A 57,671-nucleotide genomic window follows, 5' to 3' on the forward strand; every position below is an offset into this window, starting at 1 on the left:
CGAGCCAGGCGACGAAGAACCCCACGACGTACAGCAGGCCGTCATAGCCGTAGAGCGAGATCAGCCCCGTGACGCCCAGGAAGGAGGCCGCCGACATGTAATCACCTGAAATGGCAAAACCATTCTCCATCGGCGAGAACAACCGCCCGCCGGCGTAGAACTCCTCCTCCGAACCGTGCCGGTTGCGGCTCACCCACGTCGTGATCGCCAGCGTCACCGCCACGAACGCGCTGAACAGCAGGAGCGCCAGCGTCTGATGGTTGCCTGTCACCGCTCACCGCCTCTGACGTGCCGTGTCAGCTCCTGTGTGTCCCAGCGGAGATCAAGCGCTGCCCGGTCCCGGCGCAGCCGCGCGTGGCGCGCGTACGCCCACGCGAACAGGAACGTCGTGAGGAACTGTCCGAGTCCCGCGAGCAACGCCACGTTCACCGCGCCGGCAACGGGCTGCGCCATGAGCCCCGGCGCTGTCGTCGCCGTCACCACATAGCCCACGTACCAGGCGAAGAAGACGGCGACGGCCGGGATCACGAACCTCCGGTACCGGCCGCGCACTTCCTGGAACGCCGCGCTGCGCTGCACCTCCAGATAGACGTCGGCCGCTCCGCCCGCCCGCGGTTCGTACTGCGCGCGCGCCGCCGGCACCGCGGGTGCGGGCGCTCCCGTGCCGTCCAACTCACCCCAGCCGGAGGCGAGCGCGTCGTACCAGGGGTCGTCGAACCGGACCTCTCCGGTATCGCCGCCGTCGTGCTTCTCCACCGATCTCTCCTTGTCCGCGGGCTGATGTCGCCGCGTGCTCAAGGATGGGCAGATCGGGAAGATCCCGGACTCTTCTCTCCGTGCTCTTCACCCCATCAGGTGACTCAGTCCACCGGTGGCCGGACGAGTCCCTTCCCGAAGGCGTAACGCACCGCCTGAGCACGGTCCTTCAGCCCCGTCTTCGCGAACAGGTTGTTGATGTGGGTCTTCACGGTGGCCGTGGAGACATGCAGCTTGCGGGCGATCTCCTGGTTGGTGAGCCCCTCGGCGATCAGCAGCAGCACCTCGGTCTCGCGCGCGGTCAGCCCGTCCGGCCCCTCCGCCGGCGGCAACGGCTCCGCTGCCGGCTCCGACAGCCGCTCCAGGAGCCGCCGTTGAATGCTCGGCGAGAGCCCCGCGTCCCCCGACAGCACGCTCTCCACCGCCCGTACGATCTCGTCCCCGCCCGCGTCCTTGGTGAGATAACCGCGCGCTCCCGCTCTCAACGCGGGAAACAGCGACTCGTCGTCCGCGTACGTCGTGAGGATGACCACCTGTGTGCCCGGGTGCTCGGCCCGGATGCGACGGGTGGCCTCCACACCGTCGCAGCGAGGCATGCGCAGGTCCATCAGCACGACGTCCGGGGCCAGTTCGGCGACCAGTGCCACGGCTTCGTCCCCGTCGCCCGCCGCTCCGACGACCTCGACCCCGGGCAACAGGCCCAGCAGCATCACAATGCCCTCGCGCACGACCGTCTGGTCGTCCGCCACCACGACCCGCGCCGGCTTCCTGCCCGTCTCCTCCGTCTCCGTCATACGGGCACCCTCAGCGTCACCACGAATCCCTCCTCCTCCGGCCCGGCCTCCAGCGAGCCGCCCAACAACTCGGCACGCTCCCGCATGCCCAGCAGACCGTACCCGGCTCCCGAGCCGCTGAGATCGCCCGGCGGGCCTCCCGAATCCCGTACGTCCAGCGTCACTTCGCTCTCGCCGTAGTCGAGATGCATGTGGACCTTTGCGCCCCGGGCGTGCTTACGCACGTTCGTCAGGGCCTCCTGCGCGACTCTGCGCACAGCCTGCGAGGCCTCAGCGGACAACGGATGCCGTTCGCCCGTCACGGTGACGTCCGCTCCGTCCGCCGTGGCGACGAGTTCACTCAGGAAGTCCTCCAGTGGGGACATCTCGCCTCGCAGAGCGGAGAGGGCCTGCCTGGTCTCCGCGAGCCCCTCCCGGGCCATCCCCCGCGCCGCCACGACCCGTTCGAGGATCGCATCCCGGTCGGCCCCCCGCTCGATCAGCAGACGGGCCGCCTCCAGATGCACGAGTTGCGCCGACAGACTGTGGGCCAGCACGTCGTGGATCTCCCGCGCGATCCTCGACCGCTCGGCCAGTGCCGCCGACTCCGCCTCGGCCGCACGCGCGGCGCGCTCCTGCGCCAGCAGTCGCTGTGCGCTCCCTCGTGCCTCCGCGTCCAGGCGCAGCACATACCCGGCGAGGGCGAGTCCCGCCGTGGTGGCCGCGGTGGTCAGCCACACGTCGTCGTTGGCCGCCGCGTACGCGCTCAGCGCCACGGAGGTGACGGGCAGTGCCGCCGCGAGGGGCAGCCGCTCGATGGCGCTGACGGCGCACCCGCACCACAGCACGAGGGCCGGCACTCGGAAGCCCACGCCATGCCCCACCGTCGCGATCGCCAGCAGCAGGGTCAGCAGCCCCAGGGAGGGCAACAGGCGGTGTTCGAGCGTGGTCCGCCAGAACGCCCACAGCAGGAACACGCACACCATGATCCCTGCGATGCCCGCAGCGATCTCCCACCCGCTCAGGCCCGCTTTCGTGAAGGTCGTCGCGATGAGGACACCCAGGGCGACGATCCTCGAGACCCATCCGAGCACGCGCCTCGGCCTGGACACCCCGACCCGCAGGAGCGCCTCGCGGGACGGCCACCGAGTCCAAGCGTTCTCGCTCACACGCGCTCCTTCCACGAGGCGGGCACGCCGTCACCGTACGCCGGGGTCTGCGCCCGCGTCGGGTGCGGGAGCTGGGTCCGCCAGGCCAGGAACCCGGCGCGGACCAGCAGAGTGGTGGCGAGACCCAGCAGCAGCGCCGAGGACTCCTGATGCACGCCGAACAGCACGCCTGTCCCGAAGAGGCCGGCACGCAAAGCGATGCCCCCGATCCAGACGGCCACGCTGGCCTTGGTGCTCCGGCTCCACACCGAGCCGTCCGGCTCCGTCCATATGCGCGTCGTCCACGCCCAGCCGGCACCGGTCGCCAGAGCCACCAGCAGTTCCGCGCCCAGCAGCACGATCGCCCCCGCTCGATGGTGCGGGTCGATCAGCCCGGGATCGCGCAGCGCCATGACCCCGAGGACGACGGGCACGATCCACCAGCGCTTGCCGTCGCTGATCCTGCGGGTGCGGAACTGGCGTTCGATCACCAGTGCGGCAACGGCGCAGATCAACAGAGCATCGACGAGCCCGGACATCGCGGCCTCCGTGGGCGAGGGGGAGCGACAGCGGGTGCTGTCGACGCCTTCGACGCTACGGAAATCCGCAGGTCAGCAGATCGGAGCCGGGGTGGATCCCGGGTGGATCTCCCACCACCCCCAACCTCCACCCACGGGTGGAGCCCCGGTCACGGCGCGGCCCCGCGGCAAACGCCCCTCGCCCCCTCCGCCCCTACCCGGCCCATGCCCCTGGAGGCTCCGCCCCCAGACCCGCCGTTCGGCTTGAAACGGCCCCGTCCTCAATCGCCGGACAGACTGAAGGGTGCGGGCCAGGCTGAAATCCCTGAGCCCTCGACTCTCGGCCCTGGGCTTTGGGCCTTGGGCCTTGGGCGCGCGGGGCGCGACCCTGAGCCCGCGGGCCCCAGCCCACGCACGGAAGGGGCCGTGCCGGTGAATCAAATGCCCGTTGCGGACGGCAACACGCACCCATCGAGGTCCTGCAGGCACAGGCCCGCACGACGGCTGCACGGGCGGATCACCGGCACGGCCCCGACCCACCCGCCGGACAGACGGCGAGACGGCCCGGCAGACGGCCCCGCCCCGCCCCACTACGCGTCGATCCGCGACCGGTCCAACGTCGCCGCCGAACTCGCGATGAACTCCTTGCGCGGCGCCACATCGTTCCCCATCAACAGGTCAAACACCTGCTCGGACGCTTCGAGGTCGGAGATGTTGATGCGGCGCAGGGTCCGGTGGCGCGGATCCATCGTCGTCTCGGCCAGCTGGTCGGCGTCCATCTCGCCGAGACCCTTGTAGCGCTGGATCGAGTCCTTGTACCGCACGTTCTTGCGCTGGAGCTCCAGCAGCGTCTCGCGCAGCTCCCGGTCCGAGTACGTGTACAGGTACTTGTCCTGGCCCTTCTTGGGCTGGCTGAGCTCGATCCGGTGCAACGGCGGCACCGCCGCGAAGACCCGCCCCGCCTCGACCATGGGCCTCATGTACCGCTGGAAAAGCGTCAGCAGCAGAATCCGGATGTGCGCCCCGTCGACATCGGCGTCGACGAGCAGAATGATCTTCCCGTACCGCGCCGCGTCGATGTCGAAGGTCCGGCCCGACCCCGCCCCTATGACCTGGATGATCGCGCCGCACTCGGCGTTCTTCAGCATGTCCGTCACGGACGCCTTCTGAACGTTGAGGATCTTGCCGCGAATCGGCAGCAGCGCCTGGAACTCGGAGTTCCGCGCGAGCTTGGCGGTGCCGAGCGCGGAGTCGCCCTCGACGATGAACAGCTCACTGCGGTCCACGTCGTCGCTGCGGCAGTCGGCGAGCTTGGCGGGCAGCGACGATGACTCCAGAGCCGTCTTGCGGCGCTGCGCGTCCTTGTGCTGACGGGCGGCGATCCGCGTGCGGGCGGCCGCGACGGCCTTCTCGAGGACGACCCGGGCCTGCGCGGCGGCGTCCCGCTTCGTGGAGGTCAGGAACGCCTTGAGCTCCTTGCTGACGACGTTCGTCACGATCCGGCGGGCCGCGGAGGTGCCGAGGACCTCCTTGGTCTGCCCTTCGAACTGCGGCTCGGCGAGACGCACGGTGACGACGGCGGTGAGCCCCTCCAGGGCGTCGTCCTTGACGATGTCGTCCTCGGCGACGCGCAGCAGTTTCTTGGCGCGCAGCACCTCGTTGACGGTCTTCATGACGGCCTGCTCGAAGCCGGCCACGTGCGTGCCGCCCTTGGGGGTGGCGATGATGTTCACGAACGACTTCAGAGTCGTGTCGTACCCCGTGCCCCAGCGCAGCGCGACGTCGACGCCGAGCTCGCGCGTGACCTCGGTGGGCGTCATCTGGCCGTGCTCGTCGAGGACCGGGACGGTCTCCTTGAACGTGCCCTGGCCCGAGAAGCGGAGGATGTCGCAGACCGGCTTGTCGGTGGCGAGGTACTCGCAGAATTCGCTGATGCCGCCGTCGAAGCGGAACGACTCCTCGCCCTTGCTGCCCCCCTCGCCGAGTCCGTACTCGTCACGCACGACGATGGTGAGGCCGGGGACGAGGAAGGCGGTCTGACGGGCGCGCTGGTGCAGGTTCTCGAGGGAGAGCTTGGCGTCCTTCAGGAAGATCTGCCGGTCGGCCCAGTAGCGCACGCGCGTGCCGGTGCGGGTCTTGGGGATGCGCTTGAGCTTGCGCAACCCGCCCGTCGCGTCGAAGGCGGCTTCGGGCCCGTCCGCCTTGAACGTCCCGGGGGTGCCCCGCCGGAAGCTCACCGCGTGGGTGTTGCCGCCACGGTCGACCTCCACGTCGAGGCGGGCGGAGAGCGCGTTCACCACGGAGGCGCCCACGCCATGGAGGCCGCCGGAGGCCGCGTAGGAGCCGCCGCCGAACTTGCCGCCGGCGTGCAGCTTGGTCATGACGACCTCGACACCGGAGAGGCCGGTCTTGGGCTCCACGTCGACCGGGATGCCGCGGCCGTTGTCCCGCACCTCGACGGAGCCGTCGTCGTGCAGGACGACGTCGATGTGGTCGCAGTAACCCCCGAGGGCTTCGTCGACGGAGTTGTCGATGATCTCCCAGAGGCAGTGCATCAGACCGCGGCTGTCCGTCGATCCGATGTACATGCCCGGACGCTTGCGTACCGCTTCGAGCCCCTCCAGGACGAGCAGGTGCCGCGCGGTGTAGTTGGAACCGTCCCGATCTGCTCCGGTCAGCAGGGCTGTGGACGGCACGGACGTTTCGGCGGTCACGCGGTTCGCTCCTCGCTGAATTTCAGATGGGACCCAATTGGGTGAGGCCCCGGCTTCGGTCGCCGCTCAGAGGGTACCGAGGCCTGGTAGAGCCGATGTAACGCCACCCTCGCATGAACTCAGACTAGTCCAGAGTCGCATGCGTGTTCGATCCCTCGATTGAGTGAAGTACATATCACGTTCCCTTCCAGGCATGAACCATTTAGGCTCCGGGCACGTCCTCATGAACAACCGGCAACCCAGCCGGGAGGGCAGACCACCTGACAAACAGCGCGAACCCGTACGACACGAAGACTTGCGATACGGCTCATTCGCCGCCACCCGGCAGCAGACAGCCGCCCCGGAGAGAAATTTTCGAGGAAAAGCCACGAGCGGGAACGTTTTCGGCCTGGTTGGATGTTGACCCTGGTACGACAGCTCGTCGAGCTAGAGAAGAGGCGACGTGACTACTGTTCTGACCCCCGCGAGCCCACTGACGGCCGCTGACCGCTGCGACCGTTGCGGCGCCCAGGCATATCTGCGCGTCGTCCTCCTGAGCGGCGGAGAACTGCTCTTCTGCGCCCACCACGGTCGCAAGTTCGAGCCGGAACTCAAGAAGATCGCCGCCGAGATACACGACGAGACGGAGCGGCTCACGACCGCGAGCGCCAATGAAGAAGAGCGCTGACACCTCGCGTCGACGACGAGTGAGTGCCGGCACAGGCCGGACGCCGGGCGGCCACCCCCTGGACACAGGGAGTGGCCGCCCGCACTCATAGCGCGCCGTCTGCGGCGCTCAGCGTCTCTTTGCGAGCACCCGGTCGATGTCCGCGACCCGCGTGTAGACGCCGGGGCTGCCAGGCCGCCCGCAGCCGCTCCCCCAGGACACCAGGCCGATCAGCTTCCCCTGGGCGACCAGCGGCCCTCCGCTGTCCCCCTGGCAGGCGTCGTGGCCGCCTGCGGCCTCTCCGGCGCACAGCATCGACGCCGACCGGTACGTGCCTTCCTCACCGCCGGGGTAGGCCGCCTCACAGGCGCTGTCGGGGAGCACCTGCACCCCGGCGGCCCTCAGGCTGTGCGGATAGGTCCCGAAGCCCGTCGTGTCCCCCCAGCCGTAGACCTCCGCCTCCGTACCCGGCTGGTAGGCGGGGTCCCCGGACGGAGCCATGCGGATGACCGAGTTCTCGGGAAGCGGTGACGCCAGCGTCACCACGCCGTAGTCCCCCGCATTCGTGTAGCTGTCGTAGTCGGGATTGACCCAGACGTCACGCACAGCGATCTCCTTGCCGCTGTCCGACAGCAGGTCACCGCGGCCCGCGATGACCTTCAGATCGGCCACCTGCCGCGGCGGGGTCCCCAACACGTCCGCACCCAGGCAATGCGCCGCGGTCAGGACCTTGGACGGACTGATCACCACTCCCCCGCAGAACTGCCCCGACCGCATACCCCCGAACCGGTCACGGCTGGCCAGCGCCACCGTCCACGGACTCTTCGAGATCTCGACGGGATATCCACCTATGACGACGCTGTCGGCAGCGGCCGGCACGGGGGAAGCCAGCGGTATCACGGCCGTGGCGGCCACAAGGGCCAGCGCTGAGACAAAAGGACGGCACATGCGCGCTCCTCACTCTGGGATGTTCATGGGAAACCCAGAGTGATCCAGCAGGCGGAAGCACGCATTCCGCACAGACGCCGAGGGCCCGGCTCCCCCACGGGAGCCGGGCCCTCTATATGACGTGGCGCCGAGGCCTAGTCGAGGTAGTCGCGCAGCACCTGGGAGCGCGACGGGTGACGCAGCTTCGACATCGTCTTGGACTCGATCTGGCGGATGCGCTCACGCGTGACGCCGTACACCTTGCCGATCTCGTCGAGGGTCTTCGGCTGACCGTCGGTGAGACCGAATCGCATGGAGACGACGCCGGCCTCGCGCTCGGACAGGGTGTCCAGCACGGAGTGCAGCTGCTCCTGCAGAAGCGTGAAGCTGACCGCGTCGGCCGGGACGACAGCCTCGGAGTCCTCGATGAGGTCACCGAACTCGCTGTCACCGTCCTCGCCCAGCGGGGTGTGCAGGGAGATGGGCTCGCGGCCGTACTTCTGGACCTCGATGACCTTCTCAGGGGTCATGTCGAGCTCCTTGGCCAGCTCCTCCGGGGTGGGCTCGCGGCCCAGGTCCTGGAGCATCTGGCGCTGCACGCGCGCGAGCTTGTTGATGACCTCGACCATGTGCACCGGGATACGGATGGTGCGGGCCTGGTCGGCCATGGCGCGGGTGATCGCCTGACGGATCCACCAGGTGGCGTACGTGGAGAACTTGTAGCCCTTGGTGTAGTCGAACTTCTCGACCGCGCGGATCAGACCGAGGTTGCCCTCCTGGATGAGGTCCAGGAAGAGCATGCCGCGGCCGGTGTAACGCTTGGCCAGGGAGACCACCAGACGGAGGTTGGCCTCCAGGAGGTGGTTCTTGGCGCGGCGGCCGTCCTCGGCGATGATCTCCAGCTCGCGCTTGAGCTTCGGGGCGAGCTTGTCCGCGTTGGCCAGCTTGTCCTCGGCGAACAGACCGGCCTCGATGCGCTTGGCGAGCTCGACCTCCTGCTCGGCGTTGAGCAGCGGGACCTTACCGATCTGCTTGAGGTAGTCCTTGACCGGGTCGGCGGTGGCACCGGCAGCGGCGACCTGCTGCGCGGGCGCGTCGTCCTCGTCCTCGTCGGACAGGACGAAGCCCTGGGCACCGTCCTCGGTGGGCTCCTCGGCTCCGGGCTTGCCCGGGGTCTCCTCGACCGCCTCGTCGTCGATCAGCTCGACGTCGTCCTTCTTGGCGGTGGTCTTCTTGGCCGCCGTCTTCTTGGCGACCGTCTTCTTCGCGACCGCCTTCTTGGCGGTCGTCTTCTTGGCAGCGACCTTCTTGGCGGACGCGTCCTCAGCCGGATCGTCGGCGGCAGGCACGGCCGGGGCGGCGGGGGCGGCGGCCTTCTTGGCGGTCACCGTCTTCGCGGCCACCGTCTTGGTGGCGGTGCGCTTGGCCGGACTCTTCGCTGCGACGCTCTTTCGGGTGCGCTTGGGCTCCGCGGCACTGACCATCAGCGTCACACCCTCTTCCTCGAGGATCTGGTTGAGGCTGCGCAGTACGTTCTTCCACTGAGTGGCCGGAATCTGGTCAGCTTCGAAGGCCCGACGCACGTCATCGCCGGCGATCTGCCCCTCAGCCTTTCCCCGCTCAATGAGCGCCATGACAGAGACGGACTCGGCGATCTCCGGCGGGAGCGTACGGGATGTGCTGGCCGACACGAACAACCTCTCGGAACGTTGGAAAACGGCTTCCGGCCCCGTCCACTGCGGACAGGAGCCGACGACCGCCGACTGGGGATGGGCCGACGGCGCGGGCGGAGGCCGGGAAGAGGCACAGCGCCGCAAGCGGCCTCTGTATTCCCTACTCGGCTGTCACCTCTTAGGTCATCGCGCTGTCCCGAGGAGCGTTACGCCCAATCTGCGTGGCCCGAGTCACACCCCGTAAGCGGTCAAAAGCTGCCAGATACGGTCAGACGAGGTCAGCCGATGGTCGGCGGACCACCTCGCACCGCCGGACCTCGCCGGATCGGGAGAGATCCGGCGAGGTCCCGACGGGCGAGGGGGTCCGCCGACCGGGCGATGCCGCTCGAGGGCGCACGACGCATATCGCCGGCCGCGCCGCCCCCGGTACGCGATCAGTGTTCGCGCGGCGCGGGCACCACACGCTCCACCTCGGGGTGGACGGTGAGCAGTTGGCGCATGGCCGTCTCGGCCGCCGCGCCGTCGCCCGAGGCGAGGGCGTCGGCGATGCGGGCGTGGTGCCCCAGGGTGGAGTCGTTCGGCCGGTCACAGCCGGTGACGGGTCCGCCGGAGACCTGGAGCGCGGCCGACACGATCCCGGAAAGGTGCTCCAGCATCCGGTTGCCCGCGAGCTGAATGAGCAGCGAGTGGAACTCGGCGTCGGCCCGGGAGAAGGTGAGCGAGTCACCCTGCCCCATGGCGTGACCCATGATCTCGACCATGTCGCTGAGCCGCTGCTGCACCTCCTCACGTCCGTGCCCGGCGGCGAGGCGGGCGGCGAGCGGCTCGATCGTCCAGCGCAGCTCGCTCAGCTCGCGCCGCTGGTCGTCGCGCTGCGGCCCGAAGGCGCGCCATTCGATGATGTCCGGGTCGAGGAGGTTCCAGTCGCTGACGGGGCGCACCCGCGTACCGACGTTCGGGCGGGCGCTGACCAGCCCCTTCGCCTCCAGGACGCGGAGCGACTCGCGGACGACGGTGCGGGAGACCTCGAACCGCTGGCCGATCTCCTCGGGGACGAGCGGCCGGTCCGCACCCAGGTCACCGGAGACGATCATCTGCCCCAGTTGCTGTACGAGTTGGCCGTGCAGCCCGCGTCCGCGGCTTCCGGCGGCGCGCCGGCCCACGCGGCCGAGCTCGGGCTCCGCACTCTCCCACGCGGGCACACCCACCCGGTCGACACCGGGGGTCTCGGCGTAGGGGTAGCGGTCGATTTCGCCCGGTCCGGCGAGGCCGGAGTCGGCGGAGCGGGCGGCGGTCATCATGGTCTGCGCAAGGGTACTCACGTGACCTTTGTCGGCGTCGTCGCCAACTCCCTTGAGGTCTTTGGTGAAAAGCACACGAAAGGGTGATCGCTCACCCCGTCGCAATTGACGCCTTATCGGAAAGAAATGGGCGTTCTTCGGGGAGTTGCGCACACACCGGGAACGGAAGGGTGCGGACGGTCGTCATCGGACCTTGCTTCGCAGCGTGGTGAGCAGATATGCGCAGAGCAGGGCGGTGAGCGACAACATCAGGGCACCGCCCACGGGTTGGGCGACCATCCGCACCCCGGCCGTCAGGAAACGCTCCCCCCCGAACGGCCACTGCATCATCACCAGCTCGCGCAGCCTCAAGGGGAATCCGGCGGCGGTCCGCACGGACGGCCCCTCCCAGACCTTCTGTACGAGCGGTACGACGAGGACCGGTACGGCGAGCACCGCGGCGAGCCCGGCGGTCGTGGACCGGAAGAGACCCGCGGCCAGCACCCCCGCCCAGGCGCAGCCCACCACCAGCCCGGTCCAACTCACTGTCAGGGACAGCCAGTCCGTGGGGATCGCGGTGAGCTCCCGTCCGTAGACGAGGTAGAGCATCTCGAGGTCGCACCCGACGGTGAGGAAGGCCAGGGCCAGTGCGGTGACCGAGGCGAGCAGGAGTTTGGCCGCGAGCAGCCCCAGACGGCGCGGGACGGTGCCGCGGTCCGTGGCCAGCGCGGGGTGACGGAACTCCTCGCCGAAGGCCACCGCGCCCAGCAGTCCGGCGCCGAGCGCGGCGGGCGGCAGGGGAAATTCCCGCGGCCACGCGGCCAGCAGGCGCGGCTGGGGCGTGTGGCCGATCCTGGCCAGGATGACGGACAGGAGGGCGGAGGCGACGAGAACGGCTGCCGCGGTGACATAGCCGGTGCCCACCCCCGCGGCGCGCCGCAGTTCGTAGCGCAGCGGACGCAGCGGGCTCGGGGCCTGGCGTACCGCGATGGGAGGCGGCAGGGGGGAGACGGCCTTCGAGGGCGGCGTCCCGGCCGGTCCCGACGTACCGCCGTCACCCTGGACCCCTCCCGCGTCGCCGGGGCCACCGCTGCCACCCTCCTCCGTCTGCGCGCGGGCCGGCTTCATGTCGCCGATCTCGTCGGCGAGTTGATGTACGAGGATGCCGTGCCGGAAGGCCGTCTCCCCGACCTCGGCGCATGTGCTGCCGTACACGGAGAGCCGGTTGCCGTCCTCCCGCACGACCTCCACGGAACGCTTGGCGGAGCGGGCCTCTTTGGTCAGCAGCGCGCCGAGCCGGGCGGCGTGCGGGCTGCGGACGGCGACCCTGGGGCGGAGCCGGGTGCGGGCGAAGTCGGCGGCCTCCTGGTCGGCGACGACCCGGCCCTGCTCCAGCGTGACGATCCGGTCGGCCGTGCGTGCGGCCTCCTTGGAGTCGTTCGTGGTGAACAGCACCGTGCCGCCCTGGGCGGCGTGGGCGCGCAGAATCCCGTGCAGCCAACGGGCTTCACGGGCGGAGAGTCCGTCGGAGGGTTCGTCGAGGACGAGCGTGTGCGGATCCGGCAGGAGCGCGCACGCAAGCCCGAGGCGGCGGTCCATGCCGCGCGACAGGGTGCCCAGGCGCTCGTCACGGAGGCCGGCGAGCCCGACGACTTCGAGCACTTCGTCCGCGCGGCGCACGGGCACCCCGGCAGCCGCGCACAGCATGCGAAGTTGGCCGCTCACCGTGCGCGCGGGGTGGCCGGGCACCTCCCCCATGACGACGCCGACCTCTTGTGAGGGGTGCGCGATGCGATGCAGCGGCCGACCCCTGAAGCAGGTGACGCCGCGGCCCTGTTGAAGTTCGAGCATGAGCTTCAGCACCGTCGTCTTGCCCGCACCGGGGGCCCCGAGGACCGCTGTGACACGGCCCGCGAGCGCCTCGAAGGACACGTCGTCGACGGCGGCCCGAAGCTCCTTGCGGGGGTTGCTGGTCAGTCCGATGGCCTGGATCACTCACAGCAAGATAGCGTGACAATTCGGTTTTTCCGGGCACCTCGCGGCCTGTCTCGGACAGGGCTCGACAACTCGCGTCGCCACCCCCTCGCCCTGGCGCCCCGATCTGCTTCTCCAGGCCTAGCTCAGACCTCGGGGCGCAGCATCGGCGGATTGAGCAGCGTGGCGCCGCCCGCGCGGAAGAGCTGGGCGGGGCGACCGCCCTGGCGCGTGGTCGTACCGCCCGTTGGCACCAGGAAGCCGGGCGTGCCCGTCACCTTGCGGTGGAAGTTGCGCGGGTCGAGCGCCACACCCCACACCGCCTCGTAGACCCGGCGCAGCTCGCCCACGGTGAACTCGGTCGGGCAGAACGCGGTCGCCAGCGACGAGTACTCGATCTTCGACCGGGCACGCTCGACACCGTCCGACAGGATCTGCGCATGGTCGAAGGCGAGGGGCGCCGCCTGCTCTCCGTCCCGGCCGTAGCCGCCCTGCTGCAACAGCTCCTCGACGGGTGCCCAGCGGGCGCTGTTGGCGTCACCGCCCGCCCGGGGCGCGGGCAGATCGGGGGCCAGGGCGAGATGAGCGACGCTGACCACCCGCATCCGGGGGTCGCGCTTGGGATCGCCGTAGGTGGCGAGTTGTTCCAGATGCGCGCCGTTGTCCTGCGCAGGCGCGGACGGGTCGTGGGCCCGTAGCCCGGTTTCCTCGACCAGCTCGCGCGCGGCGGCCTGCGCGAGGTCCTCGTCGGCCCGTACGAAGCCGCCGGGAAGCGCCCATCGCCCCTGGAACGGCTGCTCGCCCCGCCGTACCGCCAGCGCGCACAGGGCATGGCGGCGCACGGTCAGCACGACCAGGTCCACGGTCACGGCAAAGGGCGGAAAGGCCGACGGGTCGTAGGGCATGCCGCGATCATAGTCGTCTGCCTGACGATAAACACCTCCTTCGTCAGCCGCGTACGCCGTTGATCCACTTTCCCTCGGTACTACGTCGACCGGCCCGCGTCGGTCTCCGTCCAGGAACATGACCGCCGCTTCACACCCCCAACTGCAGTCCATCGGCCGCCTCCTCGACCATGGCGAGACCGAGCCGGCTGACGCGCACGGAGAACGGGGCGCCGGAGACCCGCAGCCCCGTCAGCACGATCTCGCCGAGCGGTGCGCACCGGATCGGTCGCAGTGTCACCGTCCCGGCCGGGGCGTCCGGACGGATCCCGGCCAGCGAGGTGAGCAGCAGCACGCCGGCGCCGGCCGCCGTGGCCGCCGGCCGGGAGGCCGCCGGATGGGGCACCGGGCTGCTGCCCTCCGTGCGCTGCTCCCCCGCGTACATCTCGGGCAGCCGGTGGCCGAACGCCTCGGCCGCCGCCAGTACGCCCCTGAGCAGGGAACTCGCCTCCTTCTCGTAACCCGAGGCGGCGAGGCCCGCGACGGCGATCGCCGAGTCCTGGACTCGCACGGCACCGGCACGGTGACCGAACGCGTTGTACCCCGGCTCCTTGGCGCCCAGGCCGCGCAGCCCCCAGCCGGAGTCCATGGCCGGGCCGCCCAGCAGCCGGGCGAGCTGCTCGGTCCGCACCTTGTCGAGGAGTGCCGGAGCCAGCTCCCCCGACCCCAGGAGGCCGGTGTCGAGGAGGTTCGCGGCAGCCGAACCCAGATACGGCACCAGGCGCCCGTCCCGAGTACGGGCCGCGGCCGGTCTGCCGCCGCCCAGGTCCTCGATCCAGAACTCGTCACCGAACGCGGTCCGCAGCTCCTGGGCCCATTGCCGCAGCTCGGGGGCGCCCGGCCGGCCGACTTCGTCGAGGAGGTCGGCGCCCAGCAGGGCCGCACGGTGTGCGTGCACCTGAGTCTCGCAGCGCAGCGCCCCGCCGGGGTGCGGGTCGGACAGATAGACGCCGTCGCCGACCATGCTCCGCAGCCACTTGAGGCACCGCTCAGCCGTGGGCAGCAGCTCCTCCACCTCTTGCTCCGGCAGTCCCCAGCGTCGTGCCTCTGCGAGGAGCACGGGGAACAACAGGGTCGCTTCTGTCGCCGTGCAGCCGGGCGGCAGGTGCGGTCCCGCGTCCCGGCGGGGCCCGGGAATCAGGCCGGACCGGCGTCCCGGACCGGTGAGTTGGGTTCGGGCCAGTGTCCGCATGGTGCCCACGGCCAGACGCGTACCGAGCGGAAGCGTCATCCGCGCCGCGACGATCGCCTCGGCCGGCGCCAGGCCGCACCGCCAGGGAGCCCCCGCCGCGAGATGCACGTCGGCCGGATACTCGGGGTCCCGCAGCAGCAACGCTCGGAGATCGTCGACGCTCGTACGCAGGAGCGCCCCGGCCCTGGGGTCGTCGCCCCCCGCATGTGGCGCGGCGAACGGCCCGGGACTCCGTCCCGCTGCCCTGATGGATCCCGCTCTGTCCGGCCGTACGCGCAGCTCCAGGCTCCGGGTCGCGCCCGGCGGCAGTTCGAGCTCCCAGCGCAGCAGTCCGGCGGCGGCCAGCGCGTCGGTGGGCGGAGGGTCGGCGGTGACGGCCGAGTGCCCGGTGGCGCAGGACCAGCGCAGCCCGGAGTCGTGGACGCTGGCGGGCAGTTCGGGACCGGACCGGCCGAGGGCGACCGAGCCGAGTTCCGCGAGATCCGTGCCGAGGGCGACCTCGACGGGCAGACGCAGCGTGCGGGCGGCAGCGCTCTGCAACGTGATCCGCTCGGTGCCGTCCGCGTACCGCGTCCGCTCGACGATCACATCCGGGTCGGGGCCGACGTCGGGGGATGCGCGCAGCGTCCCCACGAAGCGGGCCGTGTCGGCCCCGACCATCCGCGCCTGCACGACGAGCGGCTCCCGGCCCGCGATCCGTACCTGGCAACGGGAGAGCAAGCGCCGCCCCGCTCGGTAGACCCCCTCCAACCCGCGCCCCGTCAACTGCCCCTGCTCCGTGGAGATCACCAGTCCCGGCAGCGCCACACAGATCAGGGCCGTGTGAGCAGGCGGCAGATACCCGGCACCACGCGGCACGGAGTGCGCGGCCTGGAGAGCCGTGGGCCCGCACGCTCCCGGACGGGAGGACGAGGCACCGCCACTTCTGGCGAACGGGGTGGACGCGTTGTCCCCAGGACTGACGGGCCTTGCCGTCTCGCGCGTGGTCGGACGGTCTTCGCCGGAAGCCGGGGAGGGGATGGGCAAGGTCATGGACAGTTCCTCCGCGCTCGGTGCGCCTTGAGCGCGCTCGGCGCCGGGTGGTGGACTCCGTCGGGATCGGGGGCACAGGGGCGGCGGAGCCCTGCCACGGCTTCCGCCACTCAGGTGAACGGAACGCCCCCACCCCAGGTCACGCCTTCGGCCGGGGAAGCCGACCGAATGGCGGTGTGGCCCTGCGGACGGGGCCGGCCGAATGGCGGTGCACCGACGGACAGCTCGTACGGCCTGCCCGCCCCGGTCGGACCCGGGCGCGGCCCCCCGGGCGACTCACCCCGGCCCGCGCGCACGCACACGTGCCCGCACCTGCGCACGCACCCGCACCCGCACCGCTGCTCAGCGGTCGGCAAGGGCGCCCGTGTCCATTCAGTCGTCCTCGCCCGCACCACTACGACCGCCCTCGCGGTGCGCGCGTGGGCCACCAAGAGCCTCGGCCTCCGCACGCCTCGGTCCCTCCCCGCTGGGCGAGGTCCCGTCGGTGGGCCGACGTCGGCGGGCGTTCGCCGCCTGTGCGCTACGACGACCTGAAAGACGAGCCACACCGCCTGCAGCCGAGCGTGACCGGCGCCGACGTCGGGTGGTGGGAGCGAGCGCACGGGATTTCGCTTCCGGCGTCCCTGCGGCGGGCACCTCCACGTTGGATACGACCGGGGCCGCGCATCCGGCGACCTGCTCTCCCTCCCCGCCTTCGGAGGCACGTCCTTCGGAGGCACGCCCCGTACGCTCCGCGCGCAGGCACCGCCGGACGGACTCGGGGTCCAGTCCCTCGTTGCACGCCTGGTGCAGGAGACGCGCGAAGAGGTAGTCGGGGTCGGCAGCAAGAGCCATCGCCAGGGATTCGCGGGCCTCCAGTTCGTCGCCCGTGGACCAGGCGACCCAGCCCGCGAGCGTAAGGGGTGCCGCCGCGTGCTCACGGTAGGGGCCGACGCAGCGGCGGGCCAGCGCCCGCCACAGGCGCAGGGCCGGGCCGGCCTCGTCACCCTCCATCCACTGGGCGGCACGGTCGCGAGTTGTGCGGTCCTGGAGACCGAGGATCAGCGTCGCGGCCTCCTCGGGCTCCAGGAGCGAGTCGTCACGCAGGTCCGCGGGGCGTGTCCCCGACACCGGTGGGGTGTCGGTGAGGCGCTTCATGATCCTCCCCGCCAGTGCCAGGGACTGCTCGGCCACCGCCGCTCGGCCTTCCTCGTCCAGAATCCTCGGGACGAGCGCCATGCTCGCGGCGTCGAGCGCGGCTTCCTGCTCCCGTGCGGCCGATGTCTCCCACGGGAGGAGCCGCTCGGTCAGTTCCCGCAGGGATCCGCGGACCTGGAGTCCCGCGTAGGTCGCGGCGGCGGCGAGGACGGACGTTCCGGGCAGGCCCATCGTGTGCCCCTCGGGCGGACAACACCCCTGACCCGGGCACACGTAGGACCAGAATCGGCCGTCGGAGATGCACAGGCCTTCGACCACGGGCACGTCCAGGCGACCGCACGCCGTCCGCAGCAGTTGCGCGAGCGGGCGCAGACGCTCCACGACCTCTTGCCCGGACTCCCCGCTCTCCGGTTCACGGCAGAGGAAGAGGACCATGCTCTCGGGCCGGGCGCCCCTGCGCTCGCTGCCCTTCACCAACCCCTGTGCCAGTTGCTCGGCAGCGGACGGCCAGTCCTCCGCGTGGCGGGGAATACCGAGCCGGGCGCGGCCACCGAAACGCCCTCGCCGGTCCCGGTCGTGCAGAGCGACCAGGACGATGCTGTCCTCGGGACGGTAGCCGAGCAGATAGGGCAGGGCGTCGGCCAGCTCGGCAGGGGTGCGCAGGGTGACCTGGTGCTCCCCTCCGCCGGGACCGGGCCCCTGGACGGCTGCGGAGACTCCGTGACCGCCGAAATGGTCGGAAGCGCCAGGCCCCACGAACCGACCGGATCCGGCCTCGCTCACACCTTCACCTTCGCTCGCGCTCTCGAGTCGAGCCGACACGGCACCGCCCGGCCATCGGACGGCGGGCCCTCCGTCGCCCGCGTCCTTCTCAAGGGCGGAACCGCCCGTGTCGATCGCGGCGCCGCCCGCGCCCCCGCACCGATCCGCCACCTGTCCGCCGCTCCCCTCTTCGTCCGAGCAACGCTCGGCGTCGTCGTCTCCCGCTCGACCATCGCCTCCGTCACACCCCACCCGCGCCGAGTACTCGGCCCCAGCCGCGGCATCCGTGCGCGCTTCGCGTCCCGCAGGCACGGTGTACTCGCCCTGTCCACGGCATGCGCCGCCGAGCCCGCTGATGTCCTGGTCGCCGGACCTGCCGGTCGCTTCGTCGTGATTCGTCATGCCGTGACCATCCCGCGGATGTCGAAGTTCCGCTTGAGCCTGTGGACAACCACGAGCATGGCCACGACAGAAGTTGTCCACAGCTCGTCCGGCTCATTCGCGCGATGTCCGACCCATCGGGTTGCATGGGGCCATGACCAACGAAGACCCGCGACCCGCAGCCCCAGACCCCGCGCCTGCCAAGGACGACGAGACCCTGCGTACGGCGGCCGACGCCGTACTGGCCCGACTCGTCGGTGCCCGCCCGGGCGAGGCCCGGCTGCGCGAGGACCAGTGGCGTGCCATCGAGGCGCTGGTGGCCGACAAGCGCAGAGCCCTGGTGGTCCAGCGCACCGGCTGGGGCAAGTCCGCGGTGTACTTCGTCGCGACCGCGTTGCTGCGCGAGAGGGGCGCGGGCCCCACGGTCATCGTCTCGCCGCTCCTCGCCCTCATGCGCAACCAGGTGGAGGCGGCTGCCCGCGCCGGAATCCACGCGAGGACGATCAACTCCTCCAACACGGAGGAGTGGGAGACGATCCAGGCCGAGGTCGCCGCGAGCGAGGTCGACGTCCTCCTGGTCAGCCCCGAGCGGCTGAACAACCCGGACTTCCGCGACCAGGTCCTGCCCAGACTGGCCGCCGCGACCGGTCTGCTCGTGGTCGACGAGGCGCACTGCATCTCCGACTGGGGCCACGACTTCCGGCCGGACTACCGCCGCCTGCGCACCATGCTCGCCGAGCTCCCTCCCGGCGTGCCCGTCCTGGCCACGACCGCGACGGCCAACGCGCGCGTGACGGCCGACGTGGCCGAGCAGCTGGGCACCGGAGCCAGCACCGACGCACTCGTGCTGCGCGGGCCCCTGGACCGGGAGAGCCTGAGCCTCGGTGTCCTGCGGCTGCCCGACGCGGCCCACCGGATGGCCTGGCTCGCCGAGCATCTGCGGGACCTGCCCGGCTCCGGCATCATCTACACGCTCACCGTCGCCGCCGCCGAGGAGGTCACCGCGTTCCTGCGCCAGAGCGGTCACACGGTGGCGTCGTACACCGGCAAGACGGAGAACGCGGACCGCCAGCAGGCCGAGGAGGACCTCCTCGCCAACCGGGTCAAGGCCCTGGTCGCCACGTCGGCGCTGGGGATGGGGTTCGACAAACCCGACCTGGGTTTCGTGGTGCACCTGGGGTCGCCCTCCTCCCCCATCGCCTACTACCAGCAGGTGGGGCGTGCCGGCCGCGGTGTGAAGCACGCCGAAGTGCTGCTCCTGCCCGGCAAGGAGGACCAGGCGATCTGGGAGTACTTCGCGTCGATCGCCTTCCCGCCCGAGGAGCAGGTGCGTCGCACGCTGGATGTGCTGTCACGGGCCGACCGCCCGCTCTCGCTGCCCGCTCTGGAACCGCTCGTGGAGCTGCGCAGGTCCCGCTTGGAGACCATGCTCAAGGTGCTCGACGTGGACGGAGCCGTACGCAGGGTCCAGGGCGGCTGGGTCTCCACCGGCAACCCATGGACCTACGACACCGAGCGCTACGCCTGGGTCGCCAAGCAGCGGGCGGCCGAGCAGCAGGCGATGCGGGACTACGTCGCGACGACCGGATGCCGGATGGAGTTCCTGCGACGTCAGCTGGACGACGAGGGTGCGGCGCCGTGCGGGCGCTGCGACAACTGCACGGGTGCGCGGTTCGAGGCCGCCGTGTCACCCGCGGCACTAGACGCGGCCAGCGGAGAGCTCGGCCGCGCGGGTGTGGAGGTCGAGCCCCGGAAGATGTGGCCCACGGGCCTGCCCGCGGTCGGCGTCGACCTGAAGGGCCGTATCCCCGTCGGCGAACAGGCCGCGCCCGGGCGCGCCTTGGGACGACTCTCGGACATCGGCTGGGGCAACCGGCTGCGCCCCATGCTCGCGCCCCAGGCCCCCGACGGCCCTGTTCCGGACGATGTCTCCAAGGCTGTCGTCGGCGTGTTGGCGGACTGGGCGAAGGGGCCCGGCGGCTGGGCTTCGGGGGAGCCCGACGCACAGCCCCGTCCGGTCGGCGTCGTGACCGTGGCCTCGCGGCGACGACCGCAGCTGATCGGGTCCTTGGGGGCTCGGATCGCGGACGTCGGCAGGCTGCCGCTGCTGGGTTCCGTGGAGTACATCGGCGAGGCGCAGCAGATCTCGCGGAGCAACAGCGCGCAGCGGCTCAAGGCGCTCGACGGAGCGCTGACCGTACCGCCCGAGTTGGCGGCGGCCTTGAAGGAGGCGCACGGTCCCGTCCTGCTCGTGGACGACGCGACGGAGACCGGCTGGACACTCGCCGTGGTCGCGCGCATGCTCCGCAGAGCGGGAGCCCAGGGGGTGTTGCCCCTGGTCCTGGCCGTTCAGGCGTGACGCGTGCATCCCCTCCCGAAACCTTGGGCAAGGATATAGGTCACACATAGCCCGAAAACGGTCTGCCGTCCCAATTGCTCGTTGCCGCAACCAAGTTCGACAGGAAGAATTGAGGTCCGCTCCCCGCACGGCTCGCCCGTGGTCCGGTAGGGCTCTGCTGCGGCGTGCGCTCCCCCAAGTCCGACCCCGCCCGCTGTGTGGGCGCGTAGCCGAAGGGAGGACCGTGACCTTCGGATTCGCTCCGTCCTCGGCGGCGTCCATGCCGACGTCTGCCGACTCGTCCACCAACCCACTGGCCCGGATGCTCGAACCCGCCGAGTGGGCCTCCGCGGGGATTCCGCTGCTGCGCAATCCCCGGGAGGTCGTCAGCGGGCTGCACGCCAGGCACCGGCCCAAGCCTTCGACCGCCATCGTGGCCGTCCTGGATCCGGACGAGCGGCTGAGCGCGAGTGCCTCGTTCATCCGGCGCCCGGCTCCGGCCGACGGCTGGATGTTCCGCAACGCGCTGCTGTCGCAGCTGCGCCGGGTCATCCCGCACGACCTGCGCCGCCGCACGCCGGTACGCACGGCCGTACTGATGTACTGCCGTGACGGCGACGCGCGTTGGACGGAGGAGGACGGGGCCTGGATGTGGGGGCTGCGGGACGCCTGCACGCTCCACGGGCTGCGCTGCGGGGCGTACATCACCCTGACCCGCGACGGGTGGCAGGTGCTCGGCGAGGGCCGTGGCGGACGCCGCCCCAATGCGGACTCGCCGCCGGAGCCCTTCGCGCTGTCCGAGGTGCCACCGCTGCCACGCACCGGAGGCGCCGCGTCGGAGGTCCTTCGCAGGGCAGCCGCCCGCTGAGAGGCGGCGCCCCCGCGGGCGCCCGCTTCGGGCCGGGGGCCGGTGCACCGGCAGGCGAGGAGGAGTGGCCGCAGTCGTCGACGGGCACGATGGCGGTCACCTCGCGCCCGTCGAGTGCGGGAGGGGTTCGACCGATCCGCCGGCCGAGCCTCATGACCACACCACGGTCAGCCGAGGTGCAGGTGACCGACCATCCGTCCGAGGGCGCCACCTCCACCTGGAGACATCGGGGTCATCGCGGAGACCGCGGGACGACCGAGCCGCCCTCCGGGATGTGCGGCGCTCCTGGCCGAAGCAGGCGCTCACCAACGGTCACGGACGTACACCGAAGACGCACGCGGCACACGGCGAGCCGTCCGCGAGACGCCTGCCGGCCACGGCAGCGCACCAAGGGCGCGGCGCGCGGCACAGCCCGTCACCCGCTCGCGGGTACGCCGAATCGACCGCCGTGCGGGTAGCGCCGCGACCAGGACCGCCGTGCAGGTGCCGCCGCGGCGGCACCCTCAGCATCCCTCCGAACGATTCCCGGACCGTGTCCGGAAGTCGGTCAGACGCCCGCGCCCAGCACCGAGTTGATCTGCTGCGGGTCGCCGCAGACGATCAGCAGGGCACCGGCCCGGCCGTGAGCCAGGGGCAGCGCGGTGGCGGCAGCGGTGTCGGGGCCGCCGTTGACCGCGACCACGACCACGGGACGGGACGCCGCCCGGCCCGCGACGGAGGCGTCGGCGTAGAAGACGTCGTCGCCCGCGTCGTGCTGCGTCCAGTACGCGGCCTCGCCGAAGGAGAGCTCGTGCGCGGCCCACGGGTGCGGGTCGCCGGTGGTGATCACCAGCACCTCACCCGGAGCGCGGCCCGACTCCAGCAGCAGGTCGACGGCCTCTTCGGCGGCGTCCAGCGCCCCCTCGACCGAGGCCGGGATCAGCTGGATCTGCGGGGCGACCGCAGCGGCTGCGGCCTTCGGGGCGGACGGTCCCGGCGTGGGCACGGCCGACTCGCGCGGCGTGCGTTGCGCCGGCATCGGCCGGACAGGACCCGGACGGCCGGGACGCGGCGGTGCCGCGGGACGGGGGCCGGGTACGGGGCGGGGGGTCTGCGCGCTGCGGCCGGTGGCCGGAGTGACGCGGGGACCCTGGGCACTCTCGTGAATCTGAGGCTCCTCGGGAATGAGAGGCATGAGCTGATATCTATCAAACGCCGGTGCGACTCGCGTCGGCGGGTGGCACATCGGTGCGGGTGGAATCGTCAGAAATCGAAGCCGAGCTGGCCCTCGATCTCCGGAACGCTTCCGTCCGCCCAGCTGCGGACCTTCTTGAGGTGCCGCCACTGGGGCAGCGCATCAAGATACGCCCATGACAACCGGTGGAACGGGGTGGGCCCCCGCTCCTCCAGCGCGGCCTTGTGGACCGGCGACGGGTACCCGGCGTTGGCCGCAAAACCGAAGTCTGCATGGTCGATACCCAGTTCGGCCATCATTTTGTCGCGCTGGACCTTGGCGATCACCGAAGCAGCCGCGACGGCGACGCACGACCGGTCGCCCTTGATCACCGTACGGACCCGCCAGGGAGTACCCAGGTAGTCGTGCTTCCCGTCGAGGATGACCGCGTCGGGACGGACCGGCAGGGCTTCCAGGGCGCGTACGGCGGCGAGGCGCAGCGCGGCCGTCATGCCGAGGTCGTCGATCTCCTCCGGAGAGGAGTGCCCGAGGGCGTACGACGTCACCCACTTCTCCAGTTGCGCCGCGAGCGCGGTACGCCGCTTGACGGTCAGGAGCTTGGAGTCGGTGAGGCCCTCGGGCGGCCGGCGCAGTCCGGTGACGGCGGCGCAGACGGTGACGGGGCCGGCCCAGGCACCGCGTCCCACCTCGTCGACACCGGCAATGATCTTCGCTCCGGTCGTTGCGCGGAGGGAGCGCTCGACGGTGTGAGTGGGTGGTTCGTACGGCATGGCGCCCTCAGCCTACGCCGCCCGGAGCCCCTTGCGACACCCAGGTTTGCCCGAGCGACGCGCGGGGCGCGACGGGGGTCGCCACGACTGTCGCTCAGCCGTCCGAACGGGCCCCTCGGGAGCGTCGGACGAACACCTCCCCGGCACCGTCGAGGGGCGGCTCAGACAGCCTGGCTGCGCAGCAGCGGGACCATCAGCTGGTCGATCATCTCCGACAGCTCCTCGTCACTCCATTCGCTCGCGCACACCTTGGAGCGGTACATCATCATCGCGGGGATGGCATCGAAGACGTAGGAGTTGGCGGCGTCGGGACGCACCTCTTCCCGCTCGATTCCGCGGTCGATGACCTCTCGCAGCAGATGCATGGTCGGCTCGACCACCCCGCCGATGATCACCCGGTGGAAGCGTTCGGCCTGCGCCGCGTCGCATTCGTAAAGGACCGATCGCAGTGCGAATCCGGGCTGCGAGAACATCGCGTCACGTACCCGTCGGCACAGCTCCAGCAGGTCCTCCCGAACACTTCCGAGGTCGGGTGCCTGGGTCTGGTTCGGCAGCCCGGCCTGGAGCGCGTCGGCGACGAGATCCTCCTTGGACGGCCAGCGACGGTAGACCGCGGCCTTGCCGGTCTGGGCACGCGCCGCGACACCCTCCATCGTGAGGCCGTTCCAGCCGACCGTGCCGAGCTGCTCCAGCGCGGCCTCCAGGATCGCGCGTTCGAGTACGGCACCACGCCGACGCGGAGAGGCCGCCTGAGCGGGAGCGGCCGTCCAACGCGAACTAACCATCTGACTGTCTCCGTTGTGCAGGGGGAGCGGGTTTTCGGGGGGTTTGAGCGGTCGAGTTGACGCCACATGGCAGCGACTTCAGTGAACGCTTGCGTTCACTGTCGGGGACTCACTACCGTTGACGCGACAGTGAACGCGAGCGTTCACTAACGCACTTGTGGGGGACCCATAGTGACAACCTCTCAGTTGATACAGGAATCAAAGCCAGGAGCGGCCCGCCGGGAGGGGCACCCCGGTATCGCGCTCACCGTCATCGCGGCCTGCCAACTCATGGTGGTACTCGACGCGACGATTGTGAACATCGCGCTCCCGCACATTCAAGACGCGCTCAACTTCAGCACGACCGATCTGACATGGGTGATCAGCGCGTACACCCTCACCTTCGGTGGCCTGCTGCTTCTCGGCGCCCGCGCCGGTGACATCCTCGGCAGGCGCCGGGTCTTCATGACCGGCATCCTGCTGTTCACCTTCGCCTCGCTGCTCGGTGGACTCGCCCAGGAACCCTGGCAGTTGCTGGCCGCCCGTGCCCTGCAGGGCGTCGGTGGCGCGATCGCGTCACCGACCTCGCTGGCGCTCATCACCACCACGTTCCCCGAGGGGCCGGAGCGGAACCGGGCGTTCGCCGTCTTCGCCACGGTCTCGGCCGGCGGTGGCGCCGTCGGTCTGCTGGCCGGCGGCATGCTCACCGAGTGGCTCGACTGGCGCTGGGTCCTCTTCGTCAACGTGCCCATCGGTGTTCTGATCGCGGTGCTCGCGCCGATGTACATCAGCGAGTCCGAACGCCACCCCGGACGCTTCGACATCGCGGGTGCCCTCACCTCGACGGCGGGCATGGCGTCCCTGGTCTACGGCTTCATCCGCGCCGCGGAGGAGGGCTGGCGGGACAGCCTCACCATCGGGTCGTTCGCTGCGGCGGTGGTGCTGCTGGTGGCCTTCGTGGTCGTCGAGACCCGCGCGAAGGAACCCATCACTCCGCTGAAGATGTTCGCCGACCGCAACCGGTCGGGCACGTATCTGATCATGCTGAGTCTGGCCGCGGCGATGTTCGGCATGTTCTTCTACATCGTGCTGTTCGTGCAGAACGTGCTCGGTTACAGCCCGATCTCCGCCGGTGTGGCGTTCCTGCCGGTCACGGTCGCGATCGCGGTCGGCGCGGGTCTGTCGCAGCGGTTCCTGCCGGTGCTCGGCCCCAAGCCGTTCATGGTCGTCGGCTCGTCGCTCGTCGCACTCGGGCTCCTGTGGCTGACCTTCATCAGCTCGGACAACTCGTACGTCGGCGGGGTGCTCGGCCCGATGCTGCTGTTCGGCTTCGGCATGGGCCTGAACTTCGTGACGCTGACGGTCACCGCGGTCTCGGGTGTCGCCCAGCACGAGGCGGGCGCCGCCTCGGGTCTGCTCAACGTCACCCAGCAGGTGGGCGGTTCGCTGGGGCTCTCCATCCTTACCACGGTCTTCGGCTCGGCCAGCCGTGACGAGGCGGAGAAGCAGATGTCGAAGTTCCTGACGGACGGCTCGGCCGAGCAGAAGGCGGAGTTCGCCAAGACCCATCAGCTGCCCGCGCCCTGGGGCCACGAGGTGCTCGCCCAGGGCATCTCGACCGCCTTCATCCCGGCAGCCGCGATGGCCCTGCTGGCGCTGATCACCGCGGCGTTGGTGATCAGGGTCCGCAAGAGCGACCTGGAGGCCCTTTCCGGTTCGGCAGGACCTGTCGCGGGCTGACGAGGGGGCCGCGGAGGCCGGGCCGGGTCCCGGGGTCCGACAGCGAGGACTCCGGCCCGGCCGTCCGCGGGGCGAACGGCGAACCGCGGCCTCCGATGCACGTCATCGGAGGCCGCGGGCACACCTCGGGGACGACGCCGTCGGCGTCCATCCGGGACGTCGCCGGCCCTGACCGGGCACGCCGTCGCCCTCCATCGGGCACGACCCCTGGGGCCCACATCCGGTACGACGCCGTCGGCGAACTTCACGCCTCCTGAGCGCCCTGCCTGGAGCTGCCCTGGACCCTTCCGTCCTGCCGGCCCTCCTGGCCTCCTCCGCCCTGCGGGCCCCAGCCCCTCTCAGCGCAGGTACATGACGTCGTCGCTCACCCGGCGGCACGCGGACCAGTCCACGTCCGGCGCCGGCGGCCGGTCACGCAGGATGTCCCGGGCGCGGGCCTCGCCCCAACTTGTCGCGTACCAGGGGTCGTCGCTCTCCCTCAGGTCGTCCGCGATGGGCCGCAGCGCGCACGACCGCAGGGGCTCCTTCAGCTTGTCGAGCGCCGGTACGGCGTCGGCGGACAGGCTTCCCGCGTAGTCGAGGTCGAACTTGCCCGTCTCCTCGTAGCGCTGGACATTGCGCTCGGCGATCAGACCGTCCGGCGACATGAGCCCGAAGGCCAGCACTCCCACGGCCGCACTGGCCGCGACCGCGCGCGGCAGCCATCGGGCTCCCCACACGCCGGCCGCCATGATGAGCACGATGACGACGCCGAGCCACACCTCCACGGCCAGCACGGAGACTCGCAGCCGCGTCAGGCCGTAGGCCTCCACGTACATGTCCATGCGCCGCACCGCCGAGGCCACCACCACGATCGCCAGGGCGCACAGGGTTCCCAGCACGCCCCGCACGAGGGTCCAGTCGCGGGCGTCGCCGCGGGGTGCCCAGCGGAGCGCGAAGACCACGACGAGCAGGGTCAGGAGGGTGACCAGCAGCAGCTGCCAGAACCCCTGGCGTGCGTACTCGGAGTACGTCTGGCCGGTCTTCTCGAGGACGGCTTCGTAGCCTCCGAAGAGCACGGCAAGCTGCACTGCGTTGAAGGCGGCGAAGAGCGCCGTGAGCACGACCAGCGGAAGGGCCCACTCGACGCGGCCGCGGGGGCGGCCGGCGGGCACCTGGACCCGGTCCCACTGGACGGGTGCGGCCGCCGTGTGGGCCGCCGCGAGCGCTCCGACCACACCGAACGCGAGGAGCACCAGGCGCCACGGGCCGCCGGAGACGGACGCGTCGGGCATGAGGTCGCCCAGCAGATTGGCGAAGGCCGCGTCGGCTCCGGCGAAGAGGGCCCCGAAGACCAGCAGCAGGACCGCGGTGACCACGAGCGCGCGGAGCACCGCACCCACACTGCGGCGACGCCCGCCGAACCGTTCACGCACTCCGCGCCAGCCCCAGGCCGGACCGGTGACCAGGGAGTTGAACATGCCGATGGGGCCCAGCAGGACGGCCGGCCAGGTACGGCCGCCGTGCAGTGCGAGTGAGCCCAGCGCGATCGCGCTCACGACGGCGAGGAACGAGGGCCAGTCCGCGTCACGGAGGGCCGGAACGACCAGCAGCCCGATGCCGCCGGCCGCCCAGACCACCGTCCAGGCGCGCATACGTCGTCCCGCCTCCTGGGCGGCGAAGTAGGCGGCGACAGCGGCCGGGACCGCGACCAGCAGGAGATTGACCGCCAGACCGTCGCCGAGCAGGAGCATGCTGAGCAGCCCGGTGGCCAGCGCAGCCCACAGCGTGGCCGTACGCACGGGGGCGGGCTGCCTCACCTGAAGGTCGGCCGTCCAGGGAGTGGGCGACGGCGGCACGGCCCAGTCGGCGCCCCCGCCCGCGGCTCCCTTCCCGTCCCCGCCGTCACCGTCGCCGTCACCTTCGCCGTCGTCCGCGCCCGAGCCCGTGTCCTCACGGCCGGAAGGGTCTTCCGGAGCGGTGGTGGCCTTCGCCGTGGTCACGGGAGGCTCCGTCGACGCCGCCTGATCCCTGACGTCCTCCGCCTCCCTCGCTTCCTTCGCCTCCGGCGCTCTCGGCTTCGGCGGCCCCTGCTCCATCGGCTCGGGCGTGGACGGTATGTCGGACACGGGACCCCCTCCCAACCGGCAGCGGACAGCCCACGGCACGCCGTTACGGCGGAGGCTGACGACCGGTGTCTTGTTCGGCGCTCGCCCGCGATGATCAACGGGCCGCGTGGCGGACAGGGTATCCACGGGCCAGGCGCCCGACGGTGCGGCGGCGTGGCTGTAGCAAGCCTGTGACAGACACGGCCGGCGCCCGGTGACACCACGGCACGGCACCCGGTGGCTCCGCAGCGCCCAGCGGCACCCGGCACCGCAGCGGGCGGCATCACAGCACAGGTGCCGGTGCCGGTGCCGGTGCCGGCACCGAAAGCGCCCTGCTGACGGGACCTACGCGCCGCCCGCCGCCGCCCCGAACGTGGCCCCCGGCACCCAGTCCGGCAGGGACTCCGTGGCCTCCACCCAGGTCTCGGGGGGCGCGCCCGCCCGCCCGGAGGCGATCACGCCGCCGACGATGGCGCAGTTGGTGTCCACGTCGCCGCCCACCTGGGCGGTGCTCCAGAACGCCTTCTCGTAGTCGCCCAAGGACCGGGCGGCCGACCACAGCGCGAACGGCACGGTGTCGTGCGCCGACGTGCGCCGACCGCAGCCCAGGACGGCCGCCACGGTGCCGGCGTCCCCGTAGTCGAGCATGTCCCGGGCTCGTCGCAGCCCGGCGCCGACCGCGCTGCGCGGGACGAGCGCGACGACGCCGTCGAGCAGGGCCTCGGGGCTCGGGGGTCCCGCCGGGTCGGCGGCCAGTGCGGCGGCCGCGGCGACGGCCATGGCACCGACCACGGCCTCTCGGTGCTGGTGCGTCGGGTAGGCCGAGATCTCCGCCTGGTGGGTGGCCTGTTCCGGGTCGTCCGCGTACCAGGCGCCGAGGGGCGCGATGCGCATCGCGGCGCCGTTCCCCCAGGAGCCCTGGCCCTTGAACAGGGCGGACGCGAGCTCGCGCCAGTCGCCGCCCTCCCGGACCTGTCGCAGCAGCCGGTTGACCGCGGGGCCGTAGCCGCGGTCGAAGTCGTGGTGCTCGGCGAAGGAGCGGGCCAGTTCGTCCTGGTCGATACGGCGGTGCGCGGCGAGCACGGTCACCACGGAGCAGGCCATCTCCGTGTCGTCGGTCCACTGCCACTGGTGGGGCGGCAGCTCACGGCGCTTGAGCAGCGGGTAGTTCGCGGGCACGAAGAACTGCGAGCCCAGCGCGTCTCCCACGGCGAGTCCGCGCAGGCTGGCCAGGGCGCGGCCGAGGCGCCCTTCGGTCGAGGAGTCAGCGATCATCGCCCTGCCACTCTATCCGGTGGCTCCGTACGACTCAGGGTCACGCCACCGCTCGAAAGGTCGGTCAAGCGTGTACTTGCCGTCGTCTCCCAGAACGAGCATGCGTGTCTCCCCGTTCCCCGGATTGGACAGCGACTCGAATTCCGCCACCGTCCAGTGGAACCAGCGCATGCAGAACAGCCGCATGGCCAGGCCGTGGGTCACGATGAGGACGTTGGGCGGGTGGTCGGGAGCCTCGAAGCTCCGGTAGAGGCTCTCCAGGAAGCCGCCGACCCTGTCGTACACGTCGGCACCGGACTCGCCCTGCGCGAAGCGGTAGAAGAAGTGCCCGTAGGCGTCGCGGTACGCCTTCTGGAGGCGGACATCGTCGCGGTCCTGCCAGTTGCCCCAGTCCTGCTCGCGCAGCCGCGGCTCCTCGCGCACCCGGACGAGCGCGGGGTCGAGGTGGAAGGCGCGGAACGTCTCATGCGTACGACGGTACGGCGACACGTAAACGCTTACGCGCTCCTGCCCGAAGAGCTCCCGCAGTTTCTTGCCCGTCTCCTCCGCCTGCTGCCAGCCCTTCTCGGTGAGCGGCAGGGCGTGGTCGGGTTCGCGTTCGTACACGGTGTCATCGGCATTGCCCACCGACTCGCCGTGCCGGACCAGAACGATGCGCCGTGGTCGTGCCATGCCAAAACCCTAGATCGTGTCACCGTGGATCGAGCAGCCGTACGGGCTCCATACGGCGTAGGTCACACAGCTTCCCCACGTGATGACGACGTCCGGGAGCCTCCTCAGACCGTCCAGGCGGGCTCCAACTGCACGATGTCGCCCGCGAGGGCCGCGACGTCGGCCTCGATCTGGGCGCGCAGCGCGAGCCTTTCCACGCGCTCCGCGCGGTACTTGCCGTGCTCCGCGGCGGACTGCCACATCGACAGGACCAGGAACTCGCTGCCCGGCGCCTCGCCGAAGAGGCCCCGCACCATGCCGGGCGAGCCCGCCATGGCGGGGTTCCAGACCTTCTCCTGCATCAGTGCGAAGTGCTCGGCCCGTTCCTCGTGGACCCGGCAGTGCGCGACCCGCACCAGATCGGCGTCACTGAAGCGCGGCTCGAAGCCGGTCTTCACGTCGAAACGATGATCGAACAGCTTGACCTGGGAGTCCTTGAAGGTGCCCGACTGGGCGGCGGCGAGCCGGTCGTGGGAGCGGGCCATGAAGGAGTCGTAAAAGGCACGGCTCTCCCAGAAGGCGAAGATGTGTGCGACGCCGGACCGGCCCGTGCTCCATCCGCCACCCTGTCCCCGGAAACCCGGCTCCCCCAGAAGCCCCGCCCACTTTCGCTGCCCCCGTTCGAAACCGCGGCGGTCGACCACGGTGCAGCGAATCCACTTGACCAGCACCGCGCCATCGTAAGGCCACGGAGCGTGGCGCCGGTCACGCTCCGGCGGAGTACATCCGCGCGAGCGCCCCGGCGCACGTGGCACGATGGACAATCGGCGCTGCCAGCAGGGCAGTTGGGCCGAAGAGCAGTTGGGGAACGGGGAGGGGAGATCCGGTGAACGGCCTCAACAAGGGCATCCGCAAGGTCGAACTGGCGGTGAAATGGGATCCGAGTCCCGTGGGTGAGCCCGCGACCGACCTCGACATCATCGCGGCGACCTACACGGTGGACGCGGCGAGCGGAACACCCGAGTACGTAGTGCACTTCGACAGCCGTTCGCCGGACGGCACCATCTATCTGAACCGGGACAGCAAGGACGGCAAGGGCTTCGGCTGGGACGAGGTCATGACGCTGGAGCTCGACCGTCTCAACAGCCGCTACGCGCGCGTGGTGGTCGGCGTCCTCATCCAGCAGCGCGCCGGCCACAAGAGCTTCGTGGGCGTGCTGAACCCCGGTTTCCGGATGCGGGAGAACTACACGGTGCTCGCGGAGGGCGATTTCGCGGACGTCCTCGGGTCCACGGCCGCCACGCTCGGGGAGTTCGTGCGCGACGCCGCGGGCGGGTGGACCTTCCACCCCGGGGTCCGCGGCTACGACACGGACCCGGCGACCTTCCCCAGGGTCATGGGCAGCGCCCAGGACGCCTGAGCGGGCCCTCCTGGGACCGTCGCACTCCTCCGCGGGCCGGGTTCTCCCGAAGCGCGCTCCTGCTGGGGCAGTGAGAAGCCTGAAGGGCGGCACGGCTGCGGGCCGCGCCGCCCTTCAAGGGGGCTTCTCGCTCATCGGCGGACGGAGGACTCGATTCTCTTGATCATGGTCCGGAGCATGTCACGACGGCCGACAAGCCTGTTGCCCGGTCGCCGCACAAGGGGCCGCGCGAGGCGCCGCGGCAGCCTGCTGCACGACCGCCGTACCAGGCCACGCGGCCAGGCGTCACAAACGCCGAGGGCGGTGGAGCCGAGACCGGCTCCACCGCCCTGTGAAGGCAATTCACACCTCAGCGGCGCCCAGGATCAGCTGCAGCCGCTGGTCGAGCCGCAGCCCTCGCAGATGTAGCAGGATCCGGCCCGCTGCATCTTCGTGCCGCAGGAGAAGCACAGGGGGGCGTCCGCCTGGATGCCCAGCTGCATCTCGACCAGTTCGGCACTGGTGTGCGCCTGCTTCGGGGCGGGCTCGGCCGCCTCGACCTCGGCCTTGGGGGTGGCGACGGCCTTCAGCTCCTGCGCGCGCGGCGCGGACTGGGCCAGCCCCTCCACGTCGACCTCGACATCGTCGATGGTCGGCTCGTAGGAGCCCGTCTCCAGGTGGCGCTGGCGCTCCTCGGCGGAGTGGATGCCGAGCGCGGAGCGCGTCTCGAAGGGCAGGAAGTCGAGCGCCAGGCGGCGGAAGATGTAGTCGACGATCGACTGCGCCATCCGCACGTCCGGGTCGTCCGTCATGCCGGCCGGCTCGAAGCGCATGTTCGTGAACTTCGAGACGTACGTCTCGAGGGGCACGCCGTACTGGAGACCCACGGAGACCGCGATCGAGAAGGCGTCCATCATGCCCGCGAGGGTGGAGCCCTGCTTCGACATCTTCAGGAAGACCTCGCCGAGACCGTCGTCCGGGTAGGAGTTGGCGGTCATGTAGCCCTCGGCGCCACCCACCGTGAAGGAGGTGGTGATGCCGGGACGGCCCTTGGGGAGGCGCTTGCGGACCGGGCGGTACTCGACGACCTTCTCGACGGCCTCGCGGATCGTCGCCTCGGTCTTCGCGGTCACCTCGGCCTTCTCGTCCTCCTTCTTCTTGGCGGAGAGCGGCTGGCCGACCTTGCAGTTGTCGCGGTAGATCGCGAGCGCCTTGACGCCCATCTTCCAGGCCTCGAAGTAGACCTCCTCGACGTCCTCGACCGTCGCCGTCTCCGGCAGGTTGACGGTCTTGGAGAGGGCGCCGGAGATCCACGGCTGGATCGCGGCCATCATGCGGACGTGGCCCATCGCCGAGATGGAGCGCTCGCCCATGGCGCAGTCGAACACCTCGTAGTGCTCGAGCTTGAGGCCGGGAGCGTCGATCACATTGCCGTGCTCGGCGATGTGGGCGACGACCGCCTCGATCTGCTCCTCCTGGTAGCCCAGGCGACGCAGGGCCTGCGGCACGGTGCCGTTGACGATCTGCATCGAGCCGCCGCCGACCAGCTTCTTGAACTTGACCAGGGCGAGGTCGGGCTCGAGGCCGGTGGTGTCGCAGGACATCGCGAGACCGATGGTGCCGGTCGGGGCGATGACGGACGCCTGCGCGTTACGGAAACCGTTCTTCTCGCCGAGGCGGACGACGTCCTGCCAGGCCTCCGTGGCGGCGGCCCAGATCGGGCTGTCCAGGTCGTCCATGCGGACGGCCGCGGTGTTGGCGTCGGCGTGCTGCTTCATGACGCGCTGGTGCGGGGTGGCGTTCTTGGCGTAGCCCTCGTAGGGGCCGACGACCGCGGCGAGCTCCGCGGAGCGCTTGTACGACGTACCCGTCATCAGCGATGTGATGGCACCGGCGAGGGCACGGCCGCCGTCGGAGTCGTAGGCGTGGCCGGTCGCCATCAGCAGGGCGCCGAGGTTGGCGTAGCCGATGCCGAGCTGACGGAAGGCGCGGGTGTTCTCGCCGATCTTCTGAGTCGGGAAGTCCGCGAAGCAGATCGAGATGTCCATCGCGGTGATGACCAGCTCGACGACCTTCGAGAAGCGCTCGACGTCGAAGGACTGGTGTCCCTTGCCGTCGTCCTTCAGGAACTTCATGAGGTTCAGCGAGGCGAGGTTGCAGGACGTGTTGTCCAGGTGCATGTACTCGCTGCACGGGTTCGAGCCGTTGATACGGCCGGACTCCGGGCACGTGTGCCAGTGGTTGATCGTGTCGTCGTACTGGATGCCCGGGTCGGCGCACGCCCAGGCGGCCTCGGCCATCTTGCGGAAGAGCGCCTTGGCGTCGACCTCCTCGATGACCTCACCGGTCATGCGGGAGGTGAGCCCGAACTTGCCGCCCGACTCGACGGCCTTCATGAACGCGTCGTTCACGCGGACCGAGTTGTTGGCGTTCTGGTACTGGACGGACGTGATGTCGTCGCCGCCCAGGTCCATGTCGAAGCCCGCGTCACGGAGGGCGCGGATCTTCTCCTCCTCCTTGACCTTGGTCTCGATGAAGTCCTCGATGTCGGGGTGGTCGACGTCGAGGATGACCATCTTCGCCGCGCGGCGCGTGGCGCCACCCGACTTGATCGTTCCCGCGGAGGCGTCGGCACCGCGCATGAAGGAGACGGGACCCGAGGCGTTGCCGCCCGAGGAGAGCAGCTCCTTGGAGGAGCGGATGCGGGAGAGGTTCAGGCCGGCGCCGGAGCCGCCCTTGAAGATCATGCCTTCTTCCTTGTACCAGTCGAGGATCGACTCCATGGAGTCGTCGACGGACAGGATGAAGCAGGCGGAGACCTGCTGGGGCTGGGGCGTGCCGACGTTGAACCAGACAGGGCTGTTGAAGCTGAAGATCTGGTGCAGGAGGGCGTACGCCAGCTCGTGCTCGAAGATCTCGGCGTCAGCGGGCGAGGCGAAGTACTTGTAGTCCTCACCGGCCTTCCGGTAGGTCTTCACGATGCGGTCGATGAGCTGCCTGAGGCTCACCTCGCGCTGCGGGGTGCCGACGGCACCGCGGAAGTACTTGCTGGTGACGATGTTGACCGCGTTCACCGACCAGAAGCCGGGGAACTCGACGCCACGCTGCTCGAAGTTGACCGAGCCGTCGCGCCAGTTGGTCATGACGACGTCACGACGCTCCCACTCCACCTCGTCGTACGGGTGCACCCCGGGGGTGGTGTGGACGCGCTCGATACGCAGTCCCTTGCTGCCCTTGGCTCCGCCCTTGGCGCGGGAACCTCGTGCCGGACCGCTCGCCGTCTCTGTCATGCCGCCTCCCTGTATCGGGCTAAAACGCCCTGAAGTGCCTCGTTCTTCCCGTGGCACGGTGTGTGTCTGGTGCTGCGCGCGCCGCTGTGCGGCCGCCCGCAGCGGGTCTGTGGTCGCCGCCGACGGGGCCGATCCGTGTGGGCCCGTCCGTCAGTCGGCGGCGGTGGCGGGCACGGGGACCTGGACGGCCCCTCCGGACCCGCGGTCGTCTTCCGGGCGCTCCGCATCCGTGTCTCCGTCGTCCACGGCGCGGCGCTGCCTCGTGCCTTCCCTGAGTTCCGCGATGGCGGCCTCGAAGTCCTCGAGCGAGTCGAACGCCCGGTAGACGGACGCGAACCGCAGATAGGCGACGAGGTCGAGTTCCTGCAACGGGCCGAGTATGGCCAGCCCCACGTCGTGCGTGGTCAGCTCGGCACTTCCGGTGGCGCGCACCGCCTCCTCGACCCGCTGGCCGAGCTGGGCGAGTGCGTCCTCGGTGACGGGCCGGCCCTGGCATGCCTTGCGCACACCGTTGATGACCTTGGTGCGACTGAAGGGTTCGGTCACGCCGGAGCGCTTGACCACCATCAGCGAGCACGTCTCCACGGTCGTGAAACGACGGGAGCAGTCGGGACACTGGCGACGCCTGCGGATCGACGTGCCGTCATCGGTCGTACGGCTGTCGACGACGCGGCTGTCGGGGTGCCTGCAGAAGGGGCAGTGCATGGCTCCAACCCTCCTTCACAGCACGACTCATAGACCTCGGGAGACCTCACGGGCCCCTCGAAGCAGCCCCAAGCATAGGCGATTCCCGTGGGCCCGAAGACCCGGGGGACCACAACTTCTGGGTCGCTGCCGCAATCCAACCACTAGATGTGGGGCTCGGTCCGAAAATTCACACACGACCCGCGTGTCGCGCACGTAATGGCATGTGCCGCATGGACATACCCGTCACGGACACCCGGGGGATAGCGTGGGCGACGCACGGAAGGGGGGCCGGTCCTCGGCCTACCGGGTGCCGGATGGCAGACTGGACGGCGCCCAGATCGGCTGTCGCGGCCTTCACCCTCGGCGGTGAAGAGTACAGCAATGGGCCCTTTTGTCCGCCAGGTACCGTGCGAGCTATACACCCGGATTCATGATCACGTCAGCTATTTCACGGTTTTTCACTCGAACGTGTGTTTGGCGCAACCTTTCGAAAGCAACTACCGTTGTCCAGCAGGGAGACCATCGAGAGGGGCCGACGTGACCACGACCGCAGACAGTGCCACCATCACTGCCCAGGACCGCTCCCAGGGCCGATTCGAGGCGGTGCACGCGATGAACGAAGCCGCGAATCATGAGGGACCCAAGCGCTCCCTGCCGGGTCGACCTCCAGGCATCAGGGCGGACAGCTCCGGACTCACGGACCGACAGCGCCGGGTCATCGAGGTCATCAGGGACTCCGTGCAGCGGCGCGGCTACCCGCCGTCGATGCGGGAGATCGGCCAGGCGGTCGGCCTCTCCAGCACCTCCTCGGTCGCGCACCAGCTGATGGCGCTGGAACGGAAGGGCTTCCTGCGCCGCGACCCGCACCGCCCGCGGGCGTACGAGGTCCGGGGCTCCGACCAGGCGTCGGTGCAGCCCACGGACACGGCGGGCAAGCCGGCCGCGTCGTACGTCCCGCTCGTCGGCCGTATCGCCGCCGGTGGCCCCATCCTCGCCGAGGAGTCGGTCGAGGACGTCTTCCCCCTCCCCCGGCAGCTGGTCGGTGACGGCGAGCTGTTCGTCCTCAAGGTCGTCGGCGACTCGATGATCGAGGCCGCCATCTGCGACGGTGACTGGGTCACCGTCCGCCGCCAGCCCGTGGCCGAGAACGGCGACATCGTGGCCGCCATGCTCGACGGCGAAGCCACGGTCAAGCGCTTCAAGCGCGAGGACGGGCACGTCTGGCTCCTCCCCCACAACTCCGCGTACCAGCCGATCCCCGGTGACGAGGCGACCATCCTCGGCAAGGTCGTGGCCGTCCTGCGCCGCGTGTAACACCCTGCGAGGGGCGAGACGGTCCGCCCCACCCATGACCGGGCCCCGGAACCAACTGCGCCGGTTCCGGGGCCCTGTGCGTCCACCGCCTCCGCGGCCGGGGCGCACTCGTCGTCTGCGCCGCCGCAGGTCCACGGTGGACGCGTTCGCCACGTGAGGCCTTCGGCTCGTTCACCGTCCCCCCGCGATCGGCCGTCGACGCGTCACGCCAGGCCGACGACCAGCAGGACGAACGCCGCGACGATCACAGCGACCCGCACATAGTGGAACCGGTCCCAGCGGCCGACCTGCCGCTTCCAGTCCGCCGGCACGCTCTCCCTGGTCCACTCGGCGACGCGGGAGTTGATCGGGACCAGCAGGGCGATGGACATGAGCACGCTCAGCACGAGCAGAGCGGTGGCCGTGACCACGAGACGCGCCTCCGCGTCGCCCCACGCCGAAGCCGCCCAGACGGAACCGAGTACGACCGACCCGATGTACCAGAACGGCATGACCTTGCCGAGCACTCGGGCGCCGTCACTGCGTGCCGCGAGACCGCCGTCGTTCGGCAGCCGGTCGAGGATCGGATTGACGAAGGCCGCCACCGCGAACTCCACGCCCACCATCACGCCGACGACCACCACAGTGACGATGGCCAGTATGTGCTGCATGTCTGCTCCCGAAGTTCTCCGCGATTTTTTCTAGCGCTGCTAGGTGATGAGGCAATGCTAGTCATAGCGTCGCTTGAATGTCTAGCGTTGCTAGCAAAATGGCCTGCGAGAGCATCGGCAGGTGGAACTCCGGTGGGCCGGTGCGCGCGTGGGGCGGGGCGACAAGACGCGACGAAGCCACCGGCAGACGAGGCGTGGCGGCTGCGGGTGGCGTGGATGGTGCGGTCGACCTTCGGCCTCTCGGAGACGGAGCCGGCGCCCACAGGTCGGTCGTAGGAGCACGGGCGACTGGGCGGCCATCGGCTCTGCGGAAGGCGCTCAGACGGCCACGGGTCGGCCGGAGAGAGGTGCGTGGCGACGCGGACGGCAGAAGACGCGCGGACGGCCACCCACCGGTGTGTGGGCCGTCGCCGTGTTCGGCCGCCCGCCCCGGTTACGCCTCTTCCGACTTCCGGGCCGCCTCGTCGATCGCGGCGAGAGACCTGCGGACCTGATTGCGATCCGTCGTATACCAGAAGTCGGGCAGCGACGCCTTCAGATAGTTGCCGTAGCGCGCCGTGGCCAGGCGCTGGTCCAGTACGGCTACGACGCCACGGTCGCCCGACGCCCGGACGAGGCGGCCCGCGCCCTGGGCCATGAGGAGCGCGGCATGGGTGGCGGCGACCGCCATGAAGCCATTGCCGCCGGCGTCCTCGACGGCCTTCTGGCGGGCGCTCATCAGCGGGTCGTCGGGACGCGGGAAGGGGATCTTGTCCATGACGACCAGTTGGCAACTGGGTCCCGGCACGTCGACACCCTGCCACAGGGACAGCGTGCCGAACAGACAGGTCTTGGGGTCGGCCGAGAAGTTCTTGATCAGCTCGCCGAGCGTCTCCTCACCCTGCAACAGGATCGGGTATTCCGGGATGCGCGACCGCAGTTCCTCGGCCGCGAGCTGGGCCGCCCGCATCGAGGAGAACAGCCCGAGCGTACGACCGCCGGCGGCCTGGATCAGCTCGGTGAGCTCGTCCAGCATGTCCCCGCGGTCGCCGTCCCGCGCGGGGCGTGACAGGTGCTTGGCGACATAGAGGATGCCCTGCTTCGGGTAGTCGAACGGCGAGCCGACGTCGACGCCCTTCCACTGCGGGAGGTCCTCGCCCTCCGTGCCCTCGGGGGCAAGTCCCAGCGAGGCACCGACGCCATTGAAGTCGCCGCCGAGCTTCAGCGTGGCCGAGGTCAGCACGACGGAGCGGTCGGCGAACAGTTTCTCCCTGAGCAGCCCGGACACGCTCATGGGAGCCACCCGGAGCGAGGCACCGAAACGGTCGTGGCGCTCGTACCAGACCACGTCCCACTCGGAGCCGTTGGTGATGCGCTCCGCCACGTCGTGCACGCTCTCCACGGACGCGAGGGCCTGCTTGCGCACCGCGTCCTCGTCCTGGACGGACTTGTCACGGGTGCTGCCGATCGCCGAGATCACCGTACGCGCGGCGTCACGCAGAGCCATCAGGGCGTACCCGAGGTCCTCCGGGATCTCCTCCAGGCGTCCCGGCAGCGCCAGCTCCATGAGGCGCTCGAAGCCCTCGGCTGCGGTCTGGAGCTGGTCCGCGGCCTTTTCGTTGACGAGTTTGGCGGCGCGGCGGACCGCGCGGTTGACCTGGCCCGGGGTGAGCTCGCCCGTGGCGACGCCGGTGACCCGGGACACCAGCTCATGGGCCTCGTCGACGATCAGCACCTCGTGCTGCGGGAGGACCGGCGCGCCCTCGATGGCGTCGATCGCGAGCAGCGCGTGATTGGTGACGACGACCTCGGCGAGTTTGGCCCGCTCGCGTGCCATCTCGGCGAAGCACTCCGCTCCGTACGCACACTTGCTCGCGCCCAGGCACTCGCGGGACGACACGGACACCTGGGCCCAGGCGCGGTCGGACACGCCGGGCGTGAGGTCGTCGCGGTCGCCCGTCTCCGTCTCGTCGGACCAGTCCCGCAGCCGGAGCAGGTCCTGGCCCAGCTTGCTGGTGGGTGCGGCGGCCTCGAACTGGTCGAAGAGGCCCTCCTCCTCGTCCTGCGGCACTCCCTCGTGCAGGCGGTGCAGGCACAGATAGTTCGACCGGCCCTTGAGCATGGCGAACTCCGGCCGGCGGCGCAGCAGCGGGTGGAGCGCGTCCACTGTGCGCGGCAGGTCCCGCTCCACGAGCTGCCGCTGGAGTGCCAGGGTGGCGGTCGCCACGACGACCCGCTCCCCGTGCGCGAGGGCCGGCACCAGATAGCCGAGGGACTTTCCGGTGCCGGTGCCCGCCTGGACCAGCAGATGGGAGCTGTCGTCGATTGCGTCGGCGACTGCTTCGGCCATGGTCACCTGGCCGGGGCGCTCCGTGCCGCCGACGGCGGTGACGGCGGCATGCAGGAGTTCGGGGAGTGAGGGCTTCGTCATAGCGCTGCCACCCTACGGGGCTCCACTGACAGTCGGGCGATCACGGCGGCCGCGACCGACGTGATCGAGACGGGTACGGGATGTGTGATCAAGGCTGGTGCAGGGGGTTCGGGACGGTGCCGTGGACGGCGGCGTGCGGACGGTCGGGGCGGTCACGGTAGCCGTCGAGGTGCAGCCGATTGCGGTTGAGGCAGAGGCGCTCGATACGGGGCGTGAGCAGGTCGAACATCTCGTAGCGTTTCTTCAGCTCCGGGAACCGCGCCTGATGGCGGACGATCTCCGCGCGTACGAGAGACCAGAACTCGTCCTCCGGGACGCCCAATTGTTCTTCGCAGAGGGGTGCGAGGTAGCGGAACACTCCCACGAAGAGCCCGGAGTGGATGAACTGGATCAGGAACTCGGGCGGCTCGGCGAGCAGCACCCGTCGTACTTCGTCGGGCATGGACGCGTGATCGGGAAGCGGCTCGACGCTCACGTTGACGTCGTCCACGAAGTCCTTCACGGCGAGCCGGACCGGTACGTCGTGGTCGTCGAAGACAACGATCGTGTTCTCTCCGTGTGGGCTGAACACAGTGCCGTACCGGTACAGGAAGTGGAGCAGCGGCGGCAGCAGTGCGCCGAAGAGGCGGCGCAGCCAGGCCTTCGGCGCGAGCCCCGAGCGCCCGACGAGCTGCGCGGTGAAGGCGCGGCCCTGCGGATCGGTGTGCAGCAGCGCGGCCAGTGTGCGGGCGCGCTCGCCCGGGGCGAGCCGACGGGACAGCGGCTCGCGCCAGATCGCCCCGAGCAGTTCCTTGTACTGGTAGGGCACCTCCGGAATGCCGTCGTAGACCGGATGCCCGACGGTCACGGAGGCGACCTCGCCGAGGAGGATCACCCCGCAGGTGTCCCGCAGGAACGGGTCGGTGTCACACAGGCTGTACATCCAGGAGGTGACGGCCGGGGCCGCGAGCGTCCGTTCCGTCGGCAGGCCCCGCCATACCAGGGTGTTGAGTACGGATAACGGCAGCTTCAGGGTGTGCCGGTCCGGGCGGGAGACGTTGAGGAACGTACGGATCGACTGTTGCGGCAGTCGCAGGTCGCCGTCCGAGTGCAGGGGCACGATCCGGCCGGCGGCGACGTCGGACGTGAACAGGGGCAGCACGACGTCGTCCCACTGCCAGGGGTGCACGGGCAGGTAGAGGTACGACTCCGGGGCGAGCCCGCGCGCGCGAAGGACGCCGTCGAAGGACTCCCTGACCATGGGGGCGAGCTCGCGCGCGTAGAGCTGTTCCGCGGTGTCGAGGCCTGGAACGCCGCGGTAGGCGGCCAGCGAGGTGTGCACCGCGATCCAGGGCAGGGCCGTCGTCTTCCGGGCCTCCGGTGCCCAGTCGCCCGCGTCCCGTGCGGAGAAGCCGAGGCGGCCTTTGTTCAGCACGAGCCATGGGTGCCCGGTCTGGTGGCCCTCCAGTTCGGCGTACCCCAGCTCGGCGAGCTCTGCCGCGGTGAGAGCGTCGTGGTCGAGGCGCGCGTCCGCCGCGAGGGTGGTGCTCATCTCGCGGATGGCGTGGCCGAGCGTCGCCCCGTCGAGTCGCAGCACTCCGCGGGCACGCGTGAGGAACCGGATCGGGTCGGTGAAGGGCCGCGGTTCCCCGACCCGCTCCGTGAGAGTGAGCGAGTCGGGGTTCACCCGCCAACTGCCGTACGCGGTACGGCGGGCGCGAAAGGACAGGGTGCCCTGGTCGTCGAGCGGGAGGGAGTAGCGGGAGAGGGGGGTGTGTGGGCCTGCGGTCGCGACCGGCTGTCCTTCCCCTGGCCCCGCCTCGTGCTCATGGGACTCCCCTACGTCGCCACGCTCCCGCTCCCGCTCTCGCCCGGCTCCGGGCTCCCGCCCGTGGCCGCGCTCCGGCCCGTGGCCGCGCTGGGCCGCGGGCGCGGCCTCCGGCTCCGGCTCCGGCTCCGGCCCCCGAAACAACTCCGGCTCCGGCTCCGGCTCGATGATCCCCTCGTACGCGAACTCGCTGATCATCTTGGCGAGCAGGCGGCGGCCGGCCCGCTCCCATCGGTCTTCGAGCAGCTCAGGCGGGTCGTACAGGGAGGGTGTCGCTGCGGAGGCCGGGTTTGCGGAGAAATTCGGCACGGGGACTCCTCGACATGGAACCGGAACGGGACGAGCGGTGTACCAAGAGTGACGGCGCTACAACAGATCGCGCAGGGCCCGGTCTCGGACCATGAGGGCTGCCCGCTTGTCGGGCAGGTCGACCTCGGCGGAGAACCGGAAGCCGGCGCTCAGGAAGGCGGAGACGGAGGGGGTGTTGCGAAGGTCGGGTTCCGCGACGACACGCGCGCATGAGGGGCGGCACTCGAGCGCGTGGTCGGCCACGGCTCTGAGCAAGGCGGAGCCGAGCCCTCGCCCACGATGGGCGACGCCACCGATGAGGAGGTGAATTCCGGTGTCGTTCGGTCGAGCGGGGTAGTGGCGGGCCAGGGGATCGAGATCCGCGCGGTAGATCTCCCAGTAGCTCATCGGGGTGCCGTCCAGCAGTCCGAGGCAGGGCACGCTGCGCCCGTCGCCGTCGAGTTGGAGGCGCAGGTGTTCTTCGGTCACGGACCCGGGCCCGGCGAGCTTCCAGAATTCGGCCACGACCGGGTCGTTCATCCAACGGGTGATCAGGGTCAGGTCGCGTTCGACTCGCACGGGGACGAGCTGGAAGACGCCCACGGGGGTGCTGGTCGGCCCCCAGCCGCCCACGCGATCGAGCAGGTCGTCGTCCGCCGACGCGACGTACGTGCTCTCCGTCGCACCGACCTGCGGGATGCCTGCGCCGCCGCCCCGGCCCTCTACGGCTCCGTCCACGGCCCCCGGGACGGAACCGTCCCGCCCGTCGGCTGTCTCCGCGAAGTACGCGAGGAGCTCTTCGGGGAGGCGCAGGTCGAGGGTGTCCTCGACGTCCGCGCCCGCACAGGGGGCCAGGTCGGAGTCCGAGGGCGGGCTTGTGTCGGTGCCGGATTCACAGCCGGATGCGTCGGCACGTCCCGGGACGGGTGCGGGCGCGGGTGCGGTGTCGGCGTCGGTGCTCGCGTCGGTGGGAGGCACGGCGACGCTCCTCTCAGGAGACGGGGTGGGGCATGTTCCTCAGGAATGAAGGGGGTTGGAGATGGTGACGTAGACGGACTGGGTGTCGACGGGCCCGACGAGCTCGTCGAGGCCGTGCAGTCGGGTCAGCAGGTTGGCCTTGCAGCGCAGGACCGGTGATTCGAGCAGCCGGGCGGGAAGGGGGGTGCGCAGCCGGGCGGGGCCGGTGGCCACGTCGGCGAGGAATCGGCGGAAGGCGGCGAGCAACAGCCCCTCGTCGGCGAGGTGCTGGGACCCGAACGCTCCGATGAGACCGAACACGTTGTTGATGCCGAGGTAGTAGGCGAAGCGTTCGTCGGTGACCTCGTCGGAGACGAAGGTGTCGCTGCGGGCGCCGATGCCGGACAGCCTCGCGTCGAGCTCCGCGCGCCGGGACTCGCGGAAGTAGTAGCCCTGGTTGTCCCGGAAACGGCCGCCCCGGGGCCAGCCTTCGGGGTCGAGGAGGAGCAGCGTGTTCTGCTGGTGCGCCTCCAGGGCGATGCCCGCCTCGCTGTCCAGCCAGAGCACCGGGCGTACGACGTGGTGCAGGTAGCGCAGGAACCACTCGGTGGCGACGGCGCCGCGGGGACGACCGGTGCGCCCGGCGAGCCCGGTGATGATCTCTGTGAGCCTGGACCTCATCGAGGGCCGGTCCGCGAGCGTCCTGCCACTGCCGGACAGGACGGCCGGGCGGGGCGACACCAGCCCGGCGATGCAGCCGGCGTCGTCCGTCGGGCTGAAGGGGTTGTGGCGGATCACGACGTCGAGTCCCGGCAGCGGGTTGCCGTCCGGGCCGTCGACGGCGAGCCAGGCCGGGTCCCGCACGATGTCGAAGCCGGGGTGGGCGGCCCGCCACTGCTCGGACAGGCCGCCGCGCAGCAAGCGGTGGACCTCCACTCCGCGGTGGAGTTCCTTGCGGAGGTTCTCACGGCGGGAGTTGGTGATGCGCAGGCCCAGGGACAGTTTGAGCATGGCGGGCGCGTCGGAGCGGTGGACGGTGCGGACCGAGGAGGTGGGGTGCCACGGGACGCCCTGCGCGCCGAGGTCTTTGAGCAGGCCGGCGTCCATCAGTTCGGCGGTCTCGCGCCGGTGCCGGACCTCGCGCATCTGCCAGGGGTGCAGGGGCAGGGCGGCGGCGTACCCGGCGGGCAGCGGGAGTTCCGCGCCCGCCAGCCGCAGGGTGAGCTGCTCCGCGGAGACGGGGCGGCCGAGCTCCGTCCATGCGGAGTCGGTTGCGAGCACGGAGGGGGCGATCGCCATCCAGTGCAGGGGGAAGGAGCCACGCAGTTCGGGCGAGTAGAGCCGGGCCTCGGCCTCTGAAAGCCCTTCGCGGCCCTTCGGTGTGGGGTGCAGCGGATGACCGAGCAGGAGCGCCTGTTCCGCGGCGAGGAAGAGGTGGGGCGCGTCCGTGGGCCGCTGTCTGCGGTCGCTGATGAAGGCGGCGGTGCGGTGCACGGAGTCGGCGACGCGGCCGACGAGGTCGGCTCCAGCGAGGCCGGCGCCGTATTCCGCACGGGTGCCGTGTCCGGGCTCCTCGGTTCCCCCGGCTGCTCCGGTTCCGGCGGCCCTCCCAGCTGATCCGGATACCTCGGCTGCTCCGGTTGCTTCTCCTTCGGCTCCCCCGGCTGCTCCGGTTGCTTCTTCCGCGGCTCCCCGGGCTGCTCCGGTTCCGTCGGCTGCCCCGGCTGCCGTGGCCGTTTCGCGGGTGATCAGGGCGGCTACGGTCACCGCGTCCGCGGGCGGTACCCCCTCGGGGGCGCCGGCGAGACAGGGCAGGCCGAAGCGGTGCCAGCCGGTGGCGGACCAGTAGTGCACGGGGACCAGGAGGCTCGTGCCACTGGCGGGGAGGGGAATGCGGAGCGTGCCGTCGGCAGGGGCGGCCAAGTCGTTCTCCCGCACCCAGCAGCGCAGCAGGTTCTCGACCGCCGCCGCCTGCGCAGCGGTCTGCGCGTCAGGGTGTTCCAGCAGGTCGGCGGTGGCGCCACGCAGTCGCTCGGACGCCCTGACGCCCTCCTTCTGCCGGGGCACCGTCTCGGCTCCCGTCATCGGCCGGGTCTGTGTGCCGCGGACCGCGCGCTCGTTGCTGTCGGGGCGGCCGTCTGGTGCGGGGGTGGCGTTCACGGGAGTTCCTTGTGGGGTCGTTCGGACTCGTGCGGCGACGAGTCGGTCGCTACGGGTAGGTGGGCCTTCGGCTTTCCTGGTCGGTTCGGACGGGGCCGGCTCGTCCGGGACGGGCTGGTGGTCCGGGCTGGGCCGGCGGTCAGGCTGAGGCAGCCGTTCCGGCCGGGCTGGTCGTCCTGCTCGGGCCGGTCGTTCAGGCCTCGCGGCTCGTTCAGATCAGGCGGGCCGTTCAGGCCAGGCGGGTGGTTCAGGCCAGGCGGGTCGTACCGCTCGGGCTGGTGATGGCGTCGGGCCGGCGCCCGGACTCGTAAGGGCACTCGGCCTTCGTGCTCGGGCCCGGAGCTCGGACGCCGGGCGCGGGCCCTGCCCCACAGCTGTCCCACCACGCTGCGCCCGACGCACCGCGGACACCCGACCGGCCGGCCGGAGCGAGTGCTCCGGCGCCGGCTGGACCGGACGCCCGGTGACCGGCCGGGACGCGCACCCCACGTCGTGGCGTGCCGAGCGCCCCAGGGACGGGAGGGCCGGGCGACCCTGACAAGGGCGAGACGAGCGGACCGCGTCGAGGCAGGACGGTCGAACCGCGTCAGCGCGGGACGGGCCCGCCGCCTGCTCCGCCGGTTCGTCAGGCTCTGCCGCTTCGATCGGCCCGGCCGCCCCCGCCGCATGGTCCGGACGCACCGCCCGCTCCCGCGCCCCGGCCCCGATCCCGGCCCCGCCGAGCGCTTCCCGCAGCCCCCGCCCACTATGGGCTCCGCCACCGCCCCACGCCCTCGTCGCGCGGCATGCCCTTGGTGCGTGGCGGGCACCCGCCCGGCGGACCGCATGCGCCGCCGGGTGGTCCCTCCTCGTTTCGGGGACCGCCGAGGGGTGCGCGGACTGCGCCCTGCCCCAGGTCCCCTCGTGCGACGGCTGCCACCGCGTCGGCGAGGCGGTCGAGGACCGCGGTGGCCTGTTCGTCGCTGATGGTGAGGGGAGGAAGGAGTCGCACCACGCTGGAGTGGCGACCGCCCAACTCGACGATGAGCCCTCGGCGCAGGCACTCCCGCTGGACGGCGGCGGCGAGTTCGGGTGCGGCGGGCCGGGGGCCTCCTGCGGGGTCCGGGGCCGCTTCGGGGTGCACGAGTTCGACGCCGATCATCAGGCCTCGGCCGCGCACGTCGCCGACGCAGGGGAAGTCGTCCGCGAGCAGGCGCAGTTGGGACAGCATGTGGGCTCCCACGGTGCCCGCGCGCTCGGCGAGACCGTTCTCGCGGACGTGGGCGAGGGTCGCCGCACCCGCGGCCATGGCGAGTTGGTTGCCGCGGAACGTGCCGGCGTGGGCGCCCGGTTGCCAGACGTCGAGGTCGTCGCGGTAGACGACCACGGCCAGCGGCAGGCTGCCGCCGATGGCCTTGGACAGCACCATCACGTCGGGCGTGATCCCGCTGTGCTCCACGGCCCAGAAGGTGCCGGTGCGGCCCACGCCGGTCTGGACCTCGTCAGCGATCAGGGGGATGGACCGTGCCGCCGTGATCTCGCGCATTCGCCGCATCCAGCCGTCGGGCGCGGGAATCACCCCGCCCTCGCCCTGGACGGGTTCGAGGATCATCCCGGCGGGGTGCGGTACGCCCGACTTGGGGTCGTCGAGCACGGACTCGGTCCAACGCGCGGCGAGTTCGGCGCCGTGGTCGCCGCCGACGCCGAACGGGGAGCGGTATTCCTGCGGATACGGCAGGCGTGCGACCCGTACGTCGGTCGCGCCCCCGGATGCTTCGAGCGCCCCCGCCGTCATCCCGTGGTAAGCGCCTGTGAAGGCGAGCAGCCCCGCGCGGCCGGTCGCCGTGCGCACCAGTTTGAAGGCCGCCTCGACCGCGTCCGTCCCGGCCGGCCCGCAGAACTGCACCCGGGCACGGTCGGCGAACTCGCGGGGCAGTGTGCGGAACAGCTCCGTGGTGAAAGCGTCCTTCACCGGGGTGGCGAGGTCGAGGACGTGCAGCGGGGCCCCCGAGTCGAGGACCTTTCTGATGGCCTCCAGGACCACCGGATGGTTGTGCCCCAGGGCCAGGGTGCCCGCGCCGGAGAGGCAGTCGAGGTATCGGCGTCCGTCAGCGCCTTCGATGGTCAGGCCGCGGGCCCTCACGGGAACGATCGGCAAGGCACGCGCATAGGTGCGGGCCGCCGACTCTCGCGCCGATTGGCGCCGCAGAATACCCTCGTGCGCCGCGCGCGCCCCCTCGGACGCTCCGGGAACAGCTTCGGGCGCCGTGTCGGAGGTGACGGGCACACCGGCCCGCTCCCCCTCTGACGGCCCAGTCGCCCCCACCGGCACCACCGCAGACTCGGTCACGGCCACTAGTACAGGTCCTCCCGCTGTGCACAGGCGAGTTGGCGAGGGGTTCTGAACACAGGCGGCAGGCCCCCCGTACGTACCAACGACGCGGCGCGTCCGGGGAAGCGGGTGAGTCGAAGATCCTTGCCGTGACGGAACCGTTGCCGTTCCGTCGGATGTCCCCCACAGCGACCGCATAAGGTGTGGTGCCGTTCAGCCTTATCGAACGATCAAGGTCGATCGGCTTCCCGAGGTCCCGAACCGGGGGTCCGGTTTGACCGGTCCGCACCAAGCCGCATATACGCACGCGTACGACGGACACGACGGCATACGCACGCGTACGACGGACACGACGACGTACCCGCACCAGCAGCGCACAGTTCTCTGACGTCCAGGGGGAGTTACACCATGCGATCCATACGTCCGCCCTTCGCCGCCCGTCGAGGGAGGGGCGCGCGCCGCAGAACCTCCCCCGTGCTGGCCGCGATCGGCCTCACCGCGGCGCTGGCACTGACCGCCACCGCCTGCAACTCGGGGGACGACAAGGCGGGTGGCGAGCCCAGTGCGTCCGCGACCCAGGGCGGCGACGACAAGATCAAGATTCCGGACGACATCAAGAACAAGCTCAAAGAGCACGGCATCGATGTCGACAAGTGGAAGAACGGCGCCTGGAGGAACTGGGACAAGGACGACTGGCTGCGCGAGGCGGACGACTTCATCAACCCGATCATCAAGGGTCTGTGGGACCCGGACCGGATGCGTGGAGCCGACGACCCCGACAAGGACAAGGGCGTCGACGACAGCGATCTCTCCGGTGACCAGGGAGTCACCGACCCGACCCCGGCTCCCGTGACGGCGCAGGCCGTGAAGCCCGCGTACCACGGCAGCGTGCCGGTGGCCGGCAAGGTGTTCTTCGACGCCCCCGAGGGCACGATGGTCTGCTCGGCGACGGTGGTCGAGGACCCGGCGCATCCGGGCAAGTCCAATCTCGTGTGGACCGCGGGCCACTGCGTGCACGCCGGCAAGAAGGGCGGCTGGTACCGCAACATCGCCTTCGTGCCCTCGTACAACGACTCGGGGATGACCTCCGCGCAGTTGGAGAAGGCCGGCCGGCAGCAGGTCGCGCCCTACGGCGTGTGGTGGAGCGACTGGGCCCAGACCTCGGACCAGTGGATCGAGCAGGGTGGCTCCACGGGCGGCCAGGGTGCCCCGTACGACTTCGCCGTGCTGCATGTGACGCCGGAGAAGGGCAGCGACGGCAAGTCCCTCGAGGAGACCGTCGGTTCCGCGCTCCCGGTGAACTTCAACGCTCCGGCCGTGCCGAAGGTGTCGAGCCTCACGGCGACGGGCTATCCGGCGGCGGCGCCGTTCGACGGTCAGAAGCTGTTCCAGTGCACGGACAAGCCGGGGCGACTGTCGGTCACGCAGGCGGACCCGACGATGTACCGCATCGGCTGCACCATGACGGGTGGCTCGTCCGGCGGCGGCTGGGTGGCCGCGGGGTCGGACGGCAAGCCGGCGCTGGTGTCCAACACCTCGATCGGCCCGGTCAAGTTCGGCTGGCTGGCGGGCCCGCGCCTGGGCAGTGTGGCCAAGGGTGTGTACAACTCGGTGAGCGAGAAGTTCGCCGGGCAGTGACGCGAAGGACGTAGCGGCGCTCGGACAGACGGCGATGGGCCGGCTCACGGGAACTTCACCGGCTCACCGCCGTTCGTCCCCGACCGCACGGACATGGTGGGGTGTCGCGTCCGGGCGGGTTACGCGCACGGCCACCCCACATCTGATCAGCACATGACACATCAGCTCCAACGGGGGGTTTCGGCACCATGCGTTCGACTCACCGGCGAAGGCGCCTGTTCGCCGCCACCGGACTCGTCGCGGCCCTGGCGCTCGCCGCCACCGCCTGCGACTCCGATGACGACAAGGCGAGCGACAAGCCGAGCACGCCCGTCAGCCAGGGCGGCGACGACAAGATCAAGATCCCGGGTGACATCAAGGACCGGCTCAAGGAGCACGGCATCGATGTCGGCCAGTGGGAGAACGGCGGCTGGAAGAACTGGGACAAGGACAAGTGGCTCAGTGAGGCCAAGGACTTCGTCAACCCGGTGATCGACGGTCTGTGGAAACCCGAGCGGATGAAGTCGGCGAAGGACCCCGACAAAACGATCTCCGCGAAGGACGCGGCCGCCGACCAGGGCGTCAGCGACCCCGACCCGGCACCCGTCGACGCCAAGGCCGAGAAGACCCCCTACCACGAGTACGCCGCCCCGGTCGGCAAGGTGTTCTTCGACTCCCCCGAGGGCTCGATGGTCTGCTCGGGCACGGTCGTCAAGGACGTGAACCACCCCGGCAAGTCGAATCTCGTGTGGACCGCCGGGCACTGTGTGCACGCCGGCGGCAGCGGCGGCTGGTACCGCAACATCGCCTTCGTGCCCTCGTACAACGACCAGGGCAAGTCCGAGTCCGAGCTGGGCAGCGCCACGGCGTCGGAGATCGCACCCTACGGCCAGTGGTGGGCGGACTGGGCCTCCACGTCGAACGAGTGGATCTCGGGCGGTGACGAGACGGGCGGTGCCGGCGCGCCGTACGACTACGCCGTGCTGCACGTGAAGCCGGAACAGGGGAGCAAGTCCCTCGAGGAGACCGTCGGCAACGCTCTGGCGGTGGACTTCTCGGCGCCGTCCGCGCAGGACGTCGACGCGATGGGGGCCTGGGGTTACCCGGCGGCACCGCCGTACAACGGTCTCGACATGTTCAAGTGCGTCGACCGGCCGGGCCGCCTCTCGCTCGACCCCGCGCTCCCGACGATGTACCGGATCGGGTGCACGATGACCGGCGGTTCCTCCGGCGGCGGCTGGTTCCGCGTGGTCGACGGCGAGACGAGGCTCGTCTCCAACACGTCGATCGGCCCGTCCGACAACACCTGGCTGGCGGGCCCGCAGCTCGGCAGGGGCGCCGAGGCGCTCTACCAGAGCATGAGCGAGGAGTACGGCGGCCAGTAAGCAGCGTCGCACGCGGCGCCGGCGGAACGCCGTCGCACGCGAGGCCGGCAGGCGCCGCACCCTCACCCAAGGCACTCACCCGGAACGACGAAGGCCCGCCCCCTGCGAGAGGGGGCGGGCCTTCTTGCTCGTCGGTCTCCGGCGTCGCGGAGCCCGGAGTGCGACTACAACGCCGGTGCCGGAACGTACGGCGCGAGGTCCGCCGCCAGTTCCTCGTGCACGCGCGCCTTGAGCAGCGTGCCCTCCGGGGTGTGCTCCTCGGAGATCACCTCGCCCTCGGTGTGCGCGCGGGCGACCAGCTTGCCGTGCGTGTACGGCACGAGCGCCTCGATCTCGACCGAGGGGCGCGGCAGATCGTTGTCGATGAGCGCGAGCAGTTCGTCGATGCCCTGACCGGTGCGGGCCGAGACCGCGATGGAGCGCTTCTCGATCCGCATCAGCCGCTGCAGCACCAGCGGGTCCGCCGCGTCCGCCTTGTTGATCACCACGATCTCCGGCACATCGGTGGCGCCGACGTCGCGGATGACCTCGCGCACGGCGGCCAGCTGCTCCTCCGGCGCGGGATGCGAACCGTCCACCACGTGCAGGATCAGGTCGGAGTCGCCGACCTCCTCCATGGTGGAGCGGAACGCCTCGACCAGGTGGTGCGGCAGGTGCCGTACGAAGCCGACCGTGTCGGCCAGCGTGTACAGCCTGCCGCTCGGGGTCTCCGCCCGGCGCACGGTCGGGTCCAGGGTCGCGAACAGCGCGTTCTCGACCAGGACGCCCGCGCCGGTGAGGCGGTTGAGCAGCGAGGACTTGCCCGCGTTGGTGTAACCGGCGATGGCGACGGAGGGCACCTTGTTGCGGCGGCGCTCCTGACGCTTGATCTCGCGGCCGGTCTTCATGTCCGCGATCTCCCGGCGCATCTTCGCCATCTTCTCGCGGATACGGCGCCGGTCCGTCTCGATCTTGGTCTCACCGGGACCACGGGTGGCGAGGCCGCCGCCCTTGCCGCCGCCCATCTGACGGGACAGCGACTGACCCCAGCCGCGCAGCCGCGGGAGCATGTACTGCATCTGCGCGAGCGCGACCTGCGCCTTGCCCTCTCGGGACTTGGCGTGCTGGGCGAAGATGTCGAGGATCAGGGCCGTGCGGTCGATGACCTTGACCTTGACGACGTCCTCGAGGTGGATCAGCTGGCCGGGGCTCAGCTCACCGTCGCAGATCACGGTGTCGGCACCGGTCTCCAGGACGATGTCGCGCAGCTCGTAGGCCTTGCCGGAACCGATGTACGTGGCCGCGTCGGGCTTGTCGCGGCGCTGGACGACGCCGTCGAGCACGAGCGCTCCCGCGGTCTCCGCGAGGGCGGCCAGCTCGGCGAGCGAGTTGTCCGCGTCCTGGATGGTCCCCGTGGTCCAGACACCGACGAGTACGACACGCTCCAGGCGGAGCTGCCGGTACTCGACCTCGGTGACGTCCTCCAGCTCGGTGGAGAGGCCTGCCACGCGGCGTAGCGCCGCGCGTTCGGAGCGGTCGAACTGCTCGCCGTCCCGGTCTCCGTCGATCTCGTGGCTCCAGGCGACGTCCTCTTCCATCAGGGCATCGGCCCGAAGACCTTCGGGGTAGTTCTGCGCGAAGCTCTGCGCGTCCTGGGAAGGGGAAGAAGAGGAGGTCATTGGATCCTTACGTAGATGGGAACACTTGTTCGGCGGACGTCGTCCGTCATAGAGGAGAACGTCCCCGGCCACCGGGAGATTCCCGGATTCCGCCGGGCGAACCCCTGAGGGGCCGGGTCGGCGACTCGAAGATGGTCGCACGGCACGGCCCGTCTCGTCACGCGAGTTGTCAGGCACCCTTGCGCGCCTTCGGCGGGTCGCTCTTCCAGTCCTCGTGCCCCGGCATCGGCGGTGTCTTCGTGTCGTACAGCCATGCTTTGAAGAACCCGCTCAGGTCACGGCCGGCGACGGCGGTCGCGAGGGCCACGAAGTCGTCCGTCGACGCGACGTCGTCGCGGTGGACGCTCACCCAGGTCCGCTCCAGGCGCTCGAAGGCCGAGCGCCCGATCTTCTGGCGCAGCGCGTACAGGACCAGTGCCGCTCCGTCGTAGACGCTGGGCCGGAAGATGCTGATCTTCTGGCCGGGGTCGGGCTCCTTCGGTGCCGCGGGCGGGCCTCCGGCCGCGCGCCAGGAGTCGGAGGCGCGGTACGCCGCCCGCATCCGCTCCTCCATCGGCTTGTGCGCCTTCTCATCCGCGTACAGGGCCTCGTACCAGGTGGCGTGTCCCTCGTTGAGCCACAGGTCGGACCAGGCGCGAGGGCTGACGCTGTCGCCGAACCACTGGTGCGACAGTTCGTGCACCATGATCGACTCGACGTACCACTTCGGGTACGCGGGCTCTGTGAACAGGTCCCTCTCGAAAAGAGAGAGCGTCTGCGTCTCCAGCTCGAAGCCGGTCTGCGCCTCGGCCATGAGCAGCCCGTAGGTCTCGAAGGGGTACCGGCCGACCTTGCCCTCCATCCAGGCGATCTGGTCGGGGGTCTTCTTCAGCCACGGTTCGAGCTTCGTGGCGTCCTTGGTGGGCACGACGTCCCGTACGGGCAGACCGTGCGGCCCGCTCCGGTGCAGCACGGAGGACCGGCCGACGGAGACCTGCGCCAGCTCGGTGGCCATGGGGTGCCGGGTGCGGTACGACCAGGTGGTGGACCGGCGGGAGCGGTCGGCTCCCGCGGGCAGTCCGTTCGCCACGGCCGTGTACCCGTCGGGCGCCGTGACGTGGAAGGTGAACATCGCCTTGTCGGAGGGGTGGTCGTTGCACGGGAAGACAAGGTGGGCGGCGTCGGCCTGGTTGGCCATGGCGAGCCCGTCCTTGGTGCGGACCCAGCCGCCGTCCTGGTCCTCGGCGGTGACCGGGTCGCTCGTGTGATGCACGACGACGTGCAGCCGGCTGCCCATCGGCAGCGGCTTCGCGGGCGTGACGACCAGGTCCTGCCCGGCGCTCGTGAATGCCGCGCGCTCCCCATTGACCTCGACCGATTGCACCTTGCCGTGCGCGTAGTCGAGGTTGATGCGTTCCAGCCGGGATGACGTGAGGGCGTCGATGGTGGTGACGGCCGCGAGCGGCTTGTCGTTGGCTCCGGGATAGGTGAACGCGAGGTCGTACGACTGGACGTCGTATCCCGGGTTGCCCAGGTGCGGGAAGAGGCGGTCGCCGATTCCGAGGGGGGTCGCCGGCGAGGGGGCGCTCGCGGCGATCAGGCAGACGGAGACGGCCGAGGCGAGCAAAGCGGCCCTGATGCGGCGGGTAGGGGGACGGGGAATCCTGGGGCGGATGTTGCGCAGCATGAAACACCGCTACCAGCGCCCACGCGCCACACGGTGACGGCGCGCGCCCTGCCCACCCGAACGGGTCCGCGCAGCGGCCTATTGCGGGGCCGCAGCCTGGTGCTGCGCGCGGCTCACGTCGTACACCCCCGGCACGTTCCGCATGGCCCGCATCAGGCGGGGCAGGCGCGCCGCGTCCGGAAGTTGGAGCGTGTACGTGTGGCGTACGCGCTGCTGGCTGGGGGGTTCGACGGTGGCCGAGACGATGGCGACGCCCTCCAGGGCGATGGCCTCGGTGAGGTCGGCGAGCAGATGGGGCCGACCGAAGGACTCGGCGACCAGGGTGACGCGGCATTCGGCGGTGTCTCCCCAGCGCACGCCGATCTCCGCGCGTCCCCCGCTCTTCATGCGCGTCGCCCCGGCGCACTCCACCCGGTGGACGGTCACCACTCCCCCGCGCACGGCGAAGCCGGTCACCTCGTCGGGCGGTACGGGCGTACAGCATCCGGCGAGGCGTACGGACGCGCCCGGCTGGTCGACGACGGCGCTGGCGGCCGGCCGTTCCGCGGGCGCGTCCTGGACGGGACGCTCGACGGGGGCCTCGACGGCCGGGCGGCGCGCGGCATCGGGCCCCTCGGAGTCCTCGGACGACGGGTCGACGGTGGGCGAGGGGTGCGCGGCCAGCCAGCGCTGGATGGCGATCCGTGCGGCGGGCGTGTGCGCGTGCTCCAGCCACTCCCTGGACGGCTCGGAGGCCGGGTCCTGGCCCATGAGGAGCTGGACGGTGTCGCCGTCCTTGAGGACCGTACTCAGCGTCGCCAGACGGCCGTTGACACGGGCGCCGATGCAGGCGTGGGCGTCCTCGCCGTACTGCGCGTACGCCGCGTCCACGCAGCTGGCTCCCTCGGGGAGGCCCAGCGAGCCGCCGTCGGCGCGGAAGACGGTGATCTCGCGGTCCTGGGCGAGGTCCTCGCGCAGGGTGGACCAGAAGGTGTCCGGGTCCGGGGCGCCCTGTTGCCAGTCGAGGAGCCGGGACAGCCAGCCGGGGCGGGTCGGGTCGGCCCGCTCGCCGTCGGGCCGTTCGCCGTCGCCGTCGGCCTGGTCCTCCGACGGTGTGGCGTAGGGGCTGCCGAGCGCGATGACTCCGGCCTCAGCGACCTTGTGCATCTGGTGGGTGCGGATGAGGACTTCGGCCACCTCCCCGTCCCCGCGCGCCACCGCCGTGTGCAGCGACTGGTACAGGTTGAACTTGGGGACGGCGATGAAGTCCTTGAACTCCGAGACCACCGGGGTGAGGCAGGTGTGCAGTTCGCCCAGGACGCCGTAACAGTCCGCGTCCTCGTTCACCAGCACCAGGAGCCGCCCGAAGTCGGCGCCACGCATCGGTCCGCGCTTGCGCGACACCCGGTGCACGGAGACGAAGTGCCTTGGCCTCACGAGGACTTCGGCCTGGATGCCCGCGTCGCGCAGGACCGCGCGGGCCTCGTCGGCGATCTCCGCGAGCGGGTCGCCGGCGCGCGCCGCGTTCTCGGCGATCAGCTCCCGGGTGCGCTCGTACTCCTCGGGGTGCAGGATCGCGAAGACGAGGTCCTCCAGCTCGGTCTTCAGCACCTGGACGCCGAGCCGTTCGGCGAGCGGGATCAGCACGTCCCTGGTCACCTTGGCGATCCGCGCCTGTTTCTCGGGGCGCATGACGCCGAGGGTCCTCATGTTGTGCAGCCGGTCGGCGAGTTTGATCGACATCACGCGGACGTCGTTGCCGGTCGCGACGAGCATCTTGCGGAACGTCTCGGGTTCGGCGGCGGCGCCGTAGTCGACCTTCTCCAGTTTGGTGACACCGTCGACCAGGTAGCGGACCTCCTCGCCGAACTCCTCTCGCACCTGGTCGAGCGTCACTTCCGTGTCCTCGACGGTGTCGTGGAGCAAGGAGGCGGTCAACGTCGTGGTCTCCGCGCCGAGTTCGGCGAGGATCAGGGTCACCGCGAGGGGGTGCGTGATGTACGGCTCGCCGCTCTTGCGCATCTGGCCCCGGTGCGAGGACTCGGCCAGCACATACGCGCGGCGCAGGGCTTCGAGGTCCGCGTCGGGGTGGTGGGCGCGGTGCGCGTCGGCGACATGGCCGATGGCGTCGGGCAGCCGGTCGCGGGCCGCCGGGCCCAGCAGCGCGGCCCTGCCGAGGCGGCGCAGGTCGATCCGCGGGCGGCCCTTCCTGCGGTGTGCCGCGGGGACCGCCTGCTCCAGCGGGGCCGAGACCTTGGGGGCGGGCGTCGCAGGACCTGGCGTCGCGGGATTCGTCGCCTCCGCACTCATGGGCACCTCCGGCTGCATAGACCGGCGGACGGGTGCCCCATGGCGAACACGGCTCAGGGGATTGCCTCGATCCCCCGTCCGGGCCGGTGCTTGATGCTACCGAGCCCATCACGCTCGACTGACCGCCTCTCGCCGAGCGTGAAACGGATCACCCATTCGAGCGATGGATTGGGGGTTTACGGTCTCGATCTTTGGTTGGGGAGAAAACCGGGAACGGCACCTCGACCGGAGCGCTCCGGTCCGGTGCGGCGCCGCGCAGTGCCGCGCAGTGCCGCGCAGTGCCGTGCGGTCCCGTCCGGACCCTTGCGGCCCGGCCGGAAAGGGCCGTTGCAATGCACCGCGCCGCCGTGCCATGTGATCCCGGCCGCCATCGTGCGGCCCGGCCGGAACGGGCCGGTGCGGTGCGGTGCGTGCATTGCACCGCAGTGCCGTGGGGTGCGGCTGAAGTCGGCGGTTCGCCGGACGGGATGGTGCGGGGGCTCAGCGCTGCGCGAGGGCTCAGCGCTGCGCGGCGGCCAGCCATTCCGTGTCGAACTCGCCCTCGGCAACGATCACCGCGGGCCCCGTCATCTCGATCTCGCCGTCCGGGCGCTCGGTGATGACCAGGCGCCCGCCGGGCACGTCGACGGTGTACGTCGCGGGCGTGCCCGTCATGGCCGGGTCGGCGCCGTCGCGGCGCGCCGTGGCGACGGCCACCGCGCACGCGCCCGTGCCGCACGAGCGGGTCTCTCCGACGCCGCGCTCGTGCACCCGCAGGGCCACGTGGCGCGGTCCGCGGTCGACCACGAACTCGACATTGACCCCGTCCGGGTAGGCCGACGCCGGGCTGAACGGCGGGGGCGTGAACAGATCGCCGGCGTGCGCGAGGTCGTCGACGAAGGCCACCGCGTGCGGATTGCCCATGTTCACGTTGCGGGCGGGCCAGCTGCGCCCGTCGACGCGGACGGTCACGTCGCCTTCGGGGAGGACTGCCTTGCCCATGCCGACCGTGACGTCCCCGTCCTTGGCCAGGTGCACGGTCTTCACGCCCCCGCGGGTGGCGACCGCGATGTCCCCTTCGGCCACGTGCCCGGCACGCTGGAGATAGCGCGCGAAGACCCGCACGCCGTTGCCGCACATCTCGACGGTCGAGCCGTCGCCATTGCGGTAGTCCATGAACCACTCCGCCTCGGCGGCCATCGCCCTGGCCTCGGGGTGCGCGGCGGACCTGACGACGTGCAGCAGACCGTCGCCGCCGATGCCCGCACGCCGGTCGCACAGGGCGGCGACGGTGGCCGGGGGCAGGTCGATGGCGTTCTCCGGGTCCGGGATGATCACGAAGTCGTTCTCGGTCCCGTGGCCCTTGAGGAAGGCGATCCGCGTGCTCATTCCTCGATCGTACGGGGTCGGTACGACACTCCCGCCGCCGCGGGCCCGTGGGCACGGGCGACGGCGGGATCAGCGCAGCCGCGCCACGCGCCACACGGCGAGCACCGCCACCGCGGCGACGACCACCGTGTACGCGATCGCCACCCGCCAGTCCGGGCGGCGGCCGGAGCCCCGCGGCGGGAAGCCCGGCCAGGTGTAGCCGACGCGGCGTGCGGCCATCATGCCCCAGCCCGCGGCGCACGAGCAGATCAGCAGGCCGAGCATGGCGACGACGGCTCCGCCGTCACCGAACTCGAAGGCCAGCGGGAAGGCGAACATCAGCGACCCGGTCGCGGCCAGCCCCACGATGGGCGCGAGCTGCCAGATGCGCAGCCTGCGCTGCGGGCGCAGCTCGACCTCGACCTCGGGTCCCGGGGACATCTCGTCCAGCCCGGGCCCGTCGGCGGTCACACCGCCCGGGGTGTCCTCCGGACCGTCGGAGCTCAGTCGCTCCGCGTCCGGCTCGGGGTTCAGACCGTCTCCGTCCGGGTCGATGCTCAGACGATCTCCATCGGGGCCGATGCCCGGACGGTCTTCGTCCGGATCGGCACCGTGCTCGGTGTCTCGTGCTGTGTCGCGAGGGCCGGCCTCCATCGCCACGCGCCCTCCCAACTCGGACTTCACTGGTCGATCGAAGCTCGATGATGGCACGGCGCCGGAGGCCGCGATGACGGCCGGAGCGTCCCGATGCCATGACGTGATCAGGCTGTAACCGGTCGTTCGACCAACGCCAGTGCGAGTTCCGGGAGTTCTGTGAGATCCGCCGCAGCGCCGCTGAGCCAGTGGACCCGGGGGTCGCGACGGAACCAGGAATCCTGTCGACGCGCGAAGCGTTTGGTGGCGCGCACGGTC

42 protein-coding genes (2 of these 42 only partly in view) are annotated in these 57,671 nt (G+C 70.8%); 8 read left to right on the forward strand and 34 right to left on the reverse strand.

Annotation, left to right across the window (positions count from 1 at the left end; genetic code table 11):
• The 6 genes from H305_RS0122020 to H305_RS0122045 all read right to left on the reverse strand — a co-directional run.
• Window positions 1-271 carry the start of a cation acetate symporter gene (locus tag H305_RS0122020; protein WP_028802287.1) on the reverse strand. The gene continues 1,322 nt to the left of window position 1, outside the view, so the window shows 271 of its 1,593 coding nt (coding positions 1-271); its start codon is at window positions 269-271; its stop codon lies beyond the left edge, outside the window.
• Window positions 268-756, reverse strand: a complete 489-nt coding sequence (locus H305_RS0122025) for a DUF485 domain-containing protein (RefSeq protein ID WP_028802288.1) — start codon at window positions 754-756, stop codon at window positions 268-270. Before H305_RS0122025 ends, H305_RS0122020 begins: the two co-directional genes overlap by 4 nt.
• Window positions 757-860: 104 nt before the next feature.
• On the reverse strand, window positions 861-1,550 hold the full coding sequence (locus tag H305_RS0122030; protein WP_028802289.1) for a response regulator transcription factor: 690 nt from the start codon (window positions 1,548-1,550) through the stop codon (window positions 861-863).
• A complete protein-coding gene (locus H305_RS0122035; RefSeq protein ID WP_028802290.1) occupies window positions 1,547-2,698 on the reverse strand; it encodes a sensor histidine kinase in 1,152 nt (383 codons plus the stop codon). Before H305_RS0122035 ends, H305_RS0122030 begins: the two co-directional genes overlap by 4 nt.
• Window positions 2,695-3,216: a hypothetical protein gene (locus H305_RS0122040; RefSeq protein WP_028802291.1), complete on the reverse strand. Its 522-nt coding sequence runs from the start codon at window positions 3,214-3,216 to the stop codon at window positions 2,695-2,697. The genes H305_RS0122035 and H305_RS0122040 overlap by 4 nt, the downstream gene beginning before the upstream one ends.
• 569 nt (window positions 3,217-3,785) lie before the next feature.
• Window positions 3,786-5,909, reverse strand: a complete 2,124-nt coding sequence (locus H305_RS0122045; protein ID WP_028802292.1) for a DNA gyrase/topoisomerase IV subunit B — start codon at window positions 5,907-5,909, stop codon at window positions 3,786-3,788.
• Between the two features lie 442 nt (window positions 5,910-6,351).
• On the opposite strand from H305_RS0122045, the gene H305_RS0122050 reads away from it, so the two are divergent.
• Window positions 6,352-6,576, forward strand: coding sequence for a DUF7455 domain-containing protein (locus tag H305_RS0122050; protein ID WP_028802293.1), 225 nt, complete (start codon window positions 6,352-6,354; stop codon window positions 6,574-6,576).
• Window positions 6,577-6,684: 108 nt separating this feature from the next.
• Here H305_RS0122050 and H305_RS0122055 read toward each other — a convergent pair whose 3' ends face one another.
• The 7 genes from H305_RS0122055 to H305_RS46760 all read right to left on the reverse strand — a co-directional run bounded on the left by H305_RS0122055 (window position 6,685) and on the right by H305_RS46760 (window position 17,497).
• On the reverse strand, window positions 6,685-7,503 hold the full coding sequence (locus tag H305_RS0122055) for a serine protease (protein ID WP_028802294.1): 819 nt from the start codon (window positions 7,501-7,503) through the stop codon (window positions 6,685-6,687).
• 134 nt (window positions 7,504-7,637) lie between these two features.
• The gene (locus H305_RS0122060; RefSeq protein ID WP_037764940.1) at window positions 7,638-9,173 is read right to left on the reverse strand and encodes an RNA polymerase sigma factor; all 1,536 of its coding nucleotides are present in this window, start codon (window positions 9,171-9,173) and stop codon (window positions 7,638-7,640) included.
• A 416-nt stretch (window positions 9,174-9,589) separates the two neighbouring features.
• Window positions 9,590-10,477 carry a FadR/GntR family transcriptional regulator gene (locus H305_RS0122065; protein WP_078629185.1) on the reverse strand — a complete coding sequence of 296 codons (888 nt, stop codon included), beginning with the start codon at window positions 10,475-10,477 and terminating at the stop codon, window positions 9,590-9,592.
• Window positions 10,478-10,639: 162 nt separating this feature from the next.
• Window positions 10,640-12,430, reverse strand: coding sequence for an ATP-binding cassette domain-containing protein (locus H305_RS0122070; protein ID WP_028802297.1), 1,791 nt, complete (start codon window positions 12,428-12,430; stop codon window positions 10,640-10,642).
• Between the two features lie 125 nt (window positions 12,431-12,555).
• Window positions 12,556-13,314: an NUDIX hydrolase gene (locus tag H305_RS0122075; protein ID WP_028802298.1), complete on the reverse strand. Its 759-nt coding sequence runs from the start codon at window positions 13,312-13,314 to the stop codon at window positions 12,556-12,558.
• Window positions 13,315-13,444: 130 nt separating this feature from the next.
• Complete coding sequence (locus H305_RS0122080; RefSeq protein WP_234020996.1) at window positions 13,445-15,577, reverse strand: glycogen debranching N-terminal domain-containing protein; 2,133 nt, start codon at window positions 15,575-15,577, stop codon at window positions 13,445-13,447.
• 372 nt (window positions 15,578-15,949) lie between these two features.
• The gene (locus H305_RS46760; RefSeq protein WP_234020999.1) at window positions 15,950-17,497 is read right to left on the reverse strand and encodes a DUF4192 domain-containing protein; all 1,548 of its coding nucleotides are present in this window, start codon (window positions 17,495-17,497) and stop codon (window positions 15,950-15,952) included.
• 514 nt (window positions 17,498-18,011) lie between these two features.
• Here H305_RS46760 and H305_RS0122090 point away from each other — a divergent pair.
• Together H305_RS0122090 and H305_RS0122095 are read left to right on the forward strand one after the other, a co-directional pair.
• Window positions 18,012-20,216: a RecQ family ATP-dependent DNA helicase gene (locus H305_RS0122090; protein WP_234021001.1), complete on the forward strand. Its 2,205-nt coding sequence runs from the start codon at window positions 18,012-18,014 to the stop codon at window positions 20,214-20,216.
• 223 nt (window positions 20,217-20,439) lie between these two features.
• The gene (locus H305_RS0122095; protein WP_028802301.1) at window positions 20,440-21,063 is read left to right on the forward strand and encodes a hypothetical protein; all 624 of its coding nucleotides are present in this window, start codon (window positions 20,440-20,442) and stop codon (window positions 21,061-21,063) included.
• A gap of 547 nt (window positions 21,064-21,610) precedes the next feature.
• Here the strand turns inward: H305_RS0122095 and H305_RS0122100 are convergent.
• From H305_RS0122100 to H305_RS0122110, 3 genes are all read right to left on the reverse strand, one after another.
• Entirely contained in the window at window positions 21,611-22,237 is a 627-nt protein-coding gene (locus H305_RS0122100; RefSeq protein WP_078629178.1) for a hypothetical protein, read from the reverse strand.
• Window positions 22,238-22,305: 68 nt separating this feature from the next.
• The gene (locus tag H305_RS0122105) at window positions 22,306-23,007 is read right to left on the reverse strand and encodes a ribonuclease HII (RefSeq protein ID WP_028802303.1); all 702 of its coding nucleotides are present in this window, start codon (window positions 23,005-23,007) and stop codon (window positions 22,306-22,308) included.
• A 161-nt stretch (window positions 23,008-23,168) separates the two neighbouring features.
• The gene (locus H305_RS0122110; protein WP_028802304.1) at window positions 23,169-23,792 is read right to left on the reverse strand and encodes a TetR/AcrR family transcriptional regulator; all 624 of its coding nucleotides are present in this window, start codon (window positions 23,790-23,792) and stop codon (window positions 23,169-23,171) included.
• Between the two features lie 171 nt (window positions 23,793-23,963).
• On the opposite strand from H305_RS0122110, the gene H305_RS0122115 reads away from it, so the two are divergent.
• Window positions 23,964-25,511, forward strand: a complete 1,548-nt coding sequence (locus tag H305_RS0122115; protein WP_028802305.1) for an MFS transporter — start codon at window positions 23,964-23,966, stop codon at window positions 25,509-25,511.
• Window positions 25,512-25,849: 338 nt separating this feature from the next.
• Here the strand turns inward: H305_RS0122115 and H305_RS46765 are convergent, their stop codons facing one another.
• The 4 genes from H305_RS46765 to H305_RS0122135 form a co-directional block, all read right to left on the reverse strand.
• Window positions 25,850-27,589: a DUF4153 domain-containing protein gene (locus tag H305_RS46765; RefSeq protein ID WP_234021005.1), complete on the reverse strand. Its 1,740-nt coding sequence runs from the start codon at window positions 27,587-27,589 to the stop codon at window positions 25,850-25,852.
• A gap of 354 nt (window positions 27,590-27,943) precedes the next feature.
• A complete protein-coding gene (locus H305_RS0122125) occupies window positions 27,944-28,873 on the reverse strand; it encodes an ADP-ribosylglycohydrolase family protein (RefSeq protein ID WP_028802306.1) in 930 nt (309 codons plus the stop codon).
• Window positions 28,874-28,885: 12 nt separating this feature from the next.
• Window positions 28,886-29,545 carry a histidine phosphatase family protein gene (locus tag H305_RS0122130; RefSeq protein ID WP_028802307.1) on the reverse strand — a complete coding sequence of 220 codons (660 nt, stop codon included), beginning with the start codon at window positions 29,543-29,545 and terminating at the stop codon, window positions 28,886-28,888.
• A 104-nt stretch (window positions 29,546-29,649) separates the two neighbouring features.
• Complete coding sequence (locus H305_RS0122135; protein WP_028802308.1) at window positions 29,650-30,255, reverse strand: YdbC family protein; 606 nt, start codon at window positions 30,253-30,255, stop codon at window positions 29,650-29,652.
• Between the two features lie 155 nt (window positions 30,256-30,410).
• On the opposite strand from H305_RS0122135, the gene H305_RS0122140 reads away from it, so the two are divergent.
• Complete coding sequence (locus tag H305_RS0122140) at window positions 30,411-30,944, forward strand: TerD family protein (protein WP_028802309.1); 534 nt, start codon at window positions 30,411-30,413, stop codon at window positions 30,942-30,944.
• Window positions 30,945-31,309: 365 nt separating this feature from the next.
• Here the strand turns inward: H305_RS0122140 and H305_RS0122145 are convergent, their stop codons facing one another.
• Entirely contained in the window at window positions 31,310-34,213 is a 2,904-nt protein-coding gene (locus H305_RS0122145; protein WP_028802310.1) for a vitamin B12-dependent ribonucleotide reductase, read from the reverse strand.
• Between the two features lie 150 nt (window positions 34,214-34,363).
• Window positions 34,364-34,918, reverse strand: coding sequence for a transcriptional regulator NrdR (gene nrdR / locus H305_RS0122150; protein WP_028802311.1), 555 nt, complete (start codon window positions 34,916-34,918; stop codon window positions 34,364-34,366).
• A 519-nt stretch (window positions 34,919-35,437) separates the two neighbouring features.
• On the opposite strand from nrdR, the gene lexA reads away from it, so the two are divergent.
• On the forward strand, window positions 35,438-36,214 hold the full coding sequence (gene lexA, locus H305_RS0122155) for a transcriptional repressor LexA (RefSeq protein WP_028802312.1): 777 nt from the start codon (window positions 35,438-35,440) through the stop codon (window positions 36,212-36,214).
• Between the two features lie 203 nt (window positions 36,215-36,417).
• Here the strand turns inward: lexA and H305_RS0122160 are convergent, their stop codons facing one another.
• The 6 genes from H305_RS0122160 to H305_RS46770 all read right to left on the reverse strand — a co-directional run bounded on the left by H305_RS0122160 (window position 36,418) and on the right by H305_RS46770 (window position 46,677).
• Entirely contained in the window at window positions 36,418-36,864 is a 447-nt protein-coding gene (locus tag H305_RS0122160) for a DUF1772 domain-containing protein (RefSeq protein ID WP_028802313.1), read from the reverse strand.
• Between the two features lie 433 nt (window positions 36,865-37,297).
• Window positions 37,298-39,274 (reverse strand): ATP-dependent DNA helicase, encoded by a 1,977-nt coding sequence (locus H305_RS0122165; protein WP_028802314.1) that lies wholly within the window; start codon window positions 39,272-39,274, stop codon window positions 37,298-37,300.
• A gap of 88 nt (window positions 39,275-39,362) precedes the next feature.
• Window positions 39,363-41,390, reverse strand: coding sequence for an IucA/IucC family protein (locus H305_RS0122170; protein ID WP_028802315.1), 2,028 nt, complete (start codon window positions 41,388-41,390; stop codon window positions 39,363-39,365).
• A 57-nt stretch (window positions 41,391-41,447) separates the two neighbouring features.
• Window positions 41,448-42,347, reverse strand: coding sequence for a GNAT family N-acetyltransferase (locus H305_RS0122175; RefSeq protein ID WP_028802316.1), 900 nt, complete (start codon window positions 42,345-42,347; stop codon window positions 41,448-41,450).
• 39 nt (window positions 42,348-42,386) lie between these two features.
• Entirely contained in the window at window positions 42,387-44,486 is a 2,100-nt protein-coding gene (locus H305_RS0122180; protein WP_028802317.1) for an IucA/IucC family protein, read from the reverse strand.
• 745 nt (window positions 44,487-45,231) lie between these two features.
• The gene (locus H305_RS46770; RefSeq protein ID WP_234021006.1) at window positions 45,232-46,677 is read right to left on the reverse strand and encodes a diaminobutyrate--2-oxoglutarate transaminase family protein; all 1,446 of its coding nucleotides are present in this window, start codon (window positions 46,675-46,677) and stop codon (window positions 45,232-45,234) included.
• A gap of 528 nt (window positions 46,678-47,205) precedes the next feature.
• On the opposite strand from H305_RS46770, the gene H305_RS0122190 reads away from it, so the two are divergent.
• On the forward strand, window positions 47,206-48,435 hold the full coding sequence (locus tag H305_RS0122190) for a trypsin-like serine peptidase (RefSeq protein WP_028802318.1): 1,230 nt from the start codon (window positions 47,206-47,208) through the stop codon (window positions 48,433-48,435).
• 188 nt (window positions 48,436-48,623) lie between these two features.
• On the forward strand, window positions 48,624-49,799 hold the full coding sequence (locus tag H305_RS0122195) for a trypsin-like serine peptidase (protein WP_028802319.1): 1,176 nt from the start codon (window positions 48,624-48,626) through the stop codon (window positions 49,797-49,799).
• A gap of 164 nt (window positions 49,800-49,963) precedes the next feature.
• Here H305_RS0122195 and hflX read toward each other — a convergent pair whose 3' ends face one another.
• From hflX to miaA, 6 genes are all read right to left on the reverse strand, one after another.
• On the reverse strand, window positions 49,964-51,457 hold the full coding sequence (hflX, locus tag H305_RS0122200) for a GTPase HflX (protein WP_028802320.1): 1,494 nt from the start codon (window positions 51,455-51,457) through the stop codon (window positions 49,964-49,966).
• A 169-nt stretch (window positions 51,458-51,626) separates the two neighbouring features.
• Window positions 51,627-53,123: a M1 family metallopeptidase gene (locus H305_RS0122205; RefSeq protein WP_037764884.1), complete on the reverse strand. Its 1,497-nt coding sequence runs from the start codon at window positions 53,121-53,123 to the stop codon at window positions 51,627-51,629.
• Between the two features lie 78 nt (window positions 53,124-53,201).
• Entirely contained in the window at window positions 53,202-55,412 is a 2,211-nt protein-coding gene (locus H305_RS0122210) for a RelA/SpoT family protein (protein ID WP_028802322.1), read from the reverse strand.
• 498 nt (window positions 55,413-55,910) lie between these two features.
• Window positions 55,911-56,780 carry a diaminopimelate epimerase gene (dapF, locus tag H305_RS0122215; RefSeq protein ID WP_028802323.1) on the reverse strand — a complete coding sequence of 290 codons (870 nt, stop codon included), beginning with the start codon at window positions 56,778-56,780 and terminating at the stop codon, window positions 55,911-55,913.
• A gap of 69 nt (window positions 56,781-56,849) precedes the next feature.
• Window positions 56,850-57,413 (reverse strand): hypothetical protein, encoded by a 564-nt coding sequence (locus H305_RS0122220; protein WP_078629180.1) that lies wholly within the window; start codon window positions 57,411-57,413, stop codon window positions 56,850-56,852.
• 107 nt (window positions 57,414-57,520) lie between these two features.
• A protein-coding gene (miaA, locus tag H305_RS0122225; protein WP_028802325.1) for a tRNA (adenosine(37)-N6)-dimethylallyltransferase MiaA crosses the window boundary here: on the reverse strand, window positions 57,521-57,671 show its 3' portion. Its footprint extends 788 nt past the window's final position; 151 of the gene's 939 nt are visible here — the last part of the coding sequence; the start codon falls outside the window, past its right edge; the stop codon is at window positions 57,521-57,523.

Origin of the sequence: Streptomyces sp. 142MFCol3.1 (assembly GCF_000424945.1) — a bacterium.
GTDB lineage: Bacteria > Actinomycetota > Actinomycetes > Streptomycetales > Streptomycetaceae > Streptomyces > Streptomyces siamensis.

Excerpts from the sequence above, each read along its gene's own strand:
- H305_RS0122030 (WP_028802289.1), bottom strand. The coding sequence starts at position 1,550 with ATGACGGAGACGGAGGAGACGGGCAGGAAGCCGGCGCGGGTCGTGGTG.
- H305_RS0122040 (WP_028802291.1), bottom strand. The coding sequence starts at position 3,216 with ATGTCCGGGCTCGTCGATGCTCTGTTGATCTGCGCCGTTGCCGCACTG.
- H305_RS0122055 (WP_028802294.1), bottom strand. The coding sequence starts at position 7,503 with ATGTGCCGTCCTTTTGTCTCAGCGCTGGCCCTTGTGGCCGCCACGGCC.
- H305_RS0122075 (WP_028802298.1), bottom strand. The coding sequence starts at position 13,314 with ATGCCCTACGACCCGTCGGCCTTTCCGCCCTTTGCCGTGACCGTGGAC.
- H305_RS0122080 (WP_234020996.1), bottom strand. The coding sequence starts at position 15,577 with ATGACCTTGCCCATCCCCTCCCCGGCTTCCGGCGAAGACCGTCCGACC.
- H305_RS0122090 (WP_234021001.1), top strand. The coding sequence starts at position 18,012 with ATGACCAACGAAGACCCGCGACCCGCAGCCCCAGACCCCGCGCCTGCC.
- H305_RS0122100 (WP_078629178.1), bottom strand. The coding sequence starts at position 22,237 with ATGCCTCTCATTCCCGAGGAGCCTCAGATTCACGAGAGTGCCCAGGGT.
- H305_RS0122105 (WP_028802303.1), bottom strand. The coding sequence starts at position 23,007 with ATGCCGTACGAACCACCCACTCACACCGTCGAGCGCTCCCTCCGCGCA.
- H305_RS0122110 (WP_028802304.1), bottom strand. The coding sequence starts at position 23,792 with ATGGTTAGTTCGCGTTGGACGGCCGCTCCCGCTCAGGCGGCCTCTCCG.
- H305_RS46765 (WP_234021005.1), bottom strand. The coding sequence starts at position 27,589 with ATGGAGCAGGGGCCGCCGAAGCCGAGAGCGCCGGAGGCGAAGGAAGCG.
- H305_RS0122125 (WP_028802306.1), bottom strand. The coding sequence starts at position 28,873 with ATGATCGCTGACTCCTCGACCGAAGGGCGCCTCGGCCGCGCCCTGGCC.
- H305_RS0122130 (WP_028802307.1), bottom strand. The coding sequence starts at position 29,545 with ATGGCACGACCACGGCGCATCGTTCTGGTCCGGCACGGCGAGTCGGTG.
- H305_RS0122145 (WP_028802310.1), bottom strand. The coding sequence starts at position 34,213 with ATGACAGAGACGGCGAGCGGTCCGGCACGAGGTTCCCGCGCCAAGGGC.
- nrdR (WP_028802311.1), bottom strand. The coding sequence starts at position 34,918 with ATGCACTGCCCCTTCTGCAGGCACCCCGACAGCCGCGTCGTCGACAGC.
- H305_RS0122160 (WP_028802313.1), bottom strand. The coding sequence starts at position 36,864 with ATGCAGCACATACTGGCCATCGTCACTGTGGTGGTCGTCGGCGTGATG.
- H305_RS0122165 (WP_028802314.1), bottom strand. The coding sequence starts at position 39,274 with ATGACGAAGCCCTCACTCCCCGAACTCCTGCATGCCGCCGTCACCGCC.
- H305_RS0122190 (WP_028802318.1), top strand. The coding sequence starts at position 47,206 with ATGCGATCCATACGTCCGCCCTTCGCCGCCCGTCGAGGGAGGGGCGCG.
- H305_RS0122195 (WP_028802319.1), top strand. The coding sequence starts at position 48,624 with ATGCGTTCGACTCACCGGCGAAGGCGCCTGTTCGCCGCCACCGGACTC.
- hflX (WP_028802320.1), bottom strand. The coding sequence starts at position 51,457 with ATGACCTCCTCTTCTTCCCCTTCCCAGGACGCGCAGAGCTTCGCGCAG.
- H305_RS0122205 (WP_037764884.1), bottom strand. The coding sequence starts at position 53,123 with ATGCTGCGCAACATCCGCCCCAGGATTCCCCGTCCCCCTACCCGCCGC.
- H305_RS0122210 (WP_028802322.1), bottom strand. The coding sequence starts at position 55,412 with ATGAGTGCGGAGGCGACGAATCCCGCGACGCCAGGTCCTGCGACGCCC.
- dapF (WP_028802323.1), bottom strand. The coding sequence starts at position 56,780 with ATGAGCACGCGGATCGCCTTCCTCAAGGGCCACGGGACCGAGAACGAC.
- H305_RS0122220 (WP_078629180.1), bottom strand. The coding sequence starts at position 57,413 with ATGGAGGCCGGCCCTCGCGACACAGCACGAGACACCGAGCACGGTGCC.